General features: G+C 56.4%; 58 protein-coding genes (2 of these 58 cut by a window edge). 20 read left to right on the plus strand and 38 right to left on the minus strand.

The features are described 5' to 3' along the window. Positions 1-74, minus strand: the 5' end (the start) of a protein-coding gene (gene flgA / locus AC1RN6_RS10210; protein ID WP_493005082.1) for a flagellar basal body P-ring formation chaperone FlgA. It extends 649 nt beyond the left edge of the window; the window shows 74 of its 723 coding nt (coding positions 1-74); the start codon lies at positions 72-74; its stop codon lies off the left edge, out of view. A gap of 211 nt (positions 75-285) precedes the next feature. On the opposite strand from flgA, the gene flgB reads away from it, so the two are divergent. The 11 genes from flgB to flgL all read left to right on the plus strand — a co-directional run bounded on the left by flgB (position 286) and on the right by flgL (position 11185). Beyond that, on the plus strand, positions 286-708 hold the full coding sequence (gene flgB / locus AC1RN6_RS10215) for a flagellar basal body rod protein FlgB (RefSeq protein ID WP_050476018.1): 423 nt from the start codon (positions 286-288) through the stop codon (positions 706-708). 5 nt (positions 709-713) lie between these two features. Then, positions 714-1118, plus strand: coding sequence for a flagellar basal body rod protein FlgC (gene flgC, locus AC1RN6_RS10220; protein WP_007882609.1), 405 nt, complete (start codon positions 714-716; stop codon positions 1116-1118). Between the two features lie 14 nt (positions 1119-1132). After that, positions 1133-1846 carry a flagellar hook assembly protein FlgD gene (locus AC1RN6_RS10225; RefSeq protein WP_493005084.1) on the plus strand — a complete coding sequence of 238 codons (714 nt, stop codon included), beginning with the start codon at positions 1133-1135 and terminating at the stop codon, positions 1844-1846. 33 nt (positions 1847-1879) lie between these two features. Then, positions 1880-3148, plus strand: a complete 1269-nt coding sequence (flgE, locus tag AC1RN6_RS10230) for a flagellar hook protein FlgE (RefSeq protein ID WP_493005085.1) — start codon at positions 1880-1882, stop codon at positions 3146-3148. Between the two features lie 80 nt (positions 3149-3228). After that, positions 3229-3969, plus strand: a complete 741-nt coding sequence (flgF, locus tag AC1RN6_RS10235) for a flagellar basal-body rod protein FlgF (RefSeq protein ID WP_493005086.1) — start codon at positions 3229-3231, stop codon at positions 3967-3969. 21 nt (positions 3970-3990) lie between these two features. Further along, positions 3991-4773, plus strand: a complete 783-nt coding sequence (gene flgG, locus AC1RN6_RS10240) for a flagellar basal-body rod protein FlgG (protein ID WP_050476022.1) — start codon at positions 3991-3993, stop codon at positions 4771-4773. A gap of 58 nt (positions 4774-4831) precedes the next feature. Continuing rightward, positions 4832-5491 (plus strand): flagellar basal body L-ring protein FlgH, encoded by a 660-nt coding sequence (locus AC1RN6_RS10245; RefSeq protein ID WP_493005087.1) that lies wholly within the window; start codon positions 4832-4834, stop codon positions 5489-5491. A 15-nt stretch (positions 5492-5506) separates the two neighbouring features. After that, positions 5507-6646 carry a flagellar basal body P-ring protein FlgI gene (locus AC1RN6_RS10250; RefSeq protein ID WP_493005880.1) on the plus strand — a complete coding sequence of 380 codons (1140 nt, stop codon included), beginning with the start codon at positions 5507-5509 and terminating at the stop codon, positions 6644-6646. 13 nt (positions 6647-6659) lie between these two features. Further along, positions 6660-7607 carry a flagellar assembly peptidoglycan hydrolase FlgJ gene (gene flgJ / locus AC1RN6_RS10255; RefSeq protein ID WP_493005089.1) on the plus strand — a complete coding sequence of 316 codons (948 nt, stop codon included), beginning with the start codon at positions 6660-6662 and terminating at the stop codon, positions 7605-7607. A 163-nt stretch (positions 7608-7770) separates the two neighbouring features. Further along, the gene (gene flgK, locus AC1RN6_RS10260) at positions 7771-10032 is read left to right on the plus strand and encodes a flagellar hook-associated protein FlgK (protein ID WP_493005091.1); all 2262 of its coding nucleotides are present in this window, start codon (positions 7771-7773) and stop codon (positions 10030-10032) included. A gap of 19 nt (positions 10033-10051) precedes the next feature. After that, the gene (flgL, locus tag AC1RN6_RS10265) at positions 10052-11185 is read left to right on the plus strand and encodes a flagellar hook-associated protein FlgL (RefSeq protein WP_493005093.1); all 1134 of its coding nucleotides are present in this window, start codon (positions 10052-10054) and stop codon (positions 11183-11185) included. A gap of 53 nt (positions 11186-11238) precedes the next feature. Here the strand turns inward: flgL and AC1RN6_RS10270 are convergent, their stop codons facing one another. From AC1RN6_RS10270 to fliF, 16 genes are all read right to left on the minus strand, one after another. Further along, positions 11239-12663, minus strand: a complete 1425-nt coding sequence (locus AC1RN6_RS10270; protein ID WP_493005095.1) for an efflux transporter outer membrane subunit — start codon at positions 12661-12663, stop codon at positions 11239-11241. Continuing rightward, positions 12663-14618, minus strand: coding sequence for a MacB family efflux pump subunit (locus tag AC1RN6_RS10275; protein WP_493005096.1), 1956 nt, complete (start codon positions 14616-14618; stop codon positions 12663-12665). Before AC1RN6_RS10275 ends, AC1RN6_RS10270 begins: the two co-directional genes overlap by 1 nt. A 12-nt stretch (positions 14619-14630) precedes the next feature. After that, the gene (locus tag AC1RN6_RS10280; RefSeq protein WP_493005098.1) at positions 14631-15845 is read right to left on the minus strand and encodes an efflux RND transporter periplasmic adaptor subunit; all 1215 of its coding nucleotides are present in this window, start codon (positions 15843-15845) and stop codon (positions 14631-14633) included. A 138-nt stretch (positions 15846-15983) separates the two neighbouring features. Continuing rightward, on the minus strand, positions 15984-16787 hold the full coding sequence (fliR, locus tag AC1RN6_RS10285) for a flagellar biosynthetic protein FliR (RefSeq protein ID WP_493005099.1): 804 nt from the start codon (positions 16785-16787) through the stop codon (positions 15984-15986). Positions 16788-16829: 42 nt separating this feature from the next. Then, positions 16830-17099 carry a flagellar biosynthesis protein FliQ gene (gene fliQ / locus AC1RN6_RS10290; protein WP_493005100.1) on the minus strand — a complete coding sequence of 90 codons (270 nt, stop codon included), beginning with the start codon at positions 17097-17099 and terminating at the stop codon, positions 16830-16832. A 9-nt stretch (positions 17100-17108) separates the two neighbouring features. Beyond that, complete coding sequence (gene fliP / locus AC1RN6_RS10295; RefSeq protein ID WP_493005102.1) at positions 17109-17876, minus strand: flagellar type III secretion system pore protein FliP; 768 nt, start codon at positions 17874-17876, stop codon at positions 17109-17111. Further along, positions 17863-18321, minus strand: a complete 459-nt coding sequence (fliO, locus tag AC1RN6_RS10300) for a flagellar biosynthetic protein FliO (RefSeq protein WP_493005104.1) — start codon at positions 18319-18321, stop codon at positions 17863-17865. Before fliO ends, fliP begins: the two co-directional genes overlap by 14 nt. Then, positions 18318-18764, minus strand: coding sequence for a flagellar motor switch protein FliN (gene fliN / locus AC1RN6_RS10305; protein ID WP_493005106.1), 447 nt, complete (start codon positions 18762-18764; stop codon positions 18318-18320). The genes fliO and fliN overlap by 4 nt, the downstream gene beginning before the upstream one ends. Next, positions 18757-19770, minus strand: a complete 1014-nt coding sequence (fliM, locus tag AC1RN6_RS10310) for a flagellar motor switch protein FliM (RefSeq protein WP_493005107.1) — start codon at positions 19768-19770, stop codon at positions 18757-18759. The genes fliN and fliM overlap by 8 nt, the downstream gene beginning before the upstream one ends. A gap of 4 nt (positions 19771-19774) precedes the next feature. Then, positions 19775-20296 (minus strand): flagellar basal body-associated protein FliL, encoded by a 522-nt coding sequence (fliL, locus tag AC1RN6_RS10315; RefSeq protein WP_493005108.1) that lies wholly within the window; start codon positions 20294-20296, stop codon positions 19775-19777. Between the two features lie 148 nt (positions 20297-20444). Then, entirely contained in the window at positions 20445-21689 is a 1245-nt protein-coding gene (locus tag AC1RN6_RS10320) for a flagellar hook-length control protein FliK (protein WP_493005110.1), read from the minus strand. Positions 21690-21727: 38 nt separating this feature from the next. After that, positions 21728-22168, minus strand: coding sequence for a flagellar export protein FliJ (gene fliJ, locus AC1RN6_RS10325; protein ID WP_050476036.1), 441 nt, complete (start codon positions 22166-22168; stop codon positions 21728-21730). A gap of 37 nt (positions 22169-22205) precedes the next feature. Continuing rightward, positions 22206-23609 (minus strand): flagellar protein export ATPase FliI, encoded by a 1404-nt coding sequence (gene fliI / locus AC1RN6_RS10330; protein ID WP_493005112.1) that lies wholly within the window; start codon positions 23607-23609, stop codon positions 22206-22208. Between the two features lie 42 nt (positions 23610-23651). Beyond that, complete coding sequence (fliH, locus tag AC1RN6_RS10335; RefSeq protein WP_493005114.1) at positions 23652-24350, minus strand: flagellar assembly protein FliH; 699 nt, start codon at positions 24348-24350, stop codon at positions 23652-23654. Between the two features lie 77 nt (positions 24351-24427). Then, positions 24428-25423 carry a flagellar motor switch protein FliG gene (gene fliG / locus AC1RN6_RS10340; protein WP_007882580.1) on the minus strand — a complete coding sequence of 332 codons (996 nt, stop codon included), beginning with the start codon at positions 25421-25423 and terminating at the stop codon, positions 24428-24430. Next, on the minus strand, positions 25416-27185 hold the full coding sequence (gene fliF / locus AC1RN6_RS10345) for a flagellar basal-body MS-ring/collar protein FliF (protein WP_493005116.1): 1770 nt from the start codon (positions 27183-27185) through the stop codon (positions 25416-25418). The genes fliG and fliF overlap by 8 nt, the downstream gene beginning before the upstream one ends. Before the next feature lie 268 nt (positions 27186-27453). On the opposite strand from fliF, the gene fliE reads away from it, so the two are divergent. Then, a complete protein-coding gene (gene fliE, locus AC1RN6_RS10350; protein ID WP_493005881.1) occupies positions 27454-27804 on the plus strand; it encodes a flagellar hook-basal body complex protein FliE in 351 nt (116 codons plus the stop codon). A gap of 146 nt (positions 27805-27950) precedes the next feature. On the opposite strand, the gene AC1RN6_RS10355 is transcribed toward fliE, so the two are convergent. From AC1RN6_RS10355 to lexA, 11 genes are all read right to left on the minus strand, one after another. Further along, positions 27951-28982, minus strand: coding sequence for an extracellular solute-binding protein (locus AC1RN6_RS10355; RefSeq protein WP_493005118.1), 1032 nt, complete (start codon positions 28980-28982; stop codon positions 27951-27953). A 91-nt stretch (positions 28983-29073) separates the two neighbouring features. Further along, on the minus strand, positions 29074-29829 hold the full coding sequence (locus AC1RN6_RS10360; RefSeq protein ID WP_493005120.1) for a flagellar brake protein: 756 nt from the start codon (positions 29827-29829) through the stop codon (positions 29074-29076). An 81-nt stretch (positions 29830-29910) separates the two neighbouring features. Next, on the minus strand, positions 29911-30198 hold the full coding sequence (locus AC1RN6_RS10365) for an EscU/YscU/HrcU family type III secretion system export apparatus switch protein (protein ID WP_493005122.1): 288 nt from the start codon (positions 30196-30198) through the stop codon (positions 29911-29913). Next, positions 30185-31360: a flagellar hook-length control protein FliK gene (fliK, locus tag AC1RN6_RS10370; protein ID WP_493005123.1), complete on the minus strand. Its 1176-nt coding sequence runs from the start codon at positions 31358-31360 to the stop codon at positions 30185-30187. Before fliK ends, AC1RN6_RS10365 begins: the two co-directional genes overlap by 14 nt. A 2-nt stretch (positions 31361-31362) precedes the next feature. Beyond that, a complete protein-coding gene (locus AC1RN6_RS10375; RefSeq protein WP_493005125.1) occupies positions 31363-31701 on the minus strand; it encodes a flagellar protein FliT in 339 nt (112 codons plus the stop codon). Between the two features lie 48 nt (positions 31702-31749). Beyond that, positions 31750-32169: a flagellar export chaperone FliS gene (gene fliS, locus AC1RN6_RS10380; RefSeq protein WP_493005127.1), complete on the minus strand. Its 420-nt coding sequence runs from the start codon at positions 32167-32169 to the stop codon at positions 31750-31752. A 27-nt stretch (positions 32170-32196) separates the two neighbouring features. After that, complete coding sequence (fliD, locus tag AC1RN6_RS10385; protein WP_493005129.1) at positions 32197-34272, minus strand: flagellar filament capping protein FliD; 2076 nt, start codon at positions 34270-34272, stop codon at positions 32197-32199. Between the two features lie 239 nt (positions 34273-34511). After that, complete coding sequence (locus tag AC1RN6_RS10390) at positions 34512-34871, minus strand: flagellar protein FlaG (protein WP_493005131.1); 360 nt, start codon at positions 34869-34871, stop codon at positions 34512-34514. Between the two features lie 82 nt (positions 34872-34953). Beyond that, complete coding sequence (locus tag AC1RN6_RS10395; protein ID WP_493005132.1) at positions 34954-36042, minus strand: flagellin N-terminal helical domain-containing protein; 1089 nt, start codon at positions 36040-36042, stop codon at positions 34954-34956. Between the two features lie 332 nt (positions 36043-36374). Further along, positions 36375-38339 (minus strand): tetratricopeptide repeat protein, encoded by a 1965-nt coding sequence (locus tag AC1RN6_RS10400; RefSeq protein WP_493005134.1) that lies wholly within the window; start codon positions 38337-38339, stop codon positions 36375-36377. A 197-nt stretch (positions 38340-38536) separates the two neighbouring features. After that, the gene (gene lexA, locus AC1RN6_RS10405) at positions 38537-39190 is read right to left on the minus strand and encodes a transcriptional repressor LexA (RefSeq protein WP_493005136.1); all 654 of its coding nucleotides are present in this window, start codon (positions 39188-39190) and stop codon (positions 38537-38539) included. A gap of 252 nt (positions 39191-39442) precedes the next feature. Between lexA and rpsF the strand changes: the two genes are divergently transcribed. The 7 genes from rpsF (at position 39443) to AC1RN6_RS10440 (ending at position 44362) form a co-directional block, all read left to right on the plus strand. Further along, positions 39443-39811: a 30S ribosomal protein S6 gene (rpsF, locus tag AC1RN6_RS10410; protein WP_007882559.1), complete on the plus strand. Its 369-nt coding sequence runs from the start codon at positions 39443-39445 to the stop codon at positions 39809-39811. A gap of 34 nt (positions 39812-39845) precedes the next feature. Then, complete coding sequence (gene priB, locus AC1RN6_RS10415; protein WP_408165750.1) at positions 39846-40139, plus strand: primosomal replication protein N; 294 nt, start codon at positions 39846-39848, stop codon at positions 40137-40139. Positions 40140-40173: 34 nt separating this feature from the next. Continuing rightward, positions 40174-40458: a 30S ribosomal protein S18 gene (gene rpsR, locus AC1RN6_RS10420; RefSeq protein ID WP_007882558.1), complete on the plus strand. Its 285-nt coding sequence runs from the start codon at positions 40174-40176 to the stop codon at positions 40456-40458. A 26-nt stretch (positions 40459-40484) separates the two neighbouring features. Further along, on the plus strand, positions 40485-40937 hold the full coding sequence (rplI, locus tag AC1RN6_RS10425; protein WP_493005140.1) for a 50S ribosomal protein L9: 453 nt from the start codon (positions 40485-40487) through the stop codon (positions 40935-40937). Positions 40938-41127: 190 nt separating this feature from the next. Beyond that, positions 41128-42525 carry a replicative DNA helicase gene (locus AC1RN6_RS10430; protein WP_493005142.1) on the plus strand — a complete coding sequence of 466 codons (1398 nt, stop codon included), beginning with the start codon at positions 41128-41130 and terminating at the stop codon, positions 42523-42525. A gap of 114 nt (positions 42526-42639) precedes the next feature. Further along, positions 42640-43266: a DUF47 domain-containing protein gene (locus tag AC1RN6_RS10435; protein WP_016833914.1), complete on the plus strand. Its 627-nt coding sequence runs from the start codon at positions 42640-42642 to the stop codon at positions 43264-43266. A gap of 88 nt (positions 43267-43354) precedes the next feature. Continuing rightward, positions 43355-44362 carry an inorganic phosphate transporter gene (locus AC1RN6_RS10440; protein WP_493005144.1) on the plus strand — a complete coding sequence of 336 codons (1008 nt, stop codon included), beginning with the start codon at positions 43355-43357 and terminating at the stop codon, positions 44360-44362. Positions 44363-44447: 85 nt separating this feature from the next. Here AC1RN6_RS10440 and AC1RN6_RS10445 read toward each other — a convergent pair whose 3' ends face one another. From AC1RN6_RS10445 to AC1RN6_RS10490, 10 genes are all read right to left on the minus strand, one after another. Then, on the minus strand, positions 44448-46130 hold the full coding sequence (locus AC1RN6_RS10445) for a PhoH family protein (protein ID WP_493005146.1): 1683 nt from the start codon (positions 46128-46130) through the stop codon (positions 44448-44450). 437 nt (positions 46131-46567) lie between these two features. Next, on the minus strand, positions 46568-47047 hold the full coding sequence (locus AC1RN6_RS10450) for a peroxiredoxin (protein WP_493005148.1): 480 nt from the start codon (positions 47045-47047) through the stop codon (positions 46568-46570). A gap of 51 nt (positions 47048-47098) precedes the next feature. Beyond that, on the minus strand, positions 47099-48043 hold the full coding sequence (locus AC1RN6_RS10455; RefSeq protein ID WP_493005150.1) for a polysaccharide deacetylase family protein: 945 nt from the start codon (positions 48041-48043) through the stop codon (positions 47099-47101). 281 nt (positions 48044-48324) lie between these two features. Next, positions 48325-49380, minus strand: coding sequence for a bifunctional UDP-4-keto-pentose/UDP-xylose synthase (locus tag AC1RN6_RS10460; RefSeq protein WP_050476058.1), 1056 nt, complete (start codon positions 49378-49380; stop codon positions 48325-48327). 14 nt (positions 49381-49394) lie between these two features. Beyond that, positions 49395-50312 carry a formyltransferase gene (locus tag AC1RN6_RS10465; RefSeq protein ID WP_493005152.1) on the minus strand — a complete coding sequence of 306 codons (918 nt, stop codon included), beginning with the start codon at positions 50310-50312 and terminating at the stop codon, positions 49395-49397. Beyond that, positions 50309-51265, minus strand: a complete 957-nt coding sequence (locus AC1RN6_RS10470; protein WP_493005154.1) for a glycosyltransferase — start codon at positions 51263-51265, stop codon at positions 50309-50311. Before AC1RN6_RS10470 ends, AC1RN6_RS10465 begins: the two co-directional genes overlap by 4 nt. A 149-nt stretch (positions 51266-51414) precedes the next feature. Beyond that, positions 51415-52536, minus strand: a complete 1122-nt coding sequence (locus tag AC1RN6_RS10475; RefSeq protein ID WP_493005156.1) for a DegT/DnrJ/EryC1/StrS family aminotransferase — start codon at positions 52534-52536, stop codon at positions 51415-51417. A gap of 140 nt (positions 52537-52676) precedes the next feature. Continuing rightward, entirely contained in the window at positions 52677-53048 is a 372-nt protein-coding gene (locus AC1RN6_RS10480; protein WP_493005158.1) for an EamA family transporter, read from the minus strand. A gap of 15 nt (positions 53049-53063) precedes the next feature. After that, entirely contained in the window at positions 53064-54782 is a 1719-nt protein-coding gene (locus tag AC1RN6_RS10485; protein WP_493005160.1) for a glycosyltransferase family 39 protein, read from the minus strand. A gap of 96 nt (positions 54783-54878) precedes the next feature. Then, positions 54879-55253: an Mth938-like domain-containing protein gene (locus AC1RN6_RS10490; RefSeq protein WP_493005161.1), complete on the minus strand. Its 375-nt coding sequence runs from the start codon at positions 55251-55253 to the stop codon at positions 54879-54881. Between the two features lie 200 nt (positions 55254-55453). Here AC1RN6_RS10490 and AC1RN6_RS10495 point away from each other — a divergent pair, with 200 nt between their 5' ends. Then, a protein-coding gene (locus AC1RN6_RS10495; protein WP_493005163.1) for a pyridoxal phosphate-dependent aminotransferase crosses the window boundary here: on the plus strand, positions 55454-56661 show its 5' portion. 22 nt of this gene lie beyond the right edge of the window; 1208 of the gene's 1230 nt are visible here — the first part of the coding sequence; it begins with the start codon at positions 55454-55456; the stop codon falls past the right edge of the window.

Raw genomic sequence — 56661 nt, forward strand, 5'->3', positions numbered from 1 at the left:
GTTGCCGTTTGTGCAAGCGCAGAAAACCCGATGGCAGGCAAAAGCAGCATCAGCGCTTTGAGGAATGATTTCATAACAACAACTTTAACACCTTAGCGGCCGAAGAGGTGGCCATCGTGTCAGCAATACTAATGGCGGCAACCTTCATCAAAAGGCTGAACAAGGCATAGATTTATCTCTTTATCGGGCAATCGAGTTTTGGGTGGGGTCGTATGATCCAATGGTATCTAAATCCCATTATCGGCGTAATGCGTACTTTATGAAGGGCGCATTCAGGAGAAATCGATGGTCGCAAAACTGGATGATTATCTGAGGTTTAACGAGACGGCGCTGAACTTGCGCGCCCAGCGTCAGCAATTGCTGGCATCCAACATCGCCAATGCCGACACGCCCAATTATAAAGCGCGCGATATCGACTTCGCGAAAACTCTGCAAGGCGCCATGGACGGCAAAACGACCAAAGTGCCGCCGGTAGAGCTGGCGCGCACCTCGGCAGGCCACATTGCGGGCAAGCCGACAGGCGACAGCGGTATCGGCGGTTCGCCGCTGCTGTATCGCACGGTTACGCAGGGTAGCGTAGACGGCAATACCGTCGACATGGACGTCGAACGCAACCAATTTACCGACAATGCCGTGCGCTACGAAGCAGGCGTTACGGCCGTCAACGGGCAGATCAAGACGCTGCTCGCCGCCATCCAACCGGGCTGATCATCATGTCTCTTTCCAATATTTTTAATGTTGCCGGCTCGGCCATGAGCGCGCAGTCGCAGCGCCTCAATACCGTTGCCAGTAATATCGCCAACGCCGACAGCGCAACCAGCCCCAACGGTCAGCCGTACAAGGCCAAACAAGTTGTGTTCAAGGCTGTTCCTTACGGCAATATTTCCGACAGCGGCGTCAAGGTCGACCAGATCGTTGAAGATCAGGCGCCGCCGAAGCTGACATACGATCCGAAGCATCCACTCGCTGATGCCAACGGCTATGTCGCCATGCCGAACGTTAATCCGGTAGAGGAGATGGTCAACATGATCTCCGCTTCGCGCTCGTATCAGACCAACGTCGAGACGATGAACACCGCCAAGAATATGTTGATGAAAACCCTCACTATCGGTACTTAAGGAAGATCCTAATCATGACTACTGTTTCCTCTGATCTGCTGACGTCCATGAATGGGACGCAGACTTCTACAAGCACTTCCAGCCTGAACGACAACAGCCCTGAAGCGATTCAGCAACGTTTCCTGAAACTGCTGACCGTGCAGATGCAAAATCAGGATCCGACCAACCCGATGGATAACTCGCAGCTGACCACTCAGCTGGCACAGCTGTCGACGGTTTCCGGTATCAGCCAGTTGAACACGACTCTGGCGTCGCTGATGAGCAATCTGGGCGCATCGCAATCGCTGCAGGCCGCCAACATGATCGGTCATAGCGTCCTGGCGCCGGGCAATAACGTCACGCTGACATCGGATACGACCAAGGACGCCAGCGGCAATGACGTCACAACCCAGAAAGCGATCTTCGGCGTGCAATTGGCCGACAACGCCGACAGCGTCAAAGTCACCATCCGCGACTCGGCCGGCAATGTCGTCCACTCGCTGGATCTGGGTACGCAGACAGCAGGCACGTTGCCTATCATCTGGAACGGCGCAACCGATGCCGGCACCCAGGCAAAAGACGGCACTTATACTTTCACCGTGTCGGCAACCAGCGCGGGTGCGGCAGTCGGCGCGACGGCACTGGCATTCGGTACTGTCGCCAGCGTCAGCACCGGCGCCGACGGCGTCAAGCTGAACGTATCGAACATCGGCACTATCAAGACTACCGACGTAGTCCAAATTCTTTAATCCACTGACCGCTTTCAGCACAAGGAGAATCAAATGAGTTTTCAACAAGGCCTGAGCGGTTTGGCGGGGGCATCGAAGAGCCTCGACGTCATCGGCAATAACGTTGCCAACGCCAGCACAGTGGGTTTCAAATCGGCACAGGCGCAATTCGCCGACATGTACGCCAACTCGATGAACCGTTCCGGCAATTCGCCGGTTGGTATCGGTGTAGCCGTGGCGAACGTGCAGCAAGCTTTCACGCAAGGTAACGTCACCACCACCAACAATCCGCTGGACATCGCCATCAACGGCGACGGCTTCTTCCGCATGCAGAGCAGCCTGTCCGATGCAGCGCCGCTGTACGGCCGCAACGGTCAGTTCCAGCTGGACAAGGATGGCTACATCATCAACCCAAGCGAAAAAGGCGCCTACCTGACCGGTTGGCTGGGTACGGTGGTTGGCGGTGATCCGGTACCGCTCAAGATCGATACCTCGAATATTCCCGCTACGCAGACGACTGCCGTATCGACCAAGTTGAATCTGGACTCCCGTCTGACCGGAGTCAACTCCACAACGACACCCTTCGTTTTTGGTGATTCCTCAACGTGGAACAGCACAACTGGCGTGACCGTCTATGACAGTCTGGGTAACAGCTATAACGTTCAGACTTACTACGTAAAGAACACCGCAACGTCGACTGCCACGGCGACCAATTGGGATGTCTACACGACAGTCGATGGTGCGCCATACCCAGCTATTGTCGCTCCTGCCACGCAAGCGAAGGTCGGTACGCTGACTTTCGACAACAACGGCATCCTGACCAGCGCGCAGCCAGCTGCTACGCTGAATCTGACGCCAAAACCGGGCGCTGCTTTTGCCGCTGCAGGTATCACGCTGAACTACGCCGGCACCACGCAGACCGGTGCTGACTTCGCGCCTGTCGCGCAAAGCCAGGATGGTAAAGAACCAGGCGTCTTGTCGAGCTTCTCGATCGGTAAAGACGGTCAGATCATGGGCAGCTATTCGAACAATGACACGAAGATTCTGGGTCAGGTTCTGCTGGTCAATTTTGCTAATCCTAACGGCTTGCAGCCGCTGGGCAGCAACCTGTACACAGCGACGTCCGACGCAGGCGAGCCGTTGATCGGCAAGCCGACTACCGGTCAATTCGGCGTGTTGCAAGCACGTGCGGTGGAAGACTCCAACGTCGACCTGACCACGGAACTGGTCAACATGATCGTGGCGCAGCGCGTTTATCAGGCCAACTCGCAAACCATCAAGGTGCAAGATACCGTCCTGCAAACTTTGGTCAGCCTGCGTTAATCAGTCTGAGCAATTTGAATTAGTTGAATTAAGCGGGGAAGCGTGCGGCAACACTGCCGCACGCAAATATAGGGGTAACTATGGATCGTGTGATCTACACCGCCATGTCCGGCGCCAAGCACACATTGGAACAGCAGGCCAATACCAGCAACAATCTGGCCAATGCAACGACGACCGGTTTTCGCGAACAGCTCAACACATTTCGCGCAGTGCCTGTTGTCGGCGAAGGTCTTGCGACGCGCACGTTTGTGGTCGACTCGACCGCCGGCACCAATTTCAGCGCAGGTCCGATTCAGGATACCGGTCGCGCGCTCGATGTCGCCGTTCAAGGTCCGGGCTGGATTGCGGTGCAGAGTTCTGACGGCGGTGAAGCCTATACCCGCAACGGCAGCTTCAAGCTGAGCGAAAACGGCATTCTGCAAACGCAGACCGGCCTGAACGTGATGGGTGACGGCGGCCCGATCAGCATTCCTCCCGATGTCACCATTGCGATCGCTTCCGACGGCACGGTGTCGTCGATCCCGACTACCGGTACGCCCAATGCGGTGAATATTCTGGGACGGATCAAGCTGGTCAATCCGGATGAAAAAGCCTTGAAGCGCGGTGATGACGGATTATTCCGCATGACCGTGGGTACGCAGGCGCCGCCGGACGCTAATGTCCGCCTTGCCGGCGGTGCGCTGGAAGGCAGTAACGTCAATGTCGTCGAGTCGATGGTCAGCATGATCAATCTCGCGCGCCAATTCGATCTGAACATGAAGGTGATTACAACCGCCCAAAGTGATTCGGATAAAGCAACACAAATTCTGTCGGTGAGTTAATAACCAGGTACTGGAGAAAAAATGATTCGTTCCTTGTGGATTTCCAAAACTGGTCTGGATGCGCAGCAAACGCAGCTGGACGTGATTTCCAATAACCTGGCTAACGTCAGCACCAATGGCTTCAAGCGTTCGCGCGCCGTGTTTGAAGATCTGATGTACCAGACTATTCGTCAGCCGGGCGCGCAATCGTCGCAGCAGACTCAATTGCCATCGGGCCTGCAAATCGGTACCGGTGTGCGTCCGGTCGCCACCGAGCGTATCCATACGCAAGGTAACGTGAACCAGACAGACAATGACAAGGACATCGCCATTCAAGGCGCGGGTTTCTTCCAGGTTCTGATGCCGGATGGCACTACGCAATACACACGCGACGGCTCGTTCCAGACTGACAGCCAGGGTCAACTGGTGACGTCCAGCGGCTACACCGTTCAGCCACCGATCACGATCCCGGCCAACACCACCAAGCTGACAGTCGGCCGCGATGGCACGGTTTCGATCATGCAAGCCGGTTCGACGGCGACGACGCAGATCGGCACGCTGCAGGTTGCTACCTTCATCAATCCGGCCGGTCTGGAGAGCAAAGGCGAAAACCTGTATGCGGAAACTGCTGCCTCCGGTACGCCTGCACCGAATACCCCGGGCACCAACGGCGCCGGCGCGCTGTGGCAGGGCTATGTTGAAACGTCGAACGTCAATGTGGTCGAAGAAATGGTCAACATGATCCAGACTCAGCGCGCTTACGAAATCAACAGTAAGGCAATCACCACGTCCGATCAGATGCTGGCGAAACTGTCGCAAATGTAATGGCTGGTGTAATGCGTATTTGTACTACTTTGTTTTGATGAAATGGGATGAGGCAAACATGAATAGCCTGCTGAAACTTGCTGCCATCATCGGGATGTTCGCCATCGCTGGATGCACCACGGTGCCGGAATCGATCGTCACCGGGCCGAAGTCGGCCCGGCCGGAGCCGGCTTCGTACGCACCGCCGACCAATGGCGCCATTTTCCAGTCGGCGGCATATCGTCCGCTGCTGGAAGATCGCCGCGCGCGTCTGGTGGGGGATACGCTGACCATTGTCATCAATGAAAACACCACGGCGGCCAAGTCGGCCGGCAGTTCGTCGAGCAAGACCGGCAGTGCAAGCGCCATCGCGCCGACCTTATTCGGCACCTCCATCAAAGAGTTGTCGGGCAGCGGCGGCAGCACCAACAAATATGACGAGAAGGGCGCTATTTCGTCGAGCAATAACTTCACCGGCACTATCGGCGTGACCGTGATCGAGGTACTGCAAAACGGCAACCTGGTGGTCAGTGGCGAGAAGCAGGTCGCACTCGACAAGGGGGTTGAATACGTGCGCTTCTCCGGCACTGTCAGCCCGGACAAGATTGCTACCGGCAATACCGTTTCATCCACCGCTGTGGCTGACGCCAAAGTGGAATACCGCACCAATACCCGTGTGGATATGGCCGAATTTATGTCTTCGTTGTCGCGCTTTTTCTTCAGCGTCTCACCGTTCTAATCAGGGAGTCGCATGATGATTCAACGTTCATTTATGGCACAGCAGACCAGCAGGCTGGTGTCGGTTCTGCTCGCTTCCATTACTTTGCTTAGCGCCGGCGTTGCGCACGCGGAGCGCCTTAAGGATCTCGCCAGCATTCAAGGCGTGCGTCAGAATCAATTGGTCGGTTACGGCCTTGCCGTCGGTCTCGATGGTAGCGGTGACCAGACCACGCAAACTCCGTTTACGGTGCAAAGTGTCGTCAGCATGTTGCAGCAACTGGGTGTCAATCTGCCCAGCACCTCGACCAGCAACATGCAATTGAAGAACGTCGCAGCGGTGATGGTGACAACATCTTTGCCTGCATTTTCGCAGCCGGGACAGACGCTGGATGTCACCGTATCGTCCATCGGTAATGCCAAGAGCATTCGCGGCGGCACGCTGCTGATGGCGCCGCTGAAAGGCGCCGACGGCCAGATTTACGCCATCGCCCAGGGCAACATCGTGGTTGGCGGCGCCGGCGCTTCGGCGGCCGGCAGCAGCACCACCATCAATCAACTGAGTGTTGGCCGTATTTCTGCCGGCGCAACGGTTGAGCGCGCCGTTCCTTCGGCGCTGGGCCAGGGCGACGCCATCAACCTGGAATTGAACGACAACGATTTTTCTACCGCCAGCCGTGTGGTGGAAGCGGTGAACAAGCGTTTTGGTTTTGATACCGCGGTCGCGCAGGATGGCCGTGTGATTCGTATTCGCGCGCCGGTGGGCAGTGGTGAGCGTGTTGCATTCCTTGGCGCACTGGAAAATATCGATGTCATCCCGGCACGTGTCGGCGCCAAAGTCATCCTGAATGCCCGTACTGGTTCGGTCGTGATGAATCAGTCCGTAAGCCTTGACACCTGCGCCGTATCGCACGGCAATCTGTCGGTGGTGATCAACGCCGAGAACAGCATCAGCCAGCCTGGCGCCTTGTCCGGCGGGCAGACGGCGGCAAATCAGAACGCTCAGATCTCGATCAACTCGACGCCTGGCAAAGTCATGTATCTGAAGGGCGGTGCTTCGCTGGCCGACGTGGTCAAGGCGCTTAACGCCATTGGCGCAACGCCTCAGGACTTGCTGGCGATTTTGCAGGCGATGAAGGCTGCAGGTTCGCTGCGCGCCGAGTTGGAAATCATCTAGTCGAGGCGAGCTCATGATCAACAACATCAAGCCGGTCAATCCGACTGAAAGCCTTGCCGTCGATGCCAACAGTCTGAACAGCCTGAAGTCGTCGGCTGCGGCGCAGTCGCCGGAGTCGCTCAAGGGCGCGGCCAAACAGTTCGAGGCTTTGTTCCTGAACATGATGATGAAGAGCATGCGCGATGCGACGCCGCAAGACGGCATGTTCGACAGCCAGCAGACCAAGATGTTTACCAGCATGCTGGATCAACAGTTGAGCCAGAACATGGCGCAGCGCGGTGTCGGCCTGGCCGACATGCTGGTGCGCCAGTTGTCGCACAGCCTGAACAAGCCGTTCCCGACCGATGATGAAGCGTCGTCGTCCGGTTTGCCGCTGGATATTCCACTTGCCAATAGCCTCAGCGATCTCGACAAGGCGCGCCTGGTGCAAGGCATCGCTAATAGTACAGACGATGCATCGCAGGGCGGCGGCAAACGCAACAAGGGCGGTCAGCAACGTCCGGCGCATATCGAAGCGTTCCAGAGCCGTCTGCAGGCGGATGCTGAAGCTGCCAGCCAGGTGACCGGCATCCCCGCCAAGTTCATGCTGGCGCAAGCAGCCTTGGAAACCGGCTGGGGCAAGAAGGAAATCCGCGCCCGCGACGGCAGCTCTGCGCACAATCTGTTTGGCATCAAAGCGACGGGCAACTGGACCGGGAAGGTGGTTGAGGCGACCACGGTTGAATACGTCAATGGCGTGGCCCAACGCAAGATTGAAAAATTCCGTGCTTACGACTCCTACTCGGAAGCCTTCCAGGATTACGCCAAGCTGCTGCGTAGCAATCCACGCTACGAAAAGGTGTTGGCAAATGCGCAAGACGCCCACGGTTTCGCCTATGGCCTGCAACGCGCAGGCTATGCAACCGACCCGCACTATGCGGAAAAGCTATCGCGCATCATCCGTCAATCCCTCTCCGCATAATTTCCGGCCTGATTCTCCGGAAGACGACAGATGCGGTCGGAATGAATTGTCATTTTTCGGGAACGCAGGCGGATTGGCGAACTCTCAAATTCATTGTCGGCCGCTCCTAAAGTTTCCTGACGAAATGCCGTTGATCAGGATATTCCGTTAAAGAAAATATCGTATGGCTACCAGCATCTTCAGTATCGGACAGAGTGCCCTCGCCGCGGCTCAGGCAGCGCAGGCGACGACCAGTCACAATATTTCCAATGCGACAACGCCAGGTTATAACCGGCAGGTGGTCGTGCAAAGCACGGCTGGCGGTATTAATTACGGCTATGGTTTTGTAGGACAAGGTACGCAAGTCGCGGAAATCAAACGCGTCTATGACGACTTCCTCTACAAACAAGTGCTGTCGTCCCAGACCACTGCCAGCTCACTGGACGCCTACGCTACGCAGATCAGCCAGATCAACAATCTGATCGCCGACACGTCGGCCGGCTTGTCGCCGGCCTTGCAAGATTTCTTTACGAGTACGCAGAATCTGGCCTCGACGCCGAACAACGACGGTGCGCGCCAGTCGGTGATTTCTGCCGGCCAGACCCTGGCGGCGCGCTTCCAGAGCCTGAGCGATCAGTTGACGCAGAGCCGTAACGGCGTCAATAGCCAGATCACCTCGACGGTCGATACCATCAATGCTTACGCCAATCAGATTCTGGCGCTCAATCAGGCGATCCTGAAGGCGTCCGGCGGCACCGGGGTGGCACCTAACGATTTGCTGGACCAGCGTGATCAGGCGATTGCCGATCTCAACAAGATCGTCAAAGTCACCACCTTGCCGCAAGACAATGGTTCGATGAGCGTATTCATCGGCAATGGCCAGCCGCTGGTGCTGGGAAACACCGTGTCGACGCTGGTGGCGACAACGGCGACCAATGATCCGACACGTCTGCAAATTTCCTATCAGACCAATGGCCAGAACGTCCTGATTCCGGACTCGGCATTCAGCGGCGGCAGCCTTGGCGGCATCCTGCAATACCGCTCCGAAACACTGGATGTAGCGCAAAACTCGCTTGGCCGCATCGCCATTGCCATGGCGACCGCATTCAATACTCAGCACAAGCTGGGTCAGGATCAGAACGGCAATCTCGGTACCGACTTCTTCAATGTCGGCAAGCCGGTGGTGTATGGCGATACGGGCAATTCGGCGACTGCCGCAGCGACTGCGACCATCACGGATCCTTCCAAGCTGTCGACCAGCGACTACAAGCTGAGCTACGACGGCACCAAATATACGTTCACGCGTTTGTCCGATAACAGCAAGACCATCGTTGATCCGACTGCTGCGCCTCCGGGCACTTTCCCGGTGACGATTGACGGTGTGACCTATGCTGCGCCGACCATGGCAGCGGGCGACAGCTTCCTGATCAAGCCAACCGTGAACGGCGCCAGCTCGATGAGCGTGGCCATCAGCAATACGCAATTGATCGCTGCGGGTACACCGGTATTGACCGGAAGCAATGCAGTCACCGACATGGGTATCGTCACTACCGGCAATACCGGTACCGGCGTGATTACTTCGGCCACAGTCGACAAGGCTACGTTCACACCGGGCGCGACCCAGACCTATACCTACAACTCCGGTACGACTTCGCTAGCCCTGGTGCCACCGGCAGCAGTGACGGTGACGACGACCGCGGGCGTGACAACGACCTATGCGGCCGGTGCGGCGATTCCTTATTCGGCTGGTGCAACTGTTTCCAGCGGCGGCGTCAGCTTCGTATTGAGTGGCGCTCCTGCCAACGGCGATGCATATAAATTCTCGCCGGTTCCCGCCAATAGCGGTACCGCGACGATTTCGTCCGGCACGATCAACTCGTCTTATACGCCATTGGCGGCAGGCACCAAGTTCACGTTTACCTTCAATAGCGCAACGAATCAATTCACGCCATCGGCTTCGGTCGGCGCTGTGGTGGTGACGCATGCCGACGGTACGACAACCAACTATGCCGCCGGTGCACCCATCAATTACGCGACAGGCGATACGTTCACGACGGCCGGCGCGAGCTTCAAGATCACCGGCCAGCCGGCCAACGGCGACCAGTTTTATATCGGTCCGAATACCAACGGCGTCAACGACAACCGTAATGCCCAGGCGCTGAATGCGCTGCAGACGGCGAATACCATCGGCAGCACGTCGTTCCAGGGATCGTATTCGCAACTGGTTGCCACCATCGGTAACAAGACCAATGAAATCAACGTCACCAACAAGGCTGAAAATGCCCGTCTGACGTCTATTCAGCAGCAACAGCAATCCGAATCCGGCGTCAATCAGGATGAGGAATTGGCCAACATGATCAAGAACCAGACAGCCTACCAGGCTGCAGCCAAAATTATTCAGGCTGCCAGCGACATGCTGAACGTCTTGTTCACCCTTGGCGGTTAAAGTTTGAAGGAAAATTAAAATGCGTATCAGCACCACGATGCTTTACCAGTTGAGCAATAACGACCTGACCAGCATGCAGGGTTCGATATTGAAGCTCACCCAGCAAATCAACGGACAGCAGACCGTCCTGCTGCCGTCGGATGATCCGATCGCGGCGGCGCGCGCGTTGGATCTGGCGCAGACACAAGCGCTGAACACGCAGTTTGCGACCAACCGCAACAACGCCAACAGCTCGTTGGCGACCGTGAGCAATGCGCTGACCAGCGTGACTGACATGATGTCCAAACTCAAATCGGACATCATCGAAGCCGGCAATGCGTCGTTCTCCAATGACGAACGCGCCAACATGGCAACGGAACTGAAGGGCAATCTGAACGAGATGCTTGGTTTTGCCAACTCGACCGATGGTCTGGGCAATTACGTGTTCGGCGGTTACAAGAGCGGCGCCGCGCCTTTCTCCTTCGATGACTCGGGCAACATCGTCTACAACGGCGATCAGGGCGCGCAAACGCTGCAGGTCGGTGCGACGCGCCAGATGGAAGTCAGCGTCTCGGGACAATCGGTATTTCAGGGTAATGGCGTGGATACCTTCAAGATGATGCAAAACATGATCACCTTGTTGTCCGTTCCTACCACCGAAGCAGCAAACAATGCCGATACTCAGGCTGCCAACACGTTTGAATATCCGTCGGGTTCAGGCCAGTTCCCGATTCAGGCTTACAAAACTGCACAAGCTGCACTGGACGCGGCCCAGCCGACTGATCCCAACTACGCAACGCTGCTGACTCAGGCTGCCAACGCCAAATTGGCGTCCGACAAGGCCGACGCAGCGCGCACGCCAATTCCCGGCAGCCAGGCTGCACTGACCCGTAGTCTGAATTCGTTCCAGGCGTCGATCAGTTCGCAGATGAGCAATATCGAAGCTGCAACGGCATCGGTTGGTGCGCGTCAGAATGAGCTGGATAACCTCGATGCGCAGGGCAAAGTACTGGATCAGCAATACACGCAGACGACCAACGATTTGCTGGGCCGTAACCTGAGCGACACGACTGCGTTGGTTAGCCAATTGGCGCTTCAGCAGCAATATCTGCAGGCTGCACAAAAAGTGTTTGTGTCGACTACCAGCCTGACGCTGTTGAACTACCTCAAGTAATTCTCTCTGCCGGGTGAGCCTGCGTTCACCCGGCATCTCGTTTTCTTTTCCCTCTATTCGCTTCTTGACGGCATTGCCGCAAGCTTGTCTTCGCTGTGCATGTCGCCACCCAGCGCCTGATACAGCGTCATCTGGTTGTTCAGCCGGTTAAGCCGGTTCTGCGCCAGCGACACTTCAGCGGTACGGCGTTTTTCCTGCGCATCCAGCCAGTCTTTCAACGCCACATAGCCGGTACGGTAACGCAGCTCATAGAGGCGCTCCGTTTTCTGCGCGGCTTGCAGATTCTTTTCCAACAGCGCGCCTTGAGTCGCATATTGCTCGCGTGCCGACAGTGCGTTCTCTACATCTGCCAGCGCGGTGTAAAGCGTCTGGCGGAACGCTACGACAGCGTTTTCGTAATCCGCCTGCGAAGACTTGATGTTCAGCTGCGTCTGATTCCACTGCAAGAACGGCAGCACCAGTCCTGCACCGAGCGTACCTATGGGGTTCAGCACGACATTGCGCAGGTCCTGGCTGCTGCCTCCTGCCGCCGCAGTGAGTGTCAGGCTGGGGTAGTAGCTGGCGCGGGTGTAATCGACGGTAGCGAGCGATTCGCGCAGGCGCAGCTCTGCCGCGCGCAAATCCGGCCGGCGTCCGAGGAGATCGGCGGGTAACCCTGCCTGCAGTTGTGGCAGGGCTTGCTCAGGCAGGCGTTGCGCTAACGGAAAACTTTTCCCCGGCGGTCCGTCGAAGAGCAGAGCGAGTGAATTGGCGGCTTCCACTTGTTGCTGCAGGAGTTCGGTATGCGTGGACTGCTGTGTGGACAGATTCTGTTCCGCCTCAAGTACTTCCAGCGACGACACTGCGCCGGCCTGGTACTGCGTGCGCACCAGCGCGAGCGTTTTTTCGGCGTAGGCAATGCTCTCCAGGCTCAGCGCAGTGCGTTGATTCAGGTAGGCGCTTTGCCAATACAGATTGGCGGTTGTGCCGATCAGGCTCAGGGCTGTACTTTCACGATCTTGCTCGGTGGCCAGCGCTTCCCATCTCTTGGCATCGTACTGGCTACCCAGCTTGCCCCAGAGATCTGCTTCATAGCTCAGCGTTACCCCCGTTGAACTCGACTTGTAGCTGCTGCGATCATTGCGGAGATAGCGGTTGTACGTCGTCGAGGTGCTGGAACTCAGTGCCGGCAAACGTTCGTCGGCGGCGATGCCGGCCTGCAATTGCGCGCGGCGGACTTTGATGGTGGCGGCAGCGAGATCGTTATTGCGGCGCAGGGCTTCGTCGATCAGGTGATCCAGATTGGCGTCGCCGAAATGCTGCCACCATTTGCCGCCATCGACTTCCGCCCGGCCGTCACCGTGGCTCCAGGTTGCAGGGATGGCAGTCCTGGGTGCGGTATAAGGTGTCTGTATCAGCGATCCACAGCCGCTCAACAGGCTGACGGAGAAAAGGATAGCCGCCAGGGCGGCGGGGCGAAGGGTAAAGTGTTTCTTCATTATTCTCTCGACAGTGCATCGACCGGATCCAGCTGTGCGGCATTGCGCGCGGGGAGGAAGCCGAACACGACGCCGATCAGGGTGGAACACACGAAGGCGGAGACGATGGAGGTCGTCGAATAGACCATCGTGAAATTTTTGCTGAAGCTGGCGAACAGCACGCCGAACGACAAGGCCAGCAAGACGCCGAGCAGACCGCCGGACAAGCACACCAGCACCGCTTCGATCAGGAACTGTTTCATGATGTCGCTCTGGCGCGCGCCGACCGCCATGCGCACGCCGATTTCACGCGTGCGCTCGGTGACCGAGACCAGCATGATGTTCATCACGCCGATGCCGCCGACGATGAGGGAGATGACGGCGATCATCGATACCAGCAGGGTCAGCGTCGCCGTCGTTTTTTCGATGGTCTGGCGGATGCTGTCGGTGTTGAAGACGTAGAAGTCCTTGGTGCGATGGCGCAAGGTCATCAGCTTCACGATGCCCTGCTCCGCAGCGGAGGAGGCGACGCTGTCGCTGATGCGCACCGTGATGCCTTTCAGATAGTTTTGTCCGAGGAGGCGGCTCATGGCTGTGGTGTAGGGCACCCAGACGTTGAGGCTGTCGTTGTTGCCGAAACCGCTTTCCTGCTTCTTGGTGACGCCGATGATGCGGCAGGGAACGCTGCCGAGAAAAATCACTTCGCCGATCGGATTGGCGTTGTCGGCAAACAGTTTTTTGCGTGTATTGGCGTCGATGACGACTTCTTGCGCACGCGACGCAACGCCGTCGCCGTCAAAGCTTTGCCCCTCTGTGATGGCGAGTCCGCGCACGCGGAAGTATTGTTCGCCTACACCGCTGATCTGCGCATTGACCGAGACATTCCGATAGCGCACCGAGGATGTGGTCGATACGCTCGGCGTGACGCTGTCGACATAGACCTGCTGCGCCAGCGCATCGGCATCGGCCGGCACCAGCGTGCGTATCGCCGACGCCTTCATGTCGCCGAAGTCGCTGCCGGGAAAGACATCGATGGTGTTGGTGCCCATGGCGCTGATGTCTTTGAGGATGCGTTCGCGCGAGCCTGCGCCGAGCGCTACCACCGATACCACCGAGGCAATGCCGATGATGATGCCCAGCATGGTCAGGAAGGTGCGCAGACGATGTGCATTCATCGCCAGCAGCGACATGTGAAAAGCTTCAGACAAGCGATCCATGCCTGCACGCCATGGACTCACCGTCGGTGTAGTTTTCGACGTCAACTGGGATGGCGTTGGCGGTGCAGCGGCGTCCTTGCGGCGGTCGCCGACGATGACGCCGTCACTGATTTCGATGATGCGCTGCGCGTGCTCTGCGACTTGCATATCGTGCGTGACGATGATGATGGTATGGCCTTCGGCGTGCAGCTCCTTGAGGATGTTGATGACTTCGTGACCGCTATGGGTATCGAGAGCACCGGTCGGTTCATCGGCGAGGATGACCTGGCCGCCGTTCATCAAGGCGCGCGCGATACTCACGCGCTGCTGTTGTCCGCCAGAGAGCTGACCGGGCTTATGTTGCATGCGGTCAGCCAGACCCAGGCGTTGCAGCAGCCCGGCGGCACGCGCGTGACGGCTGTTGCGTTCCTTACCGGCATAGATCGCGGGGATTTCGACATTGCCCAGTGCCGTGAGGTCCGGCAGCAGATGGTAGCGCTGGAAGATGAATCCGAAATGCTCGCGGCGCAGTTCCGCCAGGTCGTCAGGACTGAGCTTGCCGGTTTCGCGGCCGGCAACGATATAGCTGCCCTGCGTCGGTTTATCCAGGCAGCCGAGAATGTTCATCAACGTCGATTTTCCCGAGCCGGATGCGCCCACGATCGCCAGCATTTCGCCGGCATCAATGGTGAGATTGATGTCGTTGAGGACAGTGATGGTCTGCTCGCCGGCGGGAAACTCGCGATACAGATTTCGCAGTTCAAGTAAGGGTGTATTCATGCGTCCACCCGATTACATCATCGGCGGCGGACCGCGGTGTGTGCTGGCTGCGACGGTGCTAACGCCATTGCTGTTGCCGATAACGACACGCTCGCCGGCGTTCAGACCTTCCGTGATTTGTACGCTGGCATTGGTGTTGATGCCGATGCGCACCTTGCGCGGTGCTGCGATGCCTTTGGCATCGAGCACGCGCACGGTATAACGGCCGTCTGCGTCGCGTTCACCCAAGGCCGTGGAGGGAATGACGATGGCGTTGCGTGCTTCCGCCAGCACGACGTAGACCTGTGTGGTCATGGAAATGCGCAGTTTGCCGTCCGGGTTGGGAACATCCAGTAAGCCGTTGTAATAGATCGCGGTTGACGTGGTGCTGCTGGTGGTCGACGAGGTTGATGTGGTCGAGGTGTCATCCTGCAAGATCGAGTCGGGCGCCGGCTCGATGGAGCGCAGGGTGGTGGTGTAGCGTTTGTCGGGTTCGCCGAGGATGGTGAAATAGACCGATTGTCCGGTTTTGACGCGAGTAACGTCAGCTTCCGAAATCTGCGCCTTGATGGTCACGGTGTCCATGCGCGCCACTTTGATGATGGTGGGGGTACTCTGGTTGGCGTTGACGGTCTGGCCTTCCTGGGCAACGATGGCGACGACGGTACCGTCGATCGGCGCCGTGATCCTGGTGTAACCGAGCGTCACGCGTGCTGTATCGACGGAGATCTTGCCTTTGTCGATCTGCGCCTTGAGTGCGGCGATGTCGGCTTTGGTGGTGTTGAGCGTGGCTTCTGCGGTCTCATAGTTCTCGCGTGAGCTGGCATCCTGGGACAGCATTTGCTGTTGACGTTGATAGGCCAGTTGGGCCTGCTTCAGCGTTGCTTCCTTCGCGCTCAGCTGAGCGCGCGTGTCTTCCAGTTCGGCTTCGGCGGTTTTCAGCGCGTTTTCTTGTGTGAGCGCGTCGATCTCGGCGACCAGCTGGCCTTTTTTGACCTGATCACCGAGGGCGACCTTGAGCGACTTGATCTGACCTGAAGCCTGGGCGCCGACACTCACTTGCTTGAACGCTTTGATGGTGCCGCTGGCAAGGACGGTATCTTGAATGTCGCGCCGCTCGGCGGTGGCGGTCAGATAGTCGGGCGCTACCGTCGAGGGGAAAAAAACCAGCCTGGCGAAAGCCAGTAGCGCGATGACAGGAACAGCAATGAGGGTGTATCTGAGGATTTTTTTTCGAGGGATATTCATGCGTCAAGACAGTTGATAGATACCGGGAAAATGGCGGCAGGCGGTCCCGATATGGAGGCGAGGAGTAAGTGTGCCTCCGATCGCGCCCCTTAACTGTAAAGATGCGTAAAGTGGATGTAAGTTCGCTGTAAAAGCCGGTCAGCGTTTCGGCATGGGCGGAATGGTCGCCATACCGCCCAGCATGCGTACCGTTTCAACGGTGTCATTGAGGAAATGTTGCATCGGCGTGAGCATGTATGGCAAGCATACGGCAATGAGCACGAAGCCGACCACCATCGTGATGGGGAAGCCGATCCCGAACAGATTGAGCTGCGGCGCGGCGCGCGTGAGGATACCTAATGCGACGTTGGTGATCAGCAAGGCGACCAGCATTGGCAGGGCCAGCTGCAGACCCATGCTGAAGATGCGTGTGCCGGACAGGGCGAGATAGTGGAATCCTTCGGCAGTAATCGGCGCTGCTGTAATGGGAAGGGTATGGAAGCTGTCTGCCATCACCGCAACGAGGACCAGATGTCCGTTGATACTCAGGAACACCAGCGTGCCCAGTAGTGAAAATAACTGGCTGATGGCAGAAGTGCGGCCTTGCGATTGCGGGTCGAAGAACACGGCGAAGCCCAGGCCCATGGTGTTACTGGTCAGTTCGCCGGCCATTTCGATGGCGGCAAAGACCAGGCGCACCGCGAATCCCATGGCAAGGCCGATCAGCAACTGTTGCAGCAGGATCATCAGGCCCATGATCGACATCGGATCAAGCGCAGGCGGTATGGGAACGTCTGGAGCGATGACCAGCGATATCATGACGCCCAGCAGAATCTTGACCAGCATCGGCACGCTGGCGCTGCCGAACGGCGGCGCGATCGAGAGCAGCCCGAGGATGCGGGTCAGAGGCCAGATAAAGGAGGCAACCCAGATCGCGAGCTGGTCGCTGGTGAAGTTGATCATGTTTTGTCGGATTGCCGTCGTGACACGCAATCGTCGCCGATGTTACTGCAGCATTGCCGGAATACCGGTGAACATCAGGCGCATATAATCCAGCATGACGCTGATCATCCACGGGCCTGCAATGATCAGCGCCAGGAACACGCCGACCAGTTTGGGAATGAACGACAGCGTGGCTTCATTGATTTGTGTAGCCGCCTGAAAAATACTCACCAGCAGACCGATGATCAGTGCGGTCAACAACATCGGCGCGGCGATCATCAGGGTGATTTCCATGGCATGGCGGCCAAGGGACATTACGCTTTCAGGAGTCATGATCGAACCTTAGTAAAAACTTTCCGCCAGCGAGCCGATCAGCAACTGCCAACCGTCGACAAGCACAAACAGCATCAGCTTGAAAGGCAGCGACACAATCGCCGGAGACATCATCATCATCCCCATCGACATCAGGATACTGGCGACCACCATGTCGATAATCAGGAAGGGAATGAAGATCGCAAAACTGATCTGGAATGCGGTCTTGAGTTCGCTGGTGATGAAGGCCGGAATCAGCAGACGCAGCGGCACGTCTTCAGGGCCTTGCAGGTCAGGGCTGTGCGACAGCTTGACGTACAGCGCCAGATCGGACTGGCGCGTTTGCTTGAGCATGAATTCTTTGAGCGGACTCGCGCCTTTTTCCATCGCATCGATCATGGAAATCTTGTTTTCCGAGAACGGCTGATAAGCATCGACGTAGATCTTGTCGAACACAGGTCCCATGACGAACAACGTCAGGAACAAGGCCAGGCCAACCAGCACCTGTGTCGGTGGCGTCGACTGGGTGCCGAGCGCCTGGCGCAGCAGCGACAGCACGATGACGATGCGGGTGAAGCTGGTCATCATCAGCAAGGCGGCCGGAATGAACGACAGCGACGTGAGGAACAGCATCGTCTGGATGCTGAGATTGTAGGTCTGACCGCCGCCGGCGGACGGCGTTGCGGTAAAGGCCGGCAATCCCTGTGCCGACGCCGCAAGGGGCAGGCAAAGCAACAGGACCGGCAACAGGCGCAGCCAGGAAGGTGAGCGCGCCAGGAATGTTCTAACTGCTGCCATTACGCTTATCGATAGTTTGTTTGAGCCAGGAGGCGAAGTTGGCGGACGCCGTTGGCGCTGCCGCAGCAACATGCTCCTGACGCGGCATGGTGGCCAAGGTGTTGACGCGTCCGGGAGCAACACCGACCACGATCCACTGGTCGGCGACTTCAACGACGATAACGCGCTCGCGCGTGCCGACGCTGACACCGCCGATAATTTTTGCTACCGCATTGCCGCCGGCGTTCGGTGCCAGTCCGCTGCGTTTGAACAGCCACGCGATACCGACCATGAGCGCGAGGACGGCGATCAGGCCCAATAGCATGGTGAAGATGCTGCCAGACGTGGAGGGAAGGGCGGCGGCCGGTTGTTGCTCAGCCGCCTGAACCGCACCGGCAGCGAGCGCTGCCGGCAGGACTGCGATAAGGCTGTAAAACGTACCAGCCAGAGTGAGGCGACGGTTCATCTATTCAGTTTGCGAATACGCTCTGCAGGCGTGATGATGTCAGTCAGGCGGATACCGAACTTGTCGTTCACGACCACCACTTCGCCCTGGGCGATCAGGCAGCCGTTGACGAGCACGTCCATCGGTTCACCGGCCATGCCGTCCAGTTCCACCACTGAACCTTGCGCCAGTTGCAGCAGGTTCTTGATGGCGATCTTGGTGCGGCCCAGCTCGACTGTCAGTTGCACCGGGATATCGAGGATGAAGTCGATATCGTTCGGTGTGTTCGTCTGCAGGTCGGCAGCACTGAGATCCTTGAAAATCGTTGCTTCAGCCGGCTTGGCGGCGAGGCCTTCTTCTTCAGGTGTCTTTTTCTGTGCTTCTTCAGCCTGTGTTTGTTCGGCCAACGCGGCGCCCCACGGATCGTCTTCCGCCGCTGTTTGGTCAACGTTGTCTTCAGCCATTCTGCTCTCCTTGAATACTTTCCGGTGTTTCGTTTTGCGTGATGGATAGCAGTTTTTCGACGCGTAATGCGTATTGACCGTTTAATTTGCCATAGCTGCATTCCATCACGGGGACGCCATCAACCTGCGCAGTGACCGGTGTTACGGTATGCAGCGGGATGACATCGCCGACCTGCATGTTCAGCAAGTCGGTAAATGTGACGCGGGCGGTGCCGAAGTTGGCGATGAGCTCCACTTCGGCAGTCTGGATCTGTTGCTTCATCAGTCGGATCCAGCGCTTGTCGACTTCCAGCGCTTCACCTTGCATGCTGCTGGTGAGCTTGTCGCGGACCGGCTCGATCATCGAGTACGGTGTGCAGATGTGAATCTCGCCGCTGACCGGACCCAGTTCGACGGTGAAGGTGGTCGAAACCACCACTTCGTTCGGGGTCGCGATGTTGGCGAACTGCGTATTCAGCTCGGAGCGGATGTACTCGAATTCAATCGGGTAGATCGGTTCCCACGATTTGGAATAGTTTTCAAAACAGATTTCCAGCACGCGCATGATGATACGTTGCTCGGTCGGTGTGAATTCACGACCTTCAATGCGGGTATGGAAGCGGCCGTCGCCGCCGAACATGTTGTCCACCAGCAGAAACACGAACTGCGGATCGAACACCACCAGACCAATGCCGCGGAACGGCTTGATGTGGACCAGGTTCAGGTTGGTCGGCACGACCAGATTGCGGATGAATTCGCTGTATTTGGCGACCTTCACCGGACCGACCGAAATTTCAGCAGTACGGTGAATGAAGTTGAACAAGCCGATGCGGAAGAGGCGGGCGAAACGCTCATTGATGATTTCGAGCGTCGGCATACGGCCGCGCACAATACGTTCTTGCGTTGCAAGATTGTAGTTGCGTACCGTACCGGGAGCTTCTTCGACGACCTTTTCTTCGTCTTCGTCTCCCGTCACTCCTCTTAGGAGTGCATCGACTTCTTCCTGAGATAGAAAGTGTTCGGCCATGATGCTACTGCTGTTGAATCACGAAAGAGGTATAAAACACGTCGGTAATTGTCGGACCTTTGCCGCCGCCGGCAAATGGTTCACCCAGTTGATCGATGATTTCATCGGTCAGGTTGCGTTTGCCTTCATTGGTCATCAATTCTGACGCTTTTTTGCTCGACAGGACCATCAGCAAACGGCTGCGGACTTGCGGCATGAAGACTTTGAGCGTTTCCGCAGTTTCTGCACTCGGCACTTGCAGCGTCAACGCGACTTGCAGGAACTGATCGCCGGTTTCTTGCTGCAGGTTGACCACAAAAGGTTCGATCACGACGAAGACAGGCACCTTGGAGGCGGCCTCTTCTTTCGGATGATCTTCTGCGCTTTTCTTGGCTTTGCTGCCCATCATCATGAAGGCGGCCGCGCCGCCGCCGACGACCAGCAGCAAGACAACCCCCAGAATGATGAAGAGCATCTTTTTCGATTTTGGTGCCGGCGCTTCTGCTTCAGCCCCCTTGGCTGCCGGTTTTGCTGCTTTTGTTGCCATCTATTTTTCCCTTTCGTGGGCGCCTACGGTGCACATAAAATTACTATCGGCAAGAATCTGCTGATATTGAATGCTGCGTCCGGACACCTGTTTCTTTTTGAATTCTGTTTAACCCGGCCAGCCAGACAGCTGGTCGCGGTTTATCTGTTTATGCAAATGTGTCCACGAGGCCCTGACCGCCTGTTGCAACCGGGCGGGGAACAATGGCAACGTTCACGTCGGCGTCATCGTTGCCGGCGCCAAAGTGCGACGAACCGGTGCTGCGCGCCTGTTGCTGACTGGCGCCTTGCTGTTGGTTCGGATTGCCGGTATTGACGGTTGCCTGGCCCAGCTGGATGCCGGCCTGATCCATCATTTCGCGCAGCTTCGGCATGGCGTTTTCAAGCGCCTGCTTGACTTCCGGCTGTGCAGTGATGAACGTGGCGTCGGCGTGCTGGTTGGTCACGTGCAGAACAACTTGCAACGGACCCAGATCCGGTGGATTCAGTGTCAGCGATGCGCTTTGTGTGCCGTTGGTAGCCATCCACAGGACTTTTTGCCCGACTGCCTGATCCCAGCCCTTGCCGCCGACTGTCGGCGCCAGGCGATCCACAGCCTGACCAGCGATAGCTGCTTGTTGGCTCACTGTGAGGGTCTGCTGTAAAGCAGGAACGACGGTCGCTGCGGTAGGCTGCGCTGTTTCGACAGGCTTGATGGCGGCTTCGGGCGTTGCCTTGGCAGCACGCGTAGCATTGGCGGCATCCTGCAGGTCGGCTTGAACAGCCTTGGTGCTGACCGGCGATTCAGCTTGTGGCTTGTCTGTCGCTGAACGAGCCTGAAAGACCGGCTTGTCCTTGCTGTCGGTGACTTCCTTGCTGTCCGACATGCTGGAGATGTCGAGCGTCTTGCCTTTGCCGTCGTCTTGTTTTTGCAGGTCGGCCAGATCTTTCTGATCTTTGGCGTTGATGACCGAGATGCCTTTTTTGCCGCCTTTTTGGCTGGCGAGGGCGTCCATGTCGGCATCGGATGTTTTCTTGCCGGCGGGTTGGACAGCGAGCTGGCCCAGATTGGCGACCAGCGCCAGCATCTGAGCCGAAGCGGCGTCGGTAGTGCTCTGGTCGTCAGCTGCCGCCTTGTCTTCGTCGCTCTTTTCGTCTGTAGACGCTGTCTTTGTGCTGTCTGCGCTGGACGTCGCGGTTGGCGCAGGCGTCGGCGTCGCAGGTTTGGTTGCGTCGGCCGTGTTGTCCTGTGTGGCGTTATTCGGCTTGCTTTGATTGTCGGTGTTGCGGTTGCTGACTTCCTTGTTCAACACCTGGTTGAAAGGAACATCGGCCGAGAACGAATCGGCTTGCGTTGCCGGGCGCGCAGAATTCTGCAAGCTTGCGACGTTGAGTATCGGCAATTGTGTGTTCATCGTTTCCGCCAGTCCTTGCTTACCGTTCTTACCGGTTATTACCGTTTGTAAAACGTGATACGCGAAGCATGTTCATCCGTCTGCTTCTGATCACGTCGACTTTCGCGCAACTGCGCAGTTTGTTTGGCGCGTGTCGCCAGCGTGCCATACGACATCCGCTTGCGTTCGCATGCCTGCCATGCCGCCCGAGCGTCTGCGACACGTTGCTGCGCATTTCTTACTACGTCTTGCTGGCCGGAAATGGCGCTGTCGATTTTTTCAATGAACAACTGAAAATTGCGATAGCTCATCGCCGTCAAACCAGATGATAAGCTTTCCTGAAAGCGCAAAGCGTAATCATCACGATATTGTTCCAAAATAACAAGTTTCTGCTGTGCTTCTTCGCTCGTGCGTACTGCCCGTCCCAAGCGCTTTGTCGCTTCGTCGGTTTCTTTGGTCGCCAATTCAATCAGCGTCTCGAGGGCAGAGGTCGTAGCCATGGTAACTTTGATTATATTTTCCGGGCTAAGTGCTCAATCACTGGAATAGAGCGGTAAGTTGCCCCAAGCTCTCGGTAACACCGGCTCTTTCCGGAATACCTTGCTGCAAGAACGCTTCAATTCGCGGCAAAAGCTGGATCGCCTGATCCAGAACCGGGTCGGTTCCGGCGGCGTAGGCGCCTACGCTGATGAGGTCGCGATTGCGTTGATAGCGGGAGTACAACTGTTTCAGCCGGCGCGTATCGCGCTGATGTTCCATGGAAGTAATGCTGTGCATGGCGCGGCTGATGGATTGTTCGATATCGATCGCGGGATAGTGTCCGGCTTCCGCCAATACGCGGTTGAGCACGATGTGGCCGTCGAGAATCGCACGTGCCGCATCGGCGATCGGATCCTGTTGATCGTCGCCTTCCGTCAGCACGGTATAGAACGCGGTAATCGAGCCGCCGCCGACGTCGCCGTTGCCGGCCCGTTCGACCAGCGCCGGCAATTTGGCAAAGACGGAAGGCGGATAACCTTTAGTCGCAGGCGGTTCACCGATGGCGAGCGCAATTTCACGCTGGGCCATGGCGTAGCGCGTCAGCGAATCCATGATCAGCAGGACGTTTTTGCCCTGGTCGCGGAAATATTCTGCAATCGCGGTGGCATAGGCGGCGCCTTGCAAACGCATCAGCGGCGGCGTATCCGCAGGGGCGGCGACCACCACCGAGCGCGCCAGTCCTTCAGCGCCGAGAATGTGTTCGATGAATTCCTTGACTTCGCGTCCCCGTTCACCGATCAGGCCGACCACGATGATGTCGGCGCTGGTGTAGCGCGCCATCATGCCGAGCAACACGCTCTTGCCGACGCCGGAACCTGCAAACAAGCCCATGCGCTGACCGCGTCCGACGGTCAGCATGCTGTTGATGGCGCGTACGCCGGTATCGAGGATATCGACAATCGGCGCGCGGCCCAGCGGGTTGGCGGCGCGGACATTGAGCGGCGCGGAATTTTCGGTATGTAGCGGGCCCAGATTGTCTAGCGGCCGACCGGCGCCGTCCAGCACGCGGCCAAGCAATTCGTCGCCGACCGGCAGACGGCGACTGTGTTCGTCAAGGCGGCGCACGTAGGCGATGGGGCCGGTGCGCGGCGGCGGTTTGACCGGCTCCACCGGATAGACGCGGGTGCCCGGCACGATGCCTTCGACATCGCTTTGCGGCATCAAAAAGAGGCGATCGTCCTGGAATCCGACGACTTCTGCTTCGATCAGGTTGCCATTCGGCAGAGGTACGGTGCAGGGACTGCCGACCGGTAATTTGAGGCCGACGGCCTCCATGACGAGACCGGCCACGCGCGTGACGCGGCCCGAAATTTGCGTTGGCTCAGTCATTCCCACCAGGCCGCTGCAATTATGCAGATAGGCCTGCCAGCGGCTGAAGTGGGAGGGCATCGGCGAGTTCATCGTTGCACCTGTGAATGAGGATTGCCGGGTGCGATCATGCTGCTACTCCAGCCAATCGAGTTGCTTGCTGAGCGATTCTGCGATACGGCGCCAGCGTGTTTGCATGGTGGCGTCGACCTGATTGGTGCCGGTTTCAATGCGGCAACCGCCGCGATCTATTTCGGGATCTTCGACGATACGCCAGCCTTGCTGGGTGAGATCGTCTTCCATGCTTTCGCGCGCGAGCGCCGCATCGGCGGGGTGCAAATACAGCAGTGCCGGCAATTGCAGGCTGGGCAGGGAATGGATGGCGCCGCTGATGGTCGGCAGGATCAACTCCGGCTTGACCTTGAGCGCGGTTTTCAACATTGCCTTGGACAAGTCCAGACCCAGGTTGAGCAGTTCCGGCGCCATGCTTTCACTGCATTGTGATACTTCGGTGCCGAAGGAAACGGCGATCTGGCGCAGATGCTGGATGGTTTCGTTGACTTCTTGCTGACCTTGTTGCAAGCCTGCCATGTAGCCTTCCTGGCGGCCTGCCTGCAATCCTTGTTGCTGGCCTTCGGCGTAACCTTCCTGGCGGGCTTGCTCGCGGATGGCGTCGAGCTCTTCCGCAGTCAGTGCCGGCGGCGGTGGCGGTTCGTCGATGAACTGTTCTTCTACCGGCGGAGGCAATTCCTCTGCTTCGTCAAAGGACGCCAGTTCCCAACGCTGATACGGCGTCATCTGTTCTTTGGGAATGATGTTGTTTCGTGATGCCATTTCAGATCCGGTAAAGCGTGGTGGTCACAATCGATGCCGCACGGCCGGGCAGGCCGCGCGCATCGGTCGTGGCGACCTTAGATGAACGCATCTTCGCCCTTCGCGCCGAGCACGATCTGGCCTTCGTCGGCCAGGCGACGAACGATTTGCAGAATGGCCTTTTGTTGCGCGTCGACTTCCGACAGGCGCACGGGGCCTTTGGATTCCAGGTCCTCGCGCATCATTTCCGCAGCACGCTGCGACATGTTGCCGAAGATCTTGTCGCGCAAGCCTTGCGATGCGCCCTTGAGCGCGACGATGAGCGATTCGGACTGAACTTCGCGCAGCAGCAGCTGGATGCCGCGACCGTCGATGTCGATGATGTTTTCGAACACGAACATTTCGTCCATGATCTTCTGCGCCATGTCTTCGTCGTAGGCGCGCAGATTGTTCATGACGGATGTCTCGTTCTCGCCCGACAAGAAGTTGAGGATTTCCGCGGCAGTGCGGATACCGCCCATTTGCTGCTTCTTCAGGCTTTCGTTGCCGGTGAGCAGTTTTGTCAGAACGTCATTCAATTCTCGCAACGCGGCCGGCTGCACGCCATCGAGGGTTGCAATACGAAGGACCACGTCATTACGCAGGCGTTCCGTGAAGTTATTCAGGATGTCGCAGGCGTGATAGCGCTCAAGGTGAACCAGGATGGTGGCGATGATCTGCGGGTGTTCGTTGCGGATCAGTTCGGCGACCGACTGCGCGTCCATCCACTTCAGGCTTTCGATACCGCTGGCGTCGCGGCCGCCCAGAATGCGGTTGAGCAGGGAAGTGGCCTTGTCGTCGCCCAGCGCCTTGGTGAGCACGCTGCGGATGTATTCGTCGGAGTCGAGGCCGAGCGAAGACGCCTGGCCGGTTTCGCCGACGAATTCGATCAATACTTCATTGATGGCTTCGAAGCTGATGTTTTTCATGGCCGACATGGCCGCGCCAAGTTTTTGCACTTCGCGCGGTCCCAGGTACTTCATGACTTCGGCGGCCTCGTCCTCGCCCAGAGCGAGCATCAGGATGGCACCTTTTTCAACGCCTTCGTTACTCATTGTTCACCCATGTCTTAATGATGCTTGCCACCAGTTTAGGATCATTCTTGGCCCATTGCTTGGCGGTCTCGAGATTTGCCTTGTAAGCGGCGCGTTCGTCGAGCTCTCCGGCCTCGCCGGAGAGGTTGACCACGGCGTCCGGATTGTCCGGGTCGTACATGGCGGCAGCAGCAGCGGCAGCTTCGGCGGCTTCGGCTTCGGCGCGGGCCTGGGCTTCTTTCTCTTCCTTGCCGGTGATCTTCCAGATGATCGGACGCAGAACACCAAAGTAGAGGTAGAGCAAGACTGCAGCCAGCAAGACGTATTTGCCGATTTCCTTGGCCAGCTGAATCATGTCCGGTTGCTTCCACAACGGCAGTTCCGGCTCGGCATCGCTACTGAATTGCGTGTTGACAACATTGAGCGAGTCGCCACGATCCTTGTTGTAGCCCATTGCCTCTTTGACCAGATCGGAGATCTGGCTGCGTTCGGCTTCGGTCAACGGCTTCATGACGATCTTGCCGGTCTGATCAACTGTACGCTTGTAATTGACCACCACCGCAACCGTCAGCCGCTTGACGCCGCCCATCGGCTGTTGAACGTAGCGGACGGTCTTGTCAACTTCGTAGTTGATTGTCGCGTCTTTGTGCGAGGTGCCGTTGGTTGTCGCTGGTTGCGCTGCAGCAGCACCTGCTGCGCCTGCCGCTGCGCCGGCAACCGGCGGATTGGTGATCGGCGCGGTGGCCGGGGCCGGCGGCTGGTTGGTCAGTGCACCAGGAATGCCGGAGGTGCTCGAACTGCCGTTTTGGGATTCGCTGCTTTGCTTGCTGCGTACGGCAGCCGTATCCGCTGTCTGATTCGGCTTGTAGGTTTCTGCGGCTTGCTCGCTGCGCGAGAAGTCGACGTCAGCCGTCGCTTCGGCACGAACGTTGCCGTTGCCGACGATAGGGGCAATGATCGATTCGACGCGCTTGACGATGTCTTGTTGCAGGTCCTGGACGTATTTCAGCTGGGTTGGGTCCAGGCTGTTGCCAGGTTGCTTGGTGGTCGTGTCGGAGAGCAGATTGCCGTTCTGGTCGACGATAGTGACGGCCTTGGGCGAGAGTTCAGGAACGCTGCTGGCTACCAGGTGGACAATGGCGCTGACTTGTTGCGGGTCGAGCATGCGGCCGGGATACAGGCTCAGGATGACCGATGCGGTCGGCTTTTGCTGATCACGGACGAAAACGGAGGCTTTAGGCAGGGCCAGGTGAATACGCGCGGCTTGCACAGCGGAAAGAGATTGGATCGAGCGCGCCAGCTCGCCTTCGAGGGCGCGCTGGAAGTTGACTTGCTCCAGGAACTGGGAAACCCCGAGTTTCTGGTTTTCCATCAGCTCAAAGCCGACATTGCCGCCCTTGGGCAAGCCTTGTGCGGCTAGTTTCAGGCGGGCATCGTGGACCATGGTTTCGGGAACCAGGATCGCGCTGCCGCCTTCGGAATACTTGTAAGGGACGTTCATCTGCTGCAACGAGGCAACAATGGCGCCACCGTCACGGTCAGAGAAGTTGGAGAACAAAACACGATATTCGGTCTTCTGGCTCCACATCCAGATGCCGATCATGAGTGCGATGACGGCCGCGGCTGCGACCATCAGCAGAACGCGACGTCCTTGTGGCGACTGTGCGTAACCGACGACGCCGCTGCGCCGCGCCTCCTGTGACGATACGTCGCCAGGAACCGCGCCTTCAGTGGCGGAAGTGTTGCCGTCGTTGGTCATCGTGCCATCGGCTGCTACCGCCATGATTTCCCCTTGCGTGTGCCGCCGAGCTTGTGGCTTTGTATGATTTGCTTCACTGCTTCCCTACCCATATAGGTTTTTTGCTTAGTGTGGATTGTCCTGCCAGAGCCGAAATTTGATCTATGGAACAGAATGGCTATTTCCCCGCTTATTGTTGCGAGTCGCGAAGGATCGCGTGGTAATCTGCCGTTGTAGAAGCGGGAAGTGTGATTGCGGTGTGCAATCATCTGTCGCGGAATTGAATTCGAAGAGGTGCAAATTGGCCGTCAGCATGATTGATACTAGCAGAATCGAAGCCATGGTGGCGCAGCTGAAGGCTGCTGCTGCCCGTGCGCAAGGTGCGCAGAGCGATGTTGCGCCCATCAATAGCATCACCGGTAGCGAAAAGCCGGCGACGCGCGTTGATTTTGCCAGCGTGTTGAAGAGCTCCCTGGATGAAGTGAGTTCTTCTCAGGACAAGGCAAGCAAGATGTCGCAGAGTTTCTCCATGGGTGACGACAACATCAACTTGTCGGATGTGATGATTGCCATGCAAAAGGCGAGTATTTCTTTTCAGACAAGTGTTCAGGTGCGCAACAAGCTGGTTTCAGCTTATCGCGACATCATGACAATGCAGGTGTAGATCAGATGGCTGGTTGAGAGGGTGGATTTTTTCTCCGCATCTTCCGCTGTAATGTAGAAAAAGCTGCCTTTGGCAGCTTTTTTGTTTTTCGGAGTGATGTTTCGATATTGAAGGTGTGGTACCCAGGTTTTTTTCGAAGATGAGTATCAGTCCAGAGGCCCGATTTCAGCGGTCCACCGTTGATTCCATGTGTTGCGGCTGCGGACGACATACTTCTGGTCAATCTCAATGGGTGTCGCCATGCGCTTGCCTACAGGCAGGAAATTGGGATTGCGTACGCTGACGTCTTTGTGTAGGGGCGCCAGGCCTGCATCGTTGGCAAAGAGGCCCTGTACTCTGACAGATAAGACCATCTCAACGAATTTTTGCGCTAATGCTTGCCGCGGCGATGCCTGAACGGGGCAGACAGCCACCAGGACCGTCGGAATGCCGTCACGAGGATAAGCGATGTCAATCGGAAGGCCCGACTCCGTCGCAAATTGCTGCGCGCGAACGCTGCCCCATGGGACCATCACGATTTGTCCCGAGCGAAACATGTCCATGAGTTTTGCCGGTGTATTGGCGAAGGCGGGCGTTAGCGGTGCTATTTTGTTTTTGATCGTCGAGAATGCGGCATCGATGCCAGCATCGTTGACGCCGCCATTGGCATGGGCCAACGCCAGCAGGGTTGTCATGCCATAGCCGTTTTTTGGCGACGCCATGGAAACTTTGCCCGAAAATTTGGGATCTGCAAGGTCCAGCCAGGAGGTTGGCGCCGGCCAGCCGTGTTCGGCAAACGCCTGCTTGTTGTACATGAGGCCGAGTGCGACGATACCGATGCCGGATGCTCTGGCTTCGGGAAAGTAAGCAGTTTTGTCGAAGTTTTGAGGCTGGTAGGACTGGATTCTGGCGCACAGTTTCTCTTCTACGGCCTGATCCATCAGGCTGTCATCCATAAAGGCGACATCGGTCACTTTGCCATTGGTCTTGTCGGAGCGCAGGCGCTGCAGCGTTTCTGCAGAGTTTTCCGGGTAATACGCGATCTTGACGCCGTGTTGCTGTTCGAACTCAGGAATGAGTTTGTTTTTGACGACTTCTGCAGCGAGTCCTCCAAGTCCGGAGACAACGAAGGGTTCACCAGCCGACGCTGACTGGGAAGCGCATGCTAAAAACAGGGGAATTGCGGCAAGCAGTTTCATAAAATCACCTTAGAAAAATAGATTTTTTTCGAGATGACTGCTAGCGGAGGAGGGAGGGCGAGGAGAGGTGGAAAGTCTCTCGCCCTGATCATTACATCATGCCGGATGCTTTGGCATTTTGCTCGCGTTCCAGCTTCGTAATGAAGCGTTGGATCGCTGCCAGGACAGCGCGCGGGATATCGACGAACTCACAACCGAAGCGGTTGACGGTCTTACCTGAAGTCAGTTTGACTTCCTTGCAGTCACGAATCTGCAGCTTGACGGTGACAACGGTGTTGTCGGTCATTTCCAGCGAACAGTCTTCGTAAATACGGCCCAATGTCGTGTCGAGCAGTTTCTTTTCGTCGGTAATGCCGACGCCGCCGGCACTGATGTTGTTGAGCAAGGTCACAACCGTGCTGAACGAGCCATCTTCACGGGTTACGCGGAAAGTGCAGCGCAAGGGCTTGGCGATAGGCGTCGCAATACGGAAATATTCGCGGCGTTGCAGGCGCACCAGGCTGTTAGGGATGGTGATCTTGAGCGCAGGGCGTTCCTGGTACAGGCATTTCTGCGCTTTGTCGACGTTGAACGTGATGCGGATATTGTTGTAAACAGCTTCAAAGCCGATGCGATTGCTTTGCAGGATGCTTTCATTGAGCATGGTGCTTGGCGCAGCGTCGATGACAACGCTGTCGTCGTCTTCATCGATGTCCAGAATCGACGTGATAATGGATTCCGAGCCGCCCTTAATGAGCAGACTCAGCAGCTGATTGCGCTCCATCATGCTGGTCAGCAGTGACACAATTTCCCGTCGGGAGTGTACTCGAAACGGGCTGTCGTCTTTGATCTCGTCGTTGTTTGCCATCTGTGCGTCTATGCGTCTCAAATCAAAGGATAGAAGGATAAAATTCTATCCCAAAGGGGGAGTTGCTAATCTAACCCCTAATCATACATCACTGTGATCCAATTGCATATTTTCAATGCGATACAACCAGGCCAAAAGTTCCGCAACGGCGCGATAGAGCGCTGGGGGGATTTGTTGATCGAGATCGACCTGCATCAGCAGCGAGACGAGTTCCTTCGATTCGTGAATATAGACGCCGCTTTCTTTGGCGCGGGAAATAATCGCTTCGGCGATGAGTCCGCTGCCCTTGGCGACGACACGAGGCGCCGCCTGATTGGTGTTGTAGGCAAGCGCGACCGCGTTTTGAAATGGAAGATTAGGTTTTTCCATCTCGCTTCACAATCAATGAATCTAAAGAAGAGCCCGCCGCCTCCATGGCGTCGGACAGCATGCTGCCGTTGGCGCGCAACGCAGCGGCGGTGACGTCGCTGTCGGTGCGTACTTGCATATGGATTTGTTGCCCGATCAGGCGTATCGAGGCGGAAACGCTGCCCAAATGGGCAAAATTGAAGCGTACGACGCTATGCCAGCTGGGTGTGGGGCCACTGTCCTGCTCATTTTGCTGCGGCGTGTCGGATGAGTCCTGGCCGATTTCCCACTCCATATGCTGACCGGGCCAGACTTCGCCATGCCAGGAGAGGCGCTGTTGTTCCAGTGCATTGAGCTGGAGATTGATGATCTGGCCGAGTTGCGTGTGGGCAGGATCAGTGCTGTTGAGCAGGTCTGAAGTGCTGCTGCTCTGCACTTGTTGGGCGAGTTGCGCCTGAGGTTCTTTTTGCAGTTCGGAAAGCGGTCTGCGGCCTTCAGCCCAAGCCGCCACGTGCGATTCGTAGAAAGTGCCGCTCAAAGCGATGGAGTCGTGCAGGGCGCCAGCCAGCTGCGAGGTGTTGGTCGGATTGCTGACCAGTGGAGTACTGGGCTTGATGGCGGTAGGCAGGTCGCTTTCTTCCGAAGCGTGTAGCAAGGCGTCCACCAGTTTGCCGGCTGAACTGAGCGAAGTTTTTGTGCTTTCCGGGGCTGCAGCGGGAGTTTGAGCAGCTTGTTTGGCTTCTTCGTCGCCGAGTTGACCGTTACGACCGACTACGGTGGGAAGGCCCGGTTGCGCCGCTTTGAGCGACTGCAGGTCCTTCTCCATCGCTTTACCTGCGATGCTGAGCGAAACGGCAGCGTCCTCGTGTTCTTCTGGGCTGGTTTCCGTCAGCAGGAAGGTCGGTCGGGGGTCTTTGCTGACCATCGTCAGCAGCAAGGAGTCTCCGGTTTTGGTCGCAGTCGGCAGAACCATGCGAGCGGCCGTATTGGCAATTCTGACCAGATATGAGCCGTCGTTATAGGCGGAGAGCACCTTGCCTTGCAATTGTTGTCCGATGGCAATCTGCGCCAGCCTGCTGAAGGCTTCCTCTCTTGCATCTGCGACCGAAACGATGGATGTCGCCGCCGCGACGGATGCGACAGGCTGGACCGTATTGGTGGCGAGGTCGGCCCGGGGGATCATCGCTAGCCTCGTTGATTAGTGCTACCGTAGGCCTTAACCAGTTTGCGTTCTACGCTGGTGCTTTGGATGAGGGAGGCGAGCTTTTTCAAGCCGGGATCCGTCAAGTTGCGGATGTCGCGGTCATCTTCGAGTATTTTTTTGAGGATTTCGATCTTGCGCTCGCGCCGGTCGTCGGTCAGTGTCACCGACGCTTCATTTTTCTTGAGGACATCGACGACATGAGCGCAATCCGCTTCGAGTCTCGATAGCAAATCCCATTCTTCCCGGCGGGCTGCAGCAAGCATCTGATCGGTCAGATCCGCAACTGCTTCATAGAGGGAGATGACTTCTGCGCCGTCCATTGTTGTACTTTCGCGAATGTTTGTTGCGAATTGTCGTGAGGCGGCAGCTTAAGCTGCAACCTGGGCTTCATTGGTGCCATTGGGGCCGATGGTCTCCCATGCGTCCCGCAAGCCATCCAGCAAGCCGTGGACTTCTTCCAGGATTTCCTGGGAATTCTCGACATTGGCGGCAAACAGACGTCTGCCCATGTATTCGTAGAGAGCGTCCAGATTGAGGGCGATTTCGCCACCAACGTTCTTATTCAGGCTGGCGCGCAGGCCGCTTTCGATAATCAGGATCGCCTGAGTAATCGACTCGCCTTTTTTCTTGATATCGCCGGCATTCATGTATTTCTGACCCATGGCGATTGCCACCAGTGCGCCATCGAACAGCATGGTAATCAGTTTATGCGGACTCGCTGCGACGACACCGGTTTCCACGCCAATATTTGCGTACGCATTTGCGCCACGTTGCATGGTTCCGAACATTATCTTCTCCCGCGTTCAATATAACGATTAGCTACCGGCTTTTGGCAAGTTGGCCAATTGTTGAGTCAGATAGCTTTGTGTCGACGCCATGCTGGCCAGTGTGACGTTCAGTGCATTGAACTGGGTCGTGTACTGATCCTGCATGTTGCTCAAACGTGTATTGATAGCAGTCTGGCGATCGGTATTGATCTTCAGGCTGGCTTGCAAACCTTTGGTCTTGGTATCAATGATACCGCCATCTGCGAGAAAACCATTTACCAATGTTTGTAAATTGGTGAGGATGCCGTTGGTACCGGTGGTATTTGGCGTGCCATCAGCATTGGTGCCCGAGGTCGATGTGAACAGATTGGCAATACCGGCAAAGTTGTTGGTCGTTGCCGTAGTCAGTTTTGCCGCATCCAGCGCCAGCGTACCGTCTTTCTGAAATCCGATGCCGATATCCGTCAATGAACTGATGCCATTGCCGCCGGCGACATTTCCCAGCAGGGCGCTGCGCAATTGCGTCAGGATGCTCTGAACGGACGATTCGCTCGCCAAAGGCGACGAGGTACCGGCTTGGCCTGGAGTGGTCGACGGCGTTTGTTGCGTCAACCCGGTGATTGCTTTTTCCAGTGCGTTGTAAGCGCTGACAAACGTATTCGCTGTTGAAGCAACTCCGCTCGTGTCATTGCTGATGTTCAGCGTGAAGTTGTCGGCGGCAGTCGTGACTTTGGTGAGATTGATGGTCACACCCGAAATGGCATCCGTTACCTTGTTGGTCGGGCTGGTCACGCTCGTGCCATCAATGCTCAGCTTGGCGTCTTGCGCGGCTTGCAGCTGACCCATCGTGCTGCCGGTCAGGATGGAGAAGTCGCCTGTGCCAGTCAGTGAAACAGGGCTGGTGGCCCCGGCGCCGGATGGTGTCAGTACCAGGTGATCGTTAGTGCCATCATTGGAGATGCTCGCTGTTACGCCGGCATTGGCGGTATTGATGGCGTCGCGCACATTTTGCAGGGTCTGGCCCGCGCCGCTCAGCGCAATGGTGGTCGCGGTGCCGCCGACGTTCAATGTCAGGCCGCCTGCTGTGGCGTCAAATGTCTGGCCGGTGGTAACGTTCGGCGAAGTGTATTTTCCGCTTGGATCAAAAGACAGTGAGGAATAATCGCCGGTGCCGGTAACGCGGATCGAGTTGGCTGCGCCACTGTCTTTGGCCGTGATTGTCAAGTGGGCATTGGTGCCGTCGTTGATGATCGTTGCGGTCACGCCTGCGCCGCTGGCGTTGATGGCGTCGCGCACACCGGCCAGCGTATTTGTCGTTGGCTTGATGATCGCTGTCGATCCATTGCCGGTCTTGATCGCCAGAATACCCGAGCTGAACGTTGCCGTAGACGCAAAACCAGCAGAGGTGATTTTTTGTGCTTGCGCCAACTGGGAGACGGAGACGGTATAGCTACCCGAAGCGGCAACGGTCGCGTCGCGCGGAGCCTGGATCTGCGTTACCGTGCTGGGAGTCGAACTGGATGGATCGTAGGCCAGCGAGGACAGGCTGTTATTGGCCTGGACCTTGATGGTGTTTGCCGTGCCAGCCGTATTTGACTCCAGAACCAGATGGTCGCCGGTGCCGTCGGTGGTGATGGAGGCAGTAACGCCGGCTTTCCCCGCGTTGATCGCATCGCGCACGCCGGCAAGCGTTGCATTGGCTTGCAGCGTGATAAAGGTCGGTGGGTTATTGCCGATTTTGATCGCGACGGAATCGCCTGCGTTGAAAATTTGCGAGCTGGAAAAACCTGCCGATTGAATTTTTTGCGCCAACACCTTTGTCGAGTCGTCGGTATTGACGTCGGCAGTAAAGGGATCGGTAGTGAGAGGAGTCCCTGTTCCGCTATTGGAAACAGACGACTTTTGCGCGCTGAAACTTGCAGCCGTGAGACCGTTCAGTGCGCTTTGATAGGACGAAATCGCACTCTTGAGGCTGCCATAGGCAGAAATCAGGCTGTTGTAGCTGCTGGCCTGCTGGGTCAAAGGATCGAGAACGGTACTTTCCGCACTCATCAACTTCGAAACAAGCGTAGCGACGTCTAGGGGGCCGGCGGAAGTGGTGATTGTTCCGGTGGAAGTGGCCATGAGATCTCCTGATTTCTAAATGCAATTGCGATGTGCTGATGACAGAAGCCCAGGCGGCGAACGCTCAATCGGGTGTACTTCGGTATGACTTTTGACTTATCCGAGAATGGCTTCCGGTACTACTCAACACATACGAGTTGATATAAATCCGCTATGAATTGCCGATGCGAAATATAGCATGCGTAAAAATTCCATTTACGCATGAATATTCCTGGTGCCCCCAGCAGTTCGTACCAGACTCAAGCTTTATGGTTGATCAACAAGCCCTGCAATTTGTCGATCGATTTGGCGATTTCAATCGCTTCTTGACTTGGAATTTGGCGCAGTACGGTATTGTCGGCCGTATCAATGACCTTGATAACTGTCTTGCCGCTATCCTGATCCTTCGAGAAGGTGATTGCCGACGCGTTCTTGCTTGCGAAGTCATTCAACTTATCTACAGCATTCGCCACATCGCTCTCGCTGGAACGTTGCGACTGCGCTGTTGCCGCAGGTGCAACAGTCGATACCACCGGATCTGGTCTTGTAGTTGAAGTCTGTGCCGGCGTATAAGAACCAGAATCGCCAGCGGCAGTGATATTAAGTGGGGAAATCGACATGGTGTTACTCCCTTAAAGGAATGTGCGGAGAATACGTACGCATACATATTCCCCGCACTTTCATCCTACATAGCTCTTAAGACTATTTCAACAGCGACAGGACGCTTTGCGGTGCAGAGTTCGCCTGAGACAACATCGCCGTACCGGCTTGTTGCAGAATTTGCGCACGTGTGAGGTTTGCAGTTTCTGCCGCGTAGTCGGTATCCATGATACGGCTGCGCGATGCGGTGATGTTTTCGCTCGAAATCTGCAAGTTGCTGATAACGGCGGTGAAGCGGTTCTGAACAGCACCGAATTCTGCGCGCTTGGACGAGATCAGGTTGATCGCGTTGTCCAGGTTCTTGATCGCTTTTTGAGCATCGCTTTGTGCCGATGGATCAGCAATTGCCTTGTCCAGAGCCAGTTTAGCGGTGTCGATAGCGGATTGCAGAGTCACAGCCGAAGCTGCCAGTGCAGTTGCTGTCAGTGTCGAACCAGTTGCGAACAGGTTGTCCAGAGCAGCCTTAGCCGAAGTGTAAGTCACTTGAGCAGAGTCAACCGAAGTTGTCACGCCCAGACCGATCAGACCCTTGGCGCTGGTGCCGATAACGCTGGCGATGGTCTTGTCATTCGACAAGTCCGACAGGGAGATGCTGATTTGATCATTCAGCTTGTTGTCAGTAACATTGGCGCCGACTTGGAAAGTCAGTGTCAACGAAGCCGAAACGTTAGCCGAATCGGAACCAGTACCAGCGCTGGCGCCGGAACCGATACCTGTGAACAGGTTTTGGCCGTTGAAGCTTGTACCGTTCAGAACGCGGAATGTTTCGTCCGACAGTTGCTTGTATTCGTCGTTCAGCGTTTTACGATCTTGTGCGCTGTTCGAACCGTTAGCTGCTTGAACTGCCAGCTCACGCATACGTTGCAGGTTGTCGGTAACTGTGCTCAGTGCGCCTTCAGCGGTTTGAGCCAGAGAGATACCGTCGTTGGCGTTACGTTGCGCAACTGCCAGGCCCTTGACCTGTGCGTTCATGCGGTCGGCAATTGCCAAGCCTGCTGCGTCATCCTTTGCGCTGTTGACGCGCAAGCCGGAAGACAAACGTTGAATCGAAGTATTCAACGACGATTGCGAGGTGTTCAGATTGCGTTGCGTGTTAAGCGACGCAATATTGGTATTGATGACTGATGCCATATTAGTTCTCCTAAGATTTGAGGCCGATAAATCCGAGTTTCAGTGCTTAACTTTGGTTTTTACCTAAAGCCTCAGGCGTTCAAACCGCTGTTGTTAGCTATATCGGACGGTATCGGAAAAAGTTTAATGTTTATCGCAAAAAATTTTTTTCCAATGCTGTCCGACCTAAAACTGCGTGCTTCTATACGTCAAGCAAATCTTATTTCGACGGCATTTCAGAAAACTTTAGTGAGTTTATTTGTAAAAGTTCCTGAAATGATGCGGGGGAGGATTGCATTGCCTCAATGGATAAAGTTGACGCAATGCAATTGGGATGGGTGGTAAGTCTTTGATTAGGCGAGATTTCGTTTCTTTTTGTCGCGCAATACAGCCAGTTCTGATGATACTTTTGCAATGACGGACGGCCAGTCGCCGCGTTCTTGTTGTCTGAAGAGGCGCATGCTCGGATACCAAGGAGAATCTTCCCGGTCATTCAGCCAGCGCCAGTCTGGAGTTTGAGGGAGCAGCGTCCACGTTGGGCGGCCAAGTGCGCCGGCAAGATGGACGACGGAAGTATCGACGCTAATAATCAGATCCAGATTCGCCATGGCTGCGGCCGTATCGGCAAAGTCGTTGAAATCATTGCCAATATTGAACACCGGTAACTCCGGCGGAAGTTTGGCCAAGTCCGGTGTCGCATGACCTTTCTGGATCGAAAAGAATTTGACGCCGGGGACGTTCAATATAGGTGCAAACGTCTCCAGCGGGATCGAACGCTTGCGATCGTTGCCGTGTTCCGGATTGCCGGCCCAGACAAATCCGACGCGCAAGTCGGTTTTATTTCCCGATAGGGTATCTATTTTGTCGGCCCATTTGGCAACATCAGCTGGATCCGCTGACAAATATGACGGGTACGACGGAATATCCTCCACATGGTCGGTTCCCAGCGCGAGCGGCAGGCTCATCAACACATAGGCGCAATCGCACTTCGGCAGCGGATCGTTCTCCCTGACCAGGGTGATCTGATCCGATACGCTGCGAAACAGCCGGGCTAGGGGATCCTTGACGTGCAGGGCCACGCGCGCTCCTTGAGCGAGTAGCATATGTACATAGCGTACGAACTGGATGCTGTCGCCGAAGCCTTGCTCGTGCATCAGCAAGATGTATTTTCCCTTTAGGGAGGACTTGCCGTCCCATTTGGGGATGACGCCGAACAATTTGTGGATCAGTTTATAGACATAGCGGCGCTCTTTGACTTCCAGCCGGCTTTCGTGATTGGCCCAGCCATCTTTGAGATCCCCGGCCAAAAGTTGTCCAAGTGCAAGATTGTGTTGCGCGGTCAGATAGTTGGGTTTGAGGGCCAGCGCATCTTTAAAATATTGCAAAGACGTGGTGGTCTCGCCATAGTCGTACATGGTGGCGCCGATATTGTTCAGCGTTACCGGATGCTTCGGGTCGATTTTCAGCGCGCGATGGAAGAGCGTCATCGCATCTTCGTAGCGATCCTGATTTGAAAACAGGCTCGACGCCAGTTTTGTATAGCTGTTGGGGTCCTTGGGAGCCAGCTCGATGACGCGCTCGTAGTGTTCATGCGCTTTATCGTAGTCCTTCAGCTTTATATAAGTGTCGGCAATCTTGTACTGCGCGTAGATATCTGTAGGGTCCAGCAATAACGACGTTTTGTGGCATTCCAGCGCGTCGTTAAGCATATTCATTTCCTGAAATGCTATGCCGAGATTAGTGTGGGCGGGGGCGAAGTTGATTTGGAGCTCCATCGACTTCAGCAGAACGCCAACGGCTTCCTGATATCGCTTTGCGTCGATCAGTGCTTTCCCCAAGTGGGAGAGCGGGCCCGGCGCGTCCGGAGCGCGCTTTGCTGCATCCTCAAAATACGCGATGGAGGCGTCGGCGTCGTTCTTTTCATGCAATGCGTTTGCCAGACCGACGCGTGCTTCCTTGTTCTCGGGGTCGAGCTGAATGGCTTGTTCGTAGATAGCAATTGCGTCGTCGATGCGGTCTTGACTCAGTACTGCACCTCCCAGGTTCGTCAGGTATTCGGCGTTTTGCGGGTCTGCTTTGATTGCCTTGCGCAGCGCTTTTTCTGCTTCTGCATGGTTGTTTTCGCGCATGGCGATCAGTCCCCATGCATGATTGGCGAAAACCAGGTCAGGAGCGCGCTTGAGGACTTGGGCGCAGAGTTCTTTTGCCTCAGCAACCTTGTGGTCGTCCAGAAAGCTAAGGCATTCACGAACGGCAAGCAGATCTTTGAGGTTGGGCGATGTATTTTTGACGGGCTTGTTGCTGCTACGCGTTGACATTGGAAATCCTTGGCAGGTGATGATGTCCCTGGGATCTTCTTCACTCCGGGCGTCGCGGGTGAACTGATCGCCATGGTGACGGCGCAATTAATCAGTGCATATCATATGATGCAATTTCTCATTTGATTGTGCAAACAGACGTAAAAAAGCCCGCAATTAGCGGGCCTTCCTGGATTGGGGGGAGGGGGCGACTTGCGTCAGTTCCAGCTGCGCAGCAAGCCTACAGCTAATCCTTCCAGTGCAAAATTATCTTCTTCTGCAGATACTTTAATAATGTTGAAGTCCGGGTTTTCCGGCAGCAATTCTATCAATGAGCCGGTTTTGCGATAGCGTTTGACGGTGACATCGTCCCCCAGGCGCGCCACAACGATTTGGCCGTTGCGAGCCTGATCGGTCTTTTTGACTGCGAGCAAGTCGCCGTCAAGAATGCCGGCGTCGCGCATCGACATGCCGCGCACCTTCAGCAAATAATCCGGCTTTGCCGAAAAGAGGGCAGGATCGACGTTGTAATTACTCTCTATATGTTCCTGCGCCAGAATCGGCGAGCCGGCAGCTACGCGTCCGACCAGTGGCAGCGAAAGTTGCATGAGGGCGGGATGCGGCAGCGCCATCTGGCGACCACCGCCGATTGAGGAGGCGCTGTCCCGCAGGCGGATGCCGCGTGATGTTCCGGGGGAAATCTCAATGGCGCCTTTTCGCGCCAATGCCTGCAAATGTTCCTCGGCCGCATTGGCTGAGCGAAAGCCGAGCTCGGTGGCAATCTCTGCACGCGTCGGAGGGAAGCCGGTGTTTTCAATGGCGTCTTTGATCAGATTGAGGATCTGTTCCTGGCGGGCGGTCAGTTTGAGCATGGTGGCTTTCGGGGAAGTTATGCTGGGTGCATAAACAGTCTGTATTTTTATACAGTTATAAAGCAGTGTCAATCTGCAATATTGAAATCATGTCATCTGTGCGGCCGAGTGGTACGGCGGCAATCCAACAGCAAATGCCTGAATGTATTGAGGTTTTTGGCCGAATGTTGTATGATTGCGGGCTTTCCTCTTCCCACACTCGTCTTGACGCCGAGGTGGGCGATTTGTTAATCAGTCCATAAAGGAGTCTACATGCGTCATTATGAAATCGTATTTATCGTCCATCCGGACCAAAGCGAGCAAGTTCCAGCGATGATCGAGCGTTACAAGGGCATCGTTACTGCGCGCGGCGGCAAGATTCACCGTGTCGAAGATTGGGGCCGTCGTCAATTGGCGTACCAAATCCAAAAACTGGCAAAAGCGCACTACGTTTGCCTGAATATCGAAGTTGACGGCGAAACTCTGGCCGAAATCGAAACCGGCTTCAAGTTCAACGATGCTGTGTTGCGTCACCTGACAGTCAAGATGAAGAAGGCCGAAACCGGTCCTTCGCCAATCCTGAAGGCTGTCCAAAAGGAAGATGCAGCAAAGAGCAATCGCGCAGAAGCACCTGCAGCCTAATTGCTGACGCTGCGATAGAAAAGTACCAGGGAGAGTGAACCAGTTTCAGTTTGTTGCCATCATCGCCGAGCGTGACGTCATACGTTACACCCCGGCGGGCATACCGGTAGTGACTGCAAAATTGCAGCACCAGTCGGAACAGGCTGAGGCAGGCATCAAGAGGTTGGTCGAGTTTGAAATCACTGCATTTGCTGCAGGCGAAATTTCAGGCCGGCTTAATCGGGCCGGTCTCGGCGAGATGCTCAAATTCACCGGCTTCATGGCACGCAGAAATCGCAACAGCAAAAGCCTCGTGTTTCACATCGTTGATTTTGAATCTGTAGTTTAGAACCACTCAATTTTTAGATATCAGGAGCCGCAAAATGGCATTCGGTAAAAAGTTCGATAAAAGCAAGTTGAAGCAAAAACGCCAACAGCAAAACCCGCTGTTCAAACGTAAAAAATTCTGCCGCTTCACCGCAGCAGGTGTTGAGCAAGTCGACTACAAAGACGTCGACACTCTGAAGGATTTCGTGCAAGAAAACGGCAAGATCATGCCAGCACGTCTGACCGGCACCAAAGCACACTATCAGCGTCAAGTTGACACCGCGATCAAGCGCGCACGTTACCTCGCGTTGCTGCCATACACTGATCTGCACAACGCGTAATTGACGACGAGATATAGGAGAAAAATATGCAAGTTATTCTGTTGGAAAAAGTCGTTAATCTCGGTGGCCTGGGCGAAGTTGTCCGCGTCAAAGACGGTTATGCACGTAACTTCCTGATCCCACAACGCATGGCTCGCCGTGCTACAGCCGCAGCGATCGCTGAATTTGAAGCGAAGCGCGCTGAGCTGGAAAAAGCAGCCGCTGAAAAGCTGGCAGCAGCACAAGCACAAGGCGAAAAGCTGAGCGGCCTGACTGTTCAAATTTCGCAAAAGTCCGGCGTTGATGGCCGTCTGTTCGGTTCCGTAACCAACTTTGACATCGCTGAAGCGCTGGCAAAGCAAGGTTTCCCGGTCGAAAAGTCGCAAGTTCGCCTGCCGCAAGGTCCTTTCAAGGTCGTCGGCGAGCACGCTGTTTCGGTTGCTCTGCACACCGACGTCGTGGTTGACGTGACTGTTGCTGTCGTGGGCGAACACGCGTAAGTTTTACGCCGAAGTCGTTCCATGTACTGAATAAAGAAGCCGGGTTCGCCTGGCTTTTTTATTGTGCCGGATTTGTCCTCTTTCCCAGAGGATAAACCGGTGCAAAGCTCTGCTGTATTTCGTTTGTCAAAACCGGCTAAATTCGCCGCCGCTCCTGAAGCGACCACTCTTAGCAGGTATAATGCGCGCCATGAACGCATCTTCCGATCCGCAAATAGAATCCCTGCGTGTCCCGCCGCACTCCATTGAAGCCGAACAATCCGTCCTGGGTGGTTTGATGCTGGATAACGCTGCTTGGGACCGTATCGCTGACTTTGTCAGCGCGGACGATTTTTATCGTTACGATCACCGCATCATCTTCCAACACATCGTCAAGCTGATCAACGAAAGCAAGCCGGCGGACGTGATTACCGTCTACGAAGCCATGTCGACCAGTGGCAAGGCGGAAGAAGTGGGGGGATTGAGCTATCTCAACGCACTGGCGCAAAACACTCCGTCTGCAGCTAATATCCGCCGTTACGCTGAAATCGTGCGCGACCGCGGTGTGCTCCGCAAGCTGATTACAGTCTCCGACGAAATCTCCGGCGACGCCTTCAATCCGCAAGGCAAGAACGTCAAGCAGATGCTTGACGAAGCGGAATCCAAGATTTTCGCCATCGCCGAAGAGGGCTCGCGCGGCGCGCAGGGCTTCCTGGCTATCCAGCCGTTGTTGACGCAGGTGGTTGAGCGTATTGACGAACTGTACAACCGCGATAGCACCAGTGACATCACCGGTGTGCCGACCGGCTTTATCGACCTCGACAAGATGACTTCCGGCCTGCAGCCGGGCGACCTGATTATCGTCGCTGGCCGTCCTTCCATGGGTAAAACTGCGTTTTCCATCAACATTGGTGAAAACGTTGCCATCGACAGCGGACTGCCGGTTGCTGTGTTTTCCATGGAAATGGGCGGCGCCCAGCTCGCGATGCGTATGCTGGGCTCCGTCGGCCGTCTCGATCAGCACCGCTTGCGTACCGGCCGTCTGATTGACGAAGATTGGCCGCGCCTGACGCACGCCATTCAGAAGATGAATGACGCCCAGTTCTACATCGATGAAACCCCGGCGTTAAGCCCGATCGAATTGCGCGCACGCTCACGCCGCCTGGCGCGTCAATGCGGCAAGCTCGGCCTTATCATTATCGACTACTTGCAACTGATGTCCGGTAACGGCGGCGGCAATAGCGGTGAAAACCGCGCCTCGGAAATTTCCGAAATTTCGCGAAGCCTGAAGGGCTTGGCCAAAGAACTGAATTGCCCGGTGATCGCCTTGTCCCAGCTGAATCGCGCGCTGGAACAACGTCCGAACAAACGTCCCGTAATGTCCGACTTGCGTGAATCCGGCGCTATTGAGCAGGATGCCGACGTTATTTTGTTCATTTATCGCGACGAAGTTTACAATCCGGATTCTCCGGATAAAGGCACCGCCGAAATCATTATCGGTAAGCAGCGTAACGGCCCGATCGGCAGTATCCGTCTCGCTTTCCTTGGACAATTTACCAAATACGACAACTACGTCGGCAGTCTGGCTTCGCCTTACGGCGGCGACTGACGGCTGACGTCAGGGGTTCATCGTCCGGTTGTGTCCGGACGGACAATGCAGGCCGTCTACAAGGCGGTCCTTATTGTGTAAGTGCAGCACCAATTAATCATAAGAGAGTGGAACATGTTTGGACGCCTGATGCCCACCGAGGGCAAATTTTTTGATCTCTTCAACCAGCATGCCGAACTGGGCGTGAAATGTGCCAAGGAAATGGTCGCACTGATGACCAATTTCGACGATCTGGAAATTCGCGTGCACGCGATCGAGACCCTGGAAAAGCAGGCCGATAAAGTCACTCACAACACGATTGAGCTGTTGCACAAGACCTTCATCACGCCGCTGGACCGTGACGACATCCATCAGCTGATCACGCGCATGGATGACATCCTTGATTTGCTGGAAGATGGCGCCCAGACAATTTCGCTGTACGACATCAAGGCGATCACGCCGGAAGCCAAGCGTCTGGCAGAGCTGTGCCTGGCCTGTGCCGAGAAGGTCAAGGCGGCCGTCGGCCTGCTGCACAATATGGACAACTCGCGTCAGATCCTGGCCATCTGCGAAGAAATCGACCGTTTTGAATCCGACGCCGATCACGTGATGCGCGCTGCGATGTCCAAGCTGTTCCGCGATGAGCCGGACGTCCGCAACCTGATCAAGCTCAAGGCGATTTACGAAATCCTGGAAACCGTTACCGATCGTTGTGAAGATGTCGCGAACATTATCGAAGGCATCATCGTTGAAAATGCCTGATTTTCACCATTGATCGCCGTTGATTGCACCGGTTTGCTTGCCGGTGCAGCGCAGTGTTGCCGATGCCCCTCAAGATAACGGTTCATTCATGCATACAGTTCAAATTAGTTTTCACATCCTTGCTCTTCTGATCGTCCTGGCGCTGCTGTTCGATTTCATGAATGGTTTCCACGACGCGGCAAATGCGATCGCGACGGTGGTTTCTACCGGCGTATTGCGCCCGCAGACGGCAGTGGCGATGGCTGCTTTCTTCAATCTTGCAGCAGTGTTTGTCTTTCATCAGTTGCATGTCGCTGCGTCGGTGGGCAAGGGGACGATTGATCCGGCTGTGGTTGATCACGTTGTCGTATTCGGTGCGCTGGTCGGCGCAATTTTCTGGAATCTGGTGACCTGGTATTACGGCATCCCCTCGTCGTCGTCGCACGCGCTGATCGGGGGCCTGGTAGGCGCTGCAGTAGCCAAGGCCGGCACGGGTTCGCTGGTGTCTTCCGGGCTGATCAAGATCATCGTGTTCATCGTGCTGTCGCCATTGCTGGGCTTTATTCTCGGTTCCATCATGATGCTGCTGGTGTCGTGGATTTTTGTGCGCTCGACGCCGCGCAAGATCGATGGCTGGTTCCGTCGTGCGCAGTTGCTGTCCGCGTCCATGTACAGCCTCGGCCATGGTGGCAATGATGCGCAAAAAACCATCGGCATTATCTGGATGCTGCTGATCGCTGCCGGCTATTCCGGTACCGACAATCCGCCGATGTGGGTCATCATCAGCTGCTATTGCGCGATCAGCCTGGGCACCCTGTTTGGCGGCTGGCGCATCGTCAAGACCATGGGACAAAAGATCACCAAGCTGAAACCGGTGGGCGGTTTTTGCGCGGAAACCGGCGGCGCCATTACGCTGTTCATCGCAACCGCGATGGGCGTGCCGGTCTCGACGACACACACCATTACCGGCGCCATTGTCGGTGTGGGCGCATCGCACAAGATGTCGGCAGTGCGTTGGGGCGTGGCCGGCAATATCGTCTGGGCATGGATCTTCACGATTCCGGCGTCGGCATTTGTCGCTGCGATCGCCTGGTGGATCGGCATGCATATTCTCTGATCCGGTTTCTTCGGACAACAAAAAAGCCACCGCAAGGTGGCTTTTTTGTTTGCTGCGGATATTTCTACGTATCTTGCAGGACGGATTACAAGACGTCGCTGGCGTGATCTGCCAGACGTGAGCGCTCACCGCGCGCCAATGTGACATGGCCGCTATGCGACCAGCCCTTGAAGCGATCGACTACGTAAGTCAGGCCGCTCGAACCTTCGGTCAGATATGGCGTATCGATTTGCGCGATGTTACCCAGACAGACGATCTTGGTGCCCGGACCTGCGCGGGTGACCAGCGTCTTCATTTGCTTCGGCGTCAGGTTTTGCGCTTCGTCGATGATCAGGAACTTGTTGACGAAGGTACGGCCGCGCATGAAGTTCAATGACTTGATCTTGATGCGTGAACGGATCAGGTCTTGCGTTGCCGCGCGGCCCCATTCCCCGGCGTCGCCGTCGGACTTGTTCAACACTTCCAGATTGTCGTCGAAGGCGCCCATCCAGGGACCCATCTTTTCTTCTTCCGTACCAGGCAAGAAGCCGATATCTTCGCCCACCGGCACAGTGACGCGGGTGACGATGATTTCGTTATAGTTCTTGGTTTCCAGCACTTGTGCCAGGCCAGCTGCCAACGCCAGCAAGGTCTTGCCGGTACCGGCCTGACCCAACAGGGTGACGAAGTCGCATTCCGGATTCATCAGCAGGTTCAGCGCGAAGTTCTGTTCGCGATTGCGTGCCGTGATGCCCCAGACGCTGTTCTTGGTGTGGCCATAGTCGCGCAGCGTTTGCAACACAGCTGTCTTGCCGTTGATCTGCGTGACCTGGCCGTAGAAGGCCGGTTCGCCATTCTTCGGCTCGATGAAGACGAACTGGTTCATCAACATCGACGGTACGTGCGGGCCGGTAACGCGATAGTACGTGTAGCTGGTGCCGTGCTTGTTTTCCTGCCACGACTCCATGCCCTTGCCGTGCTTGGTCCAGAAGTCGTCCGGCAACTGCTGGATGCCCGAATACAGCAGATCGGTGTCTTCCAGTACGTGGTCGTTGAAATAGTCTTCCGCCGGCAAGCCGATGGCGCGCGCTTTGATGCGCATGTTGATGTCTTTCGACACCAGCACAATCGGGCGCTCCGGATATTGCTGGTCCAGTGCGCGTACCACGCCGAGAATCTGGTTGTCGGCTTTGCCTTCCGGCAGGCCGTCAGGCAGTTTTGCATTTTGCAGCTTGGTCTGGAAGAACAGGCGGCCTTTGGCATCCTTGTTACCCAGCTTGGACAGCGGGATGCCGAGGTCGATGGCATCTTCAGCGATGTCGCTGACCAGCGCATCGAGCGAACGCGAAATCTGACGCGCATTACGGGCCACTTCCGACATGCCCTTCTTGTGGTTATCAAGCTCTTCCAATGTGATCATCGGCAGATAGATGTCGTGTTCTTCAAAGCGGAACAGCGAGGTCGGATCATGCATCAGCACGTTGGTGTCGAGCACGAACAGCTTCGACACGCCGAGCTTGTCGGCGGTACGGCTGGTAGTCGACTTGGCGCGCGATTCAACGGCCTTGGGCGCGGCGCGCGGCTTTTCGACGGGGCTCTTGCCTGTGATCCTGGCTTGCGGCGCCTGCGGCTTCGGTGCAGCTTTGGCGACGGCAGGGATGGCGACAGGTGCGACAGGTTCTACTAATGCGATATGGGGTTTGACAGGTTTATTACCGCGTTCGGCCTTGGGATAGTCTTTGGGTGCTAATAAAGCAGCTGGTTTACTCGGCAGTTTGGGCAGGGGCATCAGAACCTCGGTAGTGAATGGAGAAAAAATGCCGCTTTGTCAGAGCGAACAGGTACTGCAGGAGGTACAACAAACGAAGGACGGCTGCCGCTAATAAAACCCTTCTTGGTACAGGCATGCATCGCCGACGGATGCAGGAAAAGAGGAAGGAGGGCTTGATTAGTGGAAGAACTAAGGGCGTTAAACAAGACACCGTCAGTGAAGTGATGCGGCGCTGCCATCGGCGTCGGGCTGGCAACGCTAAATTGCAAAGTAAAAAAGCCGTTTTGGCAGGTTCGCGACCTGATCCAAAAACGGCTTCTCAAAAACGGTTTTCTATTTGAATTCAAAGGCTTATCTAAAATAACCGCATCTTTCGGCTAGCCGCGGCAAAACGACTCTTCAGATCAATCTTGCCGCCGCTCCGGGAAACGTCGTCCGTCGTGGGGAAACGTTTCTTAAGCAATTGTCTTCACAAAATCCAGCACCTCGTCGACATGCGATGGCACCTTCACTCCACGCCATTCTTTCACCAATGTGCCTGCGCCGTCAATCACAAACGTGCTGCGCTCGACGCCGCGTACTTTCTTGCCGTACATGTTCTTCATTTTCATGACGTCGAACATGATGCACATCGTTTCGTCAGGATCGGAGATTAACTCAAAAGGCATGTCCAGCTTGGCTTTGAAGCCTTCATGCGATTTCAGGCTGTCGCGGCTGATACCGAAGATTTCGGTATTGTTCTTCTGGAATTCCGGGTGCTTGTCGCGGAATTCGAGCCCCTCTGTCGTGCAGCCTGGCGTGTTGTCTTTTGGATAAAAGTACAGCACCAGATTCTTGCCTTTGTAGTCCGACAGCGAGAAGGTTTTGCCGCTCGTCATGGCTGCGGAAAATTCAGGCACGGTCTTGTTCAGTATGGATGGTGTGTCGTCAGTCAAAGTAGCGCCCCGAGGTAAGTGTTCGTATTGTGTTGTCGAGATTGAAGGCAATCATGCCGCCTGCAGAATCATGTCTCCGGATCGTCCCGGCAATTCGCCCCAGGCGATGGGAAGAATCGGCAAGACATCGTCTTTGACGGTCTGGTAGTAGTCGCCCATGGAGACCAGATCGTAACCCTGCGCGCGCCAGCCAAGCAGCAATTGCTCGAAGATGGGGGCAAGTTTCTGGCCTTCAAGTTCTGCGTGCAGCGTAAAGACGTGGTCACGTGTTTGCCGTTCGGTCAGTCGCAATAGCATAGCCGCGACATTTGACGTATCCATGACAACACCATTAATGGTGCGTCCAAGCAGTTCATCCAGCGTCGGCAAAGTGGTCGGCAACTGCACGCAGGAAGAGGTCTTACCGTGTAGGGACAAGCGATGCGGACCGGCAGAGACGTCCTCCAGCGAGCCGTCTTCCTTCAGCACTGCGCGTCCGTCGGAAGAATAGGCGATGCCGAATTCATCCAGCTGCGCGAAGGCGTAGTCATTCATCTGCCAGCCGGCGGCGCCGTGCGTAACAGGTGTGTGGCCGAAGATGTCATGGAAGCGCGCGTATGAGCGCTGCATGACTTCCTGCGTCCACGCCGCATCGCGGATGCGTACGTTGTCTTGCCAGACGCGGTGGTCCCAGGTGTGGATGCCGCATTCGAAGCCGGCATCACGCACCGCGCGCATGTAGTTGCCGCAGGTCTTGCCGATATCCGGTGCCGGCAGCAGGGTGCCGTACATCAGCGTCTTGATGCCGTAATGCTCCACCACTGAAGTGCGCGATACCTTGCTGAAGAAGCCGGGACGGAAAACTTGTTTCAACGCCCAGCCGGTATGGTCGGGGCCGAGCGAAAACAGGAAAGTCGCGTTGGCGCCATGGCGCAGCAGCTGCTGAACCAGATTGGGAACGCCTTCGCGGGTGCCGCGATAGGTGTCGGCATCAATTTTGAGAGTGATCTGAGGCAAGGCGTCTTGCTTTCTTGATGGGAAAATGATTGGAGCCTGCCGAGAAGGGGAGCGGGGCAGATCCGATTGCCGGATGACTAAATTGTGGCACGAAAGGCGCTGCGAATAAACCCATTTTGAGGATTCATTCGTGTTTGCTCAGGATGCGGTGATATCGGCGAGGGCGGGCAGCGTGGAAATCAGGGATAGTATTGCGCGCGGATAAGGACGTAAAGGACGTGGAAATGAAAAAAGGATTCGCCCGAATGAGCGAATCCTTTTTTATTCAACCGGCTAAGAGCTTAGTCGACCAGTGCGCGAGCTTCTGCGACTTGACCGCGGTAAGCGTCGAAAATGTTGCGCAGGGTGTCAGCCATGGTGAAAGTCGGCTTCCAGTTCAGTTCTTCGCAAGTGTTGGTGATCTTCGGCACGCGATTCTGCACGTCCTGATAGCCCTTGCCGTAGTATGCGGTCGAAGTGGTTTCCACCAGTTTGACCTGCTTGGCGGAGTCGGCGTATTCAGGATATTCAGCGGCCAGCTTCAGCATCATGTCGGCCAGATCCTTGATCGAATAGTTGTTGGTCGGGTTGCCGATGTTATAGATCTTGCCGGTGGCGACGCCGCCTTCGTTGGCGATGATTTTCATCAGTGCATCGATACCGTCGTCGATGTAAGTGAAGGCGCGTTTTTGCTGGCCGCCATCCACCAGGGAGATGTTCTCGCCACGGACGATGTGGCCGAAGAATTGCGTCACCACGCGCGAGCTGCCTTCTTTCGGCGTGTGGATCGAATCCAGGCCGGCGCCGATCCAGTTGAACGGACGGAACAGGGTGAAGTTCAGGTTGTCTTCCATGCCGTAGCCCCAGATCACGCGATCCATGAGCTGTTTGGAGCAGGAGTAGATCCAGCGCGGCTTGTTGATCGGGCCGCAGATCAGTTCGGATTCTTCCGAATCGAATTCGTCGTCATGGCACATGCCATAGACTTCCGAAGTCGACGGAAACACCAGATGCTTGCCGTACTTGGCGGCGGCACGCACGATCGGCAGGTTGGCTTCGAAGTCCAGTTCGAACACGCGCAGCGGCTTGTTGACGTAGGTCGACGGCGTCGCGATCGCGACCAGCGGCAGGATCACGTCGCATTTCTTGACGTGGTACTCGACCCATTCCTTGTTGATCGTGATGTCGCCTTCGAAGAAGTGCATGCGCGACTTATAAGCCTCGTTTTCCAGAATGTCGGTGATACGGTCGGTCATCATGTCCATGCCGTAGACGTGCCAGTCTGTGGTTTCCAGAATGCGCTTGGACAAGTGGTGGCCGATAAAGCCGTTGACGCCGAGGATGAGGACTTTTTTCATAATAAGGAGATGGCTTAAACAGCCATGTATTTCAGATAATTGTTAAGAGAGGCATCCTGATCGTTGATCTGGATGCCCAGGATTTGCAGATAGTTGCCGTCGCCGCAGCGCGCGTACAGACGGCCGCCTTCAAAGAACTTATCTTGTGCACCGTGCGACCTTTCCAGTGTCGGACGGGCAGAGGCCGGGACCATTCGCGTTCTCACCAGCGTGATTTTATCACCTGAGATTTCTTCGAAGGCGCCGGGATAGGGCGGAGCGACTGTTCGGACCAGATTATGCACGTGTTGTGCGGGCTTTTTCCAGTCGATACGGCCGTCTTCGGGCTTGCGGCCGCCGAAGTAGCTGCCCTTGGTCAGGTCGTTGGGCAGCTTGGGTGTCCGTCCTGCCAGCATCAGCGGCAAGACGCGCCACAGAGTTTGCTCAGAGGCAACGACCACCTTGCCGAAGACTTCGAAAGCGGTGTCGTCCGGCAAGATGGGCACGGATGTCTGCGCGACGATGGCGCCGGCATCCGGCTTGGCCGCCATTTCATGCAGGGTGGCGCCGGTTTCGGTCTCGCCGTGCAGCACTGCCCAGTTGATCGGCACGCGGCCGCGGTATTTGGGCAGCAGGGAGCCGTGCATGTTGTAGGCGCCGTGCTTGGCCAGCGCCAGCAGGTTCACCGGCAGCATGTGGCGGTAATAGAAGCTGAAGATGAAGTCCGGTTGCGCGGCCTGGACTTGCGTCAGCAGCTGCGGCGATTTCGGATCTTCCGGTGTGATGTAGGGAATGCCGTATTCACGGCAGACACCTGCAACCGAATTGAACCAGATGTTTTCAGTCGGGCTGTCTTCATGTGTGACCACCAGCGACACGCGTACGCCGCGCGCCAGCAATACCTTCAGGCAGCGGACACCGACGTCATGATAGGCAAAGACGACGGCGTTCATGAGCTTTGCTTGTCTTCGCTGGAGGATTGCTCAAGGATCGCCTGCACCACATAGCGTGGCCGCGCGCGCACTTGCAGATAGATGCGGCCGATGTATTCGCCCAGCAGACCGATGCCGAACAGGATCACGCCGATCAGGAAGAAGGTAATGGCGAACAGCGTAAACACACCTTGCACTTCCGCACCGAGAATGAAACGGCGGATCACCATCAGGATGAACAGCGCAGCGGACGCAAACGACAGGCCGATACCCAGCAGCGAAAAGAATTGCAGCGGCACCAGCGAGAAACCTGTGACCAGATCGAAGTTGAGGCGGATCAGGCTGTACAGCGAGTACTTGGACTCGCCGGCCGAGCGCTCTTCATGTTCGACAATGATTTCGGTTGGCTTGCGTGCAAACGTGTACGCCAGCGCCGGCACGAAGGTATTGACTTCGCTGCACTGATTGACGAGGTCGATCACGTTGCGGCCGTAGGCGCGCAGCATGTTGCCCTGGTCGGTCATCTTGATGCGGGTGATCTTTTCGCGCAGATGATTCATTGCCTTGGAGGCCCAGGTGCGCCATGCCGAATCCTGGCGTTGGCGGCGGATGGAGCCGACGTAATCGTAACCTTCGCGCATCTTGGCGACCAGGTTGCCGATTTCTTCCGGCGGGTTTTGCAGGTCGGCGTCGAGCGTGACGACGATGTCGCCGCGGGTGGCCTCAAAACCGGCCAGGATAGCCATGTGCTGGCCGTAGTTGCCATTGAAGAGCACAACGCGAGTCACGTCCGGACGAGCACGATACTGATCGGCCAGAAGGGCGGCCGACTTGTCGCGGCTGCCGTCATTGACGTAGATGATTTCATACGCGATACCGAGCGCGTCCAGCGCTGGATAGAGGCGGGCGAACAGCTTGGCAAGGCCGGACTCCTCGTTATATACGGGGATGACGACGGAAAGTTCTGGTTTCATCAAAGCCTGATAATGAAAAATTGCTGTACTGAAAGCGATAATGTAATACATGCAAGCCGCATACCACCGGCTGGTTGGCGGCTTGCTGCAATGAGCTGCTCGAAATATTGCTTTTCGAACATGCTCAGCGCTTCAATTATTCCTGTGAATTATGCGAGCACGGATTTTACCGCGCCGACTGCACGCTCGACATCTTCTTTACTCATTGCAGTAAACATCGGCAGCGACACGATCAGGCGGCCGACGCGTTCGGCGATCGGGAACATGCCTTCCTTGAAACCGCGGTCGCGGTAGAGCTTGAGCAGGTGGATCGGCGGATAGTGGTAGCCGATGCCAATCTGGCGCTCCATCATTTTTTCCATGAAGGCGGCGCGCGTGATGCGTTCCGGCAGCACCAGCTGGAACATGTGCCAGTTGCTGTTCTCGAAGTCGGCGACCGGCAGCTGCGCGCCGGTTTGCGCTTCGAAATCCGGACCGAACACCTCAAAGTAGTGTTTTGCCAGGCCGCGTCGCTTCTCGGTGATGGCGTCGATGTGTGCAAATTGGCCCAGGCCGATGGCGGCGGCGACATCGGTCATGTTGAACTTGCCGCCCAGCACGTCGACTTCCAGGCCGTCGAAACCGCTGCGGGTGACGCCTTGCAGGCGATATTTTTCGGCCAGGCGCGCTTCGTCAGCGTTGTTGACTACCAGGCAACCGCCTTCGGAGCTGGTGACGTTCTTATTGGCCTGGAAGCTGAACGAGACAAAGTCGCCGAATGCGCCGATGCGCTTGCCTTTCCAGGTTGAGCCCAGCGCCTGTGCAGCATCTTCGATGACGCGCAGATTGTGCTTTTTAGCGATCGCGTACAGGCGATCCATGTCGACCGGCAGGCCGGACAGGTAGACCGGGATCACGGCCTTGGTGCGCGGCGTGATGGCTGCTTCCAGCTTGTCGAGATCGATGTTGCGGGTGACCGGATCGATATCCGCGAATACCGGCGTGGCGCCGGTTTCGATGATCACGTTGGCAGTCGCCACCCAGGAAATCGGTGTGGTGATGACCTCGTCGCCGGCGCCGATGCCGGCGATGCGCAAGGCGATTTCCATGGTGCAGGTGCCGGAATTGAAGGTGCGCACGATGCGGCCGTCGAGATAATCGGACAAGGCTTTTTCGAATGCCTGTACCTTGGGGCCGCTGGTGATCCAGCCGGAGCGCAGCACGTCGCCGACGGCGGCGATCGTGGCTTCATCGATGGTCGGTTTGGAAAACGGTAAAAACGACTGGGTCATGGAGTGCTCACAATGAATCGGATAAAGATCGTATCCGGGTCTGAAAATGAAATGCAGGCGCTTAGAGCGGCGTCTGGCATCTGCATACCGGCGCGTATCGACGCGTATTGTAAATCAGCCAATTCGCGCAAGTCAGCAAATTAGCTTCTGGTCAACAGGATGACGCCGACAATGATGACACCGATCGCCAGCAAGCGTTGCGCCGACACGGCCTCGCCGAGGAAATACCAGGCGCCGACGGCGTTGATGATATATCCCAGCGATAGCAAAGGGTAGGCCACGGTCACGTCCACGCGCGACAAACCGATGATCCAGACGCCGACAGAAATCACATAGCAGGTCAGGCCGCCGATGATCGGCAATTGCGTCACCAGCTTGATGCCTGTCGAGAACCAGTTTTCAGCCGTCAGATGGATGGCGCCGACGGCATTGGTGCCGGCTTTCAGCAATAGCTGGGCGACGGCATTGAGGCAGATGCCGACGAAAATGAAACCGAACGTAGCGAGGTTCATGGTGTTGCTTTCTTCTTATTTATGGCCGGTTGCGCCGGTAGTGCCCGCTTCGGGATTGTTGGCGACGATCACGCGGCGCGGATCCTGACCGATCAGGCGCATCGGAATGCCGCGCTGCTTCAGGTCGGCATAAATGGACGGATCCATGATGGCAATGTCCTTTTTGCTGGCGGTGTGGTCGGCAACCCATTGTGCGACAAACGCATCAACCGTCGGCAACCACAACTGCGGCTCCTGCTTCAAGCCAAATTCCATTTCATCCGCGTGGCGCACCAGCGTCATCGTACGTTGCAGGTAGAACGGCAGCGCCTGCTCGTAACGGCCGACCAGGTACATCGGCGTTTCCGGCGTCAGTTCAGCCTGCAGCGCAGGCACATAATCGACGCCCGCCGAATAACGGCCTTGCGGATCATGGCCCAGCATCAGCAATTGGCTGCTGATAAAGGCGCCAGCAGCGAGACACACCACCGCCAGATCTTTTTGGCTGCGGGCAAAGCGGATCGCCAGCACCGCACCGATGAAAGCGACGATGGTGGCGGCGTAAATCCACGGCACGTGCGCGGTGACCAGCGGCAGCGAATACGCATCTTTGGCTAAGGCCGGCACGCGCGGGATAAAGGCCATGGCAATCGCACAGGGAACGGCCACGATGGACGCAGACAGCACGATGGCCTTGAACGTGGCGCGTTCCAGATAGCAGGCAATCAGCAACGCCAGCGTCGGGAAGATCGGCAGGATGTAGGAAGGCAGCTTCGAGCTCGAAATGCTGAAGAATACGAAGATGAACACCGACCAGATCAGCAGCATCTTGCGCGGCTGGAATTTGCCGCTCGACAGGCTGTTGAAGCTGCTGCCGCTGTGTTCTTCGCGCGTGCCCGTCAGCAGGCTTTGCACGAAAACGCCGAGCCAGGGAATGATGCCCAGCAAGAGAATAGGAATGAAGTAGTACCAGGGGCCGGTGCGGCTATGGATCTTGGTCGTGAAGCGCTGGAAGTGTTCGTGGATGAAGAAGAATTGCGGGAATTCCGGATTCTTCATCGATACCAGCACAAACCACGGCGTACAGATGGCAAAAAACAGGACGAGACCCTTGATCAGATGCAGCCGCTTCCATATCGCCCAGTCGCGTGAAAACAGGGTGTACAGCACCAGCACGGCCCCCGGCAGCACAATGCCGATCAGCCCCTTGGACAACACCGCGAGCGCCATGCCGACCCAGCAGAGCAGCATCCAGTTGCGCTGTTCCTCGCGGTTGGCGTCATTGCGTTGCGCCAGCAAGAGGGCGCACACGCTGAGCGTCATCATCGCCGCCAGGCCCATGTCCAGCGTGTTGATGTGGCCCATGCCGGCCCAGAAAAAGCTCGATGCCAGCACCAGCGGGGCGTAGAAGCCCACGCGTTCGTTGAATACGCGACCACCGGTGTATGCGACCAGGCCGATGCCGAACAGGCCGCACAGGCCGGTCCACAGGCGCGCTTGCCATTCACCGAGGCCGAACAGCTCGAAGGTGATGGCGTTCATCCAGGTTTGCAGCGGCGGCTTTTCGAAATACTTGATGCCGTTCAGGCGTGTGGTGATCCAATCCTGCGTTGCCACCATCTCGCGCGCCATTTCGGCGTAACGGCCTTCGTCGGTCGGCACCAGCGTGCGAGCGCCCAGCATGTAGAACCAGACCAGCAGGAAGAGGATAAGCAGCGTCCAGACGAACGCCTTGGATTTATACAGTTCGCGCATCAGGCGAGGTCCTTAGTGTAGATAAGCAGTGCAAAACGGCAGGATGCATTGACACCGCGCCGGTGGTGATTCGAGATGGATGACGTCCGGGCCGGTTCACTGATCAATGATCAATGCCAGCGCCACCTTCCGGCCTTCCGCCATCAGGATGTTATAGGTTCTGCAAGCCGCTTGATTGTCCATGCATTCCACGCCAATGCGGCGCGATGTCAGGACGGAAGTCAGCTTCGGATGCGCGAAATGCTGGCGCTGGCCGGTGCCGAGAATCACGACATCCGGCTGGGTCGCATCGATCTGCTCGAAATGTTCGGTGGTCAACTGATCAAACGACGCCACCGGCCAGGCAACCGGCGGTGTTTCCGGCAAGACAAGCAAACTATGCTCGAAGCGGGTGGCGTTGATTTCGACGCCGCGTTCGTCATAGGAGGTGACGGTCTGGTATTGCTGGGTTTCTGTGGAATGGAGCTTCATGGCGCGCAGTGTCGAATTGCCGTTCGCGGCAGGGCGGTCAGGCAAATTTCGGCAATAAGGTCTTAAAGTGCTGCATTGTAGCGTTTTCCTGTTCCGGACTCTGTTTTATTCATTGATAAAATAGAGGGCTTTCGGCAAAATGGCCGGTTCCGGCGGCTCGGCCGGGCTGGCCTGATTGGCTCATTCAAAGGATTTGTACTGTGCGACCGATTCAAAAATCGAAAAAGCTGGCTGATGTCTGTTACGACATCCGTGGACCCGTGCTGGAAAAAGCGCGCCAGATGGAAGAAGAAGGCCACAAGATCATCAAGCTGAACATCGGCAACCTGGCCGCCTTCGGTTTCGATGCGCCGGACGAAATTGTGCAGGACATGATCCGCAACATGGGTAACGCCTCCGGCTATACCGATTCCAAGGGGTTGTTTGCGCCGCGCAAGTCGGTCATGCATTACACCCAGCAGAAGAACATTCAGGGCGTCACCATCGACGACATTTACCTCGGCAACGGCGCCTCCGAGCTGATCGTGATGAGCGTCAACGCCTTGCTCAACACCGGCGACGAAGTGCTGGTGCCATCGCCCGATTATCCACTGTGGACTGCGGCGGTCAGCCTGTCGGGCGGTACGCCCGTGCACTACGTCTGCGACGAGCAGGCCGGCTGGCAGCCTGACATCGACGACATCAAGAAAAAGATCACGCCGAACACCAAGGCTATCGTCGTCATCAATCCGAACAATCCGACCGGCGCCCTGTACAGCACCGATGTGCTCAAGGAAATCGTCGAAGTCGCGCGCCAGAACCAGTTGATCATCCTGGCTGATGAAATCTACGACAAGGTCTTGTACGACGGCAATACGCATACTTCGCTGGCGTCACTGGCGGACGACGTGCTGTTCATCACCTTCAACGGCCTGTCCAAAAATTATCGCTCGTGCGGCTATCGCGCCGGCTGGATGGTGGTGTCGGGCGAGAAGAAGCACGCCAAGGACTACATCGAAGGCCTCAACATGCTAGCCTCCATGCGTCTGTGCGCTAATGCTCCGGGACAATACGCGATCCAGACTGCGCTGGGCGGCTATCAAAGCATCAACGATCTGGTCGGTCCGGCAGGTCGTCTGACCAAGCAGCGCGATCTGGCGCACAAGCTGTTGACGGATATCCCCGGCGTGACCTGCGTCAAGCCGAAGTCGGCGCTGTACATGTTCCCGCGTCTCGATCCGGCGGTGTATCCGATCAAGGACGATCAGGAGTTCGCCTATGAATTGCTGGCCGAAGAAAAAGTGTTGATCGTGCAGGGTACGGGTTTCAATTGCCCGACACCGGATCACTTCCGCGTGGTGTTCCTGCCCAACACTGATGACCTGACCGAATCGATGGGACGCATTGCGCACTTCCTCGAAGGTTATCG

It is taken from the genome of Herbaspirillum sp. GW822-FHT03A08 (assembly GCF_058801885.1).

Bases quoted from the DNA above. Each gene is read 5' to 3' on its own strand.
- fliE (WP_493005881.1), top strand. From the start codon at position 27,454: ATGATTGATACTAGCAGAATCGAAGCCATGGTGGCGCAGCTGAAGGCT.
- flgJ (WP_493005089.1), top strand. From the start codon at position 6,660: ATGATCAACAACATCAAGCCGGTCAATCCGACTGAAAGCCTTGCCGTC.
- AC1RN6_RS10430 (WP_493005142.1), top strand. From the start codon at position 41,128: ATGAACGCATCTTCCGATCCGCAAATAGAATCCCTGCGTGTCCCGCCG.
- AC1RN6_RS10245 (WP_493005087.1), top strand. From the start codon at position 4,832: ATGAATAGCCTGCTGAAACTTGCTGCCATCATCGGGATGTTCGCCATC.
- AC1RN6_RS10485 (WP_493005160.1), bottom strand. From the start codon at position 54,782: ATGCGCGAACTGTATAAATCCAAGGCGTTCGTCTGGACGCTGCTTATC.
- AC1RN6_RS10250 (WP_493005880.1), top strand. From the start codon at position 5,507: ATGATTCAACGTTCATTTATGGCACAGCAGACCAGCAGGCTGGTGTCG.
- AC1RN6_RS10490 (WP_493005161.1), bottom strand. From the start codon at position 55,253: ATGAAGCTCCATTCCACAGAAACCCAGCAATACCAGACCGTCACCTCC.
- flgC (WP_007882609.1), top strand. From the start codon at position 714: ATGTCTCTTTCCAATATTTTTAATGTTGCCGGCTCGGCCATGAGCGCG.
- AC1RN6_RS10400 (WP_493005134.1), bottom strand. From the start codon at position 38,339: ATGTCAACGCGTAGCAGCAACAAGCCCGTCAAAAATACATCGCCCAAC.
- AC1RN6_RS10460 (WP_050476058.1), bottom strand. From the start codon at position 49,380: ATGAAAAAAGTCCTCATCCTCGGCGTCAACGGCTTTATCGGCCACCAC.
- AC1RN6_RS10225 (WP_493005084.1), top strand. From the start codon at position 1,133: ATGACTACTGTTTCCTCTGATCTGCTGACGTCCATGAATGGGACGCAG.
- flgE (WP_493005085.1), top strand. From the start codon at position 1,880: ATGAGTTTTCAACAAGGCCTGAGCGGTTTGGCGGGGGCATCGAAGAGC.
- fliJ (WP_050476036.1), bottom strand. From the start codon at position 22,168: ATGGCTACGACCTCTGCCCTCGAGACGCTGATTGAATTGGCGACCAAA.
- rplI (WP_493005140.1), top strand. From the start codon at position 40,485: ATGCAAGTTATTCTGTTGGAAAAAGTCGTTAATCTCGGTGGCCTGGGC.
- flgK (WP_493005091.1), top strand. From the start codon at position 7,771: ATGGCTACCAGCATCTTCAGTATCGGACAGAGTGCCCTCGCCGCGGCT.
- fliL (WP_493005108.1), bottom strand. From the start codon at position 20,296: ATGGCAACAAAAGCAGCAAAACCGGCAGCCAAGGGGGCTGAAGCAGAA.
- fliR (WP_493005099.1), bottom strand. From the start codon at position 16,787: ATGATCAACTTCACCAGCGACCAGCTCGCGATCTGGGTTGCCTCCTTT.
- AC1RN6_RS10365 (WP_493005122.1), bottom strand. From the start codon at position 30,198: ATGGAAAAACCTAATCTTCCATTTCAAAACGCGGTCGCGCTTGCCTAC.
- fliH (WP_493005114.1), bottom strand. From the start codon at position 24,350: ATGGCATCACGAAACAACATCATTCCCAAAGAACAGATGACGCCGTAT.
- AC1RN6_RS10270 (WP_493005095.1), bottom strand. From the start codon at position 12,663: ATGAAGAAACACTTTACCCTTCGCCCCGCCGCCCTGGCGGCTATCCTT.
- AC1RN6_RS10275 (WP_493005096.1), bottom strand. From the start codon at position 14,618: ATGAATACACCCTTACTTGAACTGCGAAATCTGTATCGCGAGTTTCCC.
- fliG (WP_007882580.1), bottom strand. From the start codon at position 25,423: ATGAGTAACGAAGGCGTTGAAAAAGGTGCCATCCTGATGCTCGCTCTG.
- AC1RN6_RS10360 (WP_493005120.1), bottom strand. From the start codon at position 29,829: ATGGCAAACAACGACGAGATCAAAGACGACAGCCCGTTTCGAGTACAC.
- fliM (WP_493005107.1), bottom strand. From the start codon at position 19,770: ATGGCCGAACACTTTCTATCTCAGGAAGAAGTCGATGCACTCCTAAGA.
- fliF (WP_493005116.1), bottom strand. From the start codon at position 27,185: ATGGCGGTAGCAGCCGATGGCACGATGACCAACGACGGCAACACTTCC.
- AC1RN6_RS10445 (WP_493005146.1), bottom strand. From the start codon at position 46,130: ATGCCCCTGCCCAAACTGCCGAGTAAACCAGCTGCTTTATTAGCACCC.
- AC1RN6_RS10475 (WP_493005156.1), bottom strand. From the start codon at position 52,536: ATGACCCAGTCGTTTTTACCGTTTTCCAAACCGACCATCGATGAAGCC.
- AC1RN6_RS10395 (WP_493005132.1), bottom strand. From the start codon at position 36,042: ATGGCATCAGTCATCAATACCAATATTGCGTCGCTTAACACGCAACGC.
- AC1RN6_RS10355 (WP_493005118.1), bottom strand. From the start codon at position 28,982: ATGAAACTGCTTGCCGCAATTCCCCTGTTTTTAGCATGCGCTTCCCAG.
- lexA (WP_493005136.1), bottom strand. From the start codon at position 39,190: ATGCTCAAACTGACCGCCCGCCAGGAACAGATCCTCAATCTGATCAAA.
- AC1RN6_RS10480 (WP_493005158.1), bottom strand. From the start codon at position 53,048: ATGAACCTCGCTACGTTCGGTTTCATTTTCGTCGGCATCTGCCTCAAT.
- flgG (WP_050476022.1), top strand. From the start codon at position 3,991: ATGATTCGTTCCTTGTGGATTTCCAAAACTGGTCTGGATGCGCAGCAA.
- flgF (WP_493005086.1), top strand. From the start codon at position 3,229: ATGGATCGTGTGATCTACACCGCCATGTCCGGCGCCAAGCACACATTG.
- fliQ (WP_493005100.1), bottom strand. From the start codon at position 17,099: ATGACTCCTGAAAGCGTAATGTCCCTTGGCCGCCATGCCATGGAAATC.
- fliI (WP_493005112.1), bottom strand. From the start codon at position 23,609: ATGAACTCGCCGATGCCCTCCCACTTCAGCCGCTGGCAGGCCTATCTG.
- fliO (WP_493005104.1), bottom strand. From the start codon at position 18,321: ATGAACCGTCGCCTCACTCTGGCTGGTACGTTTTACAGCCTTATCGCA.
- flgL (WP_493005093.1), top strand. From the start codon at position 10,052: ATGCGTATCAGCACCACGATGCTTTACCAGTTGAGCAATAACGACCTG.
- AC1RN6_RS10375 (WP_493005125.1), bottom strand. From the start codon at position 31,701: ATGGACGGCGCAGAAGTCATCTCCCTCTATGAAGCAGTTGCGGATCTG.
- AC1RN6_RS10390 (WP_493005131.1), bottom strand. From the start codon at position 34,871: ATGTCGATTTCCCCACTTAATATCACTGCCGCTGGCGATTCTGGTTCT.
- flgB (WP_050476018.1), top strand. From the start codon at position 286: ATGGTCGCAAAACTGGATGATTATCTGAGGTTTAACGAGACGGCGCTG.
- AC1RN6_RS10465 (WP_493005152.1), bottom strand. From the start codon at position 50,312: ATGAACGCCGTCGTCTTTGCCTATCATGACGTCGGTGTCCGCTGCCTG.
- fliK (WP_493005123.1), bottom strand. From the start codon at position 31,360: ATGATCCCCCGGGCCGACCTCGCCACCAATACGGTCCAGCCTGTCGCA.
- AC1RN6_RS10280 (WP_493005098.1), bottom strand. From the start codon at position 15,845: ATGAATATCCCTCGAAAAAAAATCCTCAGATACACCCTCATTGCTGTT.
- fliP (WP_493005102.1), bottom strand. From the start codon at position 17,876: ATGGCAGCAGTTAGAACATTCCTGGCGCGCTCACCTTCCTGGCTGCGC.
- fliS (WP_493005127.1), bottom strand. From the start codon at position 32,169: ATGTTCGGAACCATGCAACGTGGCGCAAATGCGTACGCAAATATTGGC.
- rpsF (WP_007882559.1), top strand. From the start codon at position 39,443: ATGCGTCATTATGAAATCGTATTTATCGTCCATCCGGACCAAAGCGAG.
- AC1RN6_RS10435 (WP_016833914.1), top strand. From the start codon at position 42,640: ATGTTTGGACGCCTGATGCCCACCGAGGGCAAATTTTTTGATCTCTTC.
- fliD (WP_493005129.1), bottom strand. From the start codon at position 34,272: ATGGCCACTTCCACCGGAACAATCACCACTTCCGCCGGCCCCCTAGAC.
- fliN (WP_493005106.1), bottom strand. From the start codon at position 18,764: ATGGCTGAAGACAACGTTGACCAAACAGCGGCGGAAGACGATCCGTGG.
- AC1RN6_RS10470 (WP_493005154.1), bottom strand. From the start codon at position 51,265: ATGAAACCAGAACTTTCCGTCGTCATCCCCGTATATAACGAGGAGTCC.
- AC1RN6_RS10440 (WP_493005144.1), top strand. From the start codon at position 43,355: ATGCATACAGTTCAAATTAGTTTTCACATCCTTGCTCTTCTGATCGTC.
- rpsR (WP_007882558.1), top strand. From the start codon at position 40,174: ATGGCATTCGGTAAAAAGTTCGATAAAAGCAAGTTGAAGCAAAAACGC.
- AC1RN6_RS10320 (WP_493005110.1), bottom strand. From the start codon at position 21,689: ATGAACACACAATTGCCGATACTCAACGTCGCAAGCTTGCAGAATTCT.